At 71.6% G+C, this 57,671-nt stretch carries 33 protein-coding genes and 1 pseudogene (2 of these 34 cut by a window edge); 14 read left to right on the forward strand and 20 right to left on the reverse strand.

All coding sequences use genetic code 11. The features are described from left to right. Both AC5WAM_RS09935 and AC5WAM_RS09940 read left to right on the forward strand, forming a co-directional pair. Nucleotides 1–414, forward strand: partial view of a catalase gene (locus AC5WAM_RS09935; protein ID WP_495522352.1) — the 3' portion only. It extends 1,044 nt beyond the left edge of the window; only the last 414 of its 1,458 coding nucleotides appear in the window; its start codon lies off the left edge, out of view; its stop codon occupies nucleotides 412–414. Nucleotides 415–787: 373 nt separating this feature from the next. After that, on the forward strand, nucleotides 788–1,372 hold the full coding sequence (locus AC5WAM_RS09940) for a hypothetical protein (RefSeq protein ID WP_366791979.1): 585 nt from the start codon (nucleotides 788–790) through the stop codon (nucleotides 1,370–1,372). Here AC5WAM_RS09940 and AC5WAM_RS09945 read toward each other — a convergent pair. Further along, entirely contained in the window at nucleotides 1,264–1,968 is a 705-nt protein-coding gene (locus AC5WAM_RS09945) for a TetR/AcrR family transcriptional regulator (protein WP_495522353.1), read from the reverse strand. The genes AC5WAM_RS09940 and AC5WAM_RS09945 overlap by 109 nt on opposite strands. Nucleotides 1,969–2,103: 135 nt before the next feature. Between AC5WAM_RS09945 and AC5WAM_RS09950 the strand changes: the two genes are divergently transcribed. Continuing rightward, nucleotides 2,104–3,423, forward strand: coding sequence for an MFS transporter (locus AC5WAM_RS09950; protein WP_495522354.1), 1,320 nt, complete (start codon nucleotides 2,104–2,106; stop codon nucleotides 3,421–3,423). 12 nt (nucleotides 3,424–3,435) lie between these two features. Here AC5WAM_RS09950 and gcl read toward each other — a convergent pair whose 3' ends face one another. Then, the gene (gene gcl / locus AC5WAM_RS09955; protein WP_495523548.1) at nucleotides 3,436–5,214 is read right to left on the reverse strand and encodes a glyoxylate carboligase; all 1,779 of its coding nucleotides are present in this window, start codon (nucleotides 5,212–5,214) and stop codon (nucleotides 3,436–3,438) included. A 319-nt stretch (nucleotides 5,215–5,533) separates the two neighbouring features. On the opposite strand from gcl, the gene AC5WAM_RS09960 reads away from it, so the two are divergent. Then, the gene (locus AC5WAM_RS09960; protein ID WP_495522355.1) at nucleotides 5,534–6,271 is read left to right on the forward strand and encodes a hypothetical protein; all 738 of its coding nucleotides are present in this window, start codon (nucleotides 5,534–5,536) and stop codon (nucleotides 6,269–6,271) included. 167 nt (nucleotides 6,272–6,438) lie between these two features. Here the strand turns inward: AC5WAM_RS09960 and AC5WAM_RS09965 are convergent, their stop codons facing one another. Both AC5WAM_RS09965 and AC5WAM_RS09970 read right to left on the reverse strand, forming a co-directional pair. Beyond that, nucleotides 6,439–8,001, reverse strand: coding sequence for an AMP-binding protein (locus tag AC5WAM_RS09965; protein ID WP_495523549.1), 1,563 nt, complete (start codon nucleotides 7,999–8,001; stop codon nucleotides 6,439–6,441). Nucleotides 8,002–8,090: 89 nt separating this feature from the next. Beyond that, nucleotides 8,091–9,872, reverse strand: coding sequence for an AMP-binding protein (locus AC5WAM_RS09970; protein ID WP_495523550.1), 1,782 nt, complete (start codon nucleotides 9,870–9,872; stop codon nucleotides 8,091–8,093). 151 nt (nucleotides 9,873–10,023) lie between these two features. Between AC5WAM_RS09970 and AC5WAM_RS09975 the strand changes: the two genes are divergently transcribed. Continuing rightward, nucleotides 10,024–10,863, forward strand: a complete 840-nt coding sequence (locus tag AC5WAM_RS09975; RefSeq protein ID WP_495522356.1) for a helix-turn-helix transcriptional regulator — start codon at nucleotides 10,024–10,026, stop codon at nucleotides 10,861–10,863. Between the two features lie 42 nt (nucleotides 10,864–10,905). On the opposite strand, the gene dmpI is transcribed toward AC5WAM_RS09975, so the two are convergent. From dmpI to AC5WAM_RS09990, 3 genes are all read right to left on the reverse strand, one after another. Continuing rightward, the gene (gene dmpI / locus AC5WAM_RS09980; RefSeq protein WP_495522357.1) at nucleotides 10,906–11,088 is read right to left on the reverse strand and encodes a 4-oxalocrotonate tautomerase DmpI; all 183 of its coding nucleotides are present in this window, start codon (nucleotides 11,086–11,088) and stop codon (nucleotides 10,906–10,908) included. Nucleotides 11,089–11,327: 239 nt separating this feature from the next. Further along, nucleotides 11,328–12,221: a LysR family transcriptional regulator gene (locus tag AC5WAM_RS09985; RefSeq protein WP_495522358.1), complete on the reverse strand. Its 894-nt coding sequence runs from the start codon at nucleotides 12,219–12,221 to the stop codon at nucleotides 11,328–11,330. Between the two features lie 44 nt (nucleotides 12,222–12,265). After that, nucleotides 12,266–13,387, reverse strand: coding sequence for a winged helix DNA-binding domain-containing protein (locus AC5WAM_RS09990; protein ID WP_495522359.1), 1,122 nt, complete (start codon nucleotides 13,385–13,387; stop codon nucleotides 12,266–12,268). A gap of 619 nt (nucleotides 13,388–14,006) precedes the next feature. Between AC5WAM_RS09990 and AC5WAM_RS09995 the strand changes: the two genes are divergently transcribed. Further along, nucleotides 14,007–15,179: a magnesium and cobalt transport protein CorA gene (locus tag AC5WAM_RS09995; RefSeq protein WP_495522360.1), complete on the forward strand. Its 1,173-nt coding sequence runs from the start codon at nucleotides 14,007–14,009 to the stop codon at nucleotides 15,177–15,179. 1,117 nt (nucleotides 15,180–16,296) lie between these two features. Here the strand turns inward: AC5WAM_RS09995 and AC5WAM_RS10000 are convergent. Then, complete coding sequence (locus AC5WAM_RS10000; RefSeq protein WP_495522361.1) at nucleotides 16,297–16,506, reverse strand: integrase; 210 nt, start codon at nucleotides 16,504–16,506, stop codon at nucleotides 16,297–16,299. A 186-nt stretch (nucleotides 16,507–16,692) separates the two neighbouring features. Here AC5WAM_RS10000 and AC5WAM_RS10005 point away from each other — a divergent pair. Continuing rightward, nucleotides 16,693–17,223: pseudogene (locus AC5WAM_RS10005) on the forward strand (NUDIX domain-containing protein); the annotation flags it as partial. A gap of 152 nt (nucleotides 17,224–17,375) precedes the next feature. Further along, nucleotides 17,376–18,893, forward strand: coding sequence for an HNH endonuclease (locus AC5WAM_RS10010; protein ID WP_495522362.1), 1,518 nt, complete (start codon nucleotides 17,376–17,378; stop codon nucleotides 18,891–18,893). Nucleotides 18,894–19,224: 331 nt separating this feature from the next. Here the strand turns inward: AC5WAM_RS10010 and AC5WAM_RS10015 are convergent, their stop codons facing one another. The 3 genes from AC5WAM_RS10015 to AC5WAM_RS10025 all read right to left on the reverse strand — a co-directional run bounded on the left by AC5WAM_RS10015 (nucleotide 19,225) and on the right by AC5WAM_RS10025 (nucleotide 23,427). Next, the gene (locus AC5WAM_RS10015; RefSeq protein ID WP_495522363.1) at nucleotides 19,225–21,153 is read right to left on the reverse strand and encodes a tetratricopeptide repeat protein; all 1,929 of its coding nucleotides are present in this window, start codon (nucleotides 21,151–21,153) and stop codon (nucleotides 19,225–19,227) included. 1,620 nt (nucleotides 21,154–22,773) lie between these two features. After that, nucleotides 22,774–23,115, reverse strand: a complete 342-nt coding sequence (locus AC5WAM_RS10020; RefSeq protein WP_495522364.1) for a hypothetical protein — start codon at nucleotides 23,113–23,115, stop codon at nucleotides 22,774–22,776. A gap of 15 nt (nucleotides 23,116–23,130) precedes the next feature. Beyond that, on the reverse strand, nucleotides 23,131–23,427 hold the full coding sequence (locus tag AC5WAM_RS10025) for a DUF6907 domain-containing protein (RefSeq protein WP_495522365.1): 297 nt from the start codon (nucleotides 23,425–23,427) through the stop codon (nucleotides 23,131–23,133). Nucleotides 23,428–23,755: 328 nt separating this feature from the next. Between AC5WAM_RS10025 and AC5WAM_RS10030 the strand changes: the two genes are divergently transcribed. Together AC5WAM_RS10030 and AC5WAM_RS10035 are read left to right on the forward strand one after the other, a co-directional pair. Further along, nucleotides 23,756–24,988, forward strand: coding sequence for a hypothetical protein (locus AC5WAM_RS10030; protein WP_495522366.1), 1,233 nt, complete (start codon nucleotides 23,756–23,758; stop codon nucleotides 24,986–24,988). After that, nucleotides 24,960–25,748: a hypothetical protein gene (locus tag AC5WAM_RS10035; RefSeq protein WP_495522367.1), complete on the forward strand. Its 789-nt coding sequence runs from the start codon at nucleotides 24,960–24,962 to the stop codon at nucleotides 25,746–25,748. Before AC5WAM_RS10030 ends, AC5WAM_RS10035 begins: the two co-directional genes overlap by 29 nt. 16 nt (nucleotides 25,749–25,764) lie before the next feature. Here the strand turns inward: AC5WAM_RS10035 and AC5WAM_RS10040 are convergent, their stop codons facing one another. Then, nucleotides 25,765–27,087, reverse strand: coding sequence for a 7-cyano-7-deazaguanine synthase (locus AC5WAM_RS10040; RefSeq protein WP_495522368.1), 1,323 nt, complete (start codon nucleotides 27,085–27,087; stop codon nucleotides 25,765–25,767). Next, entirely contained in the window at nucleotides 27,084–27,872 is a 789-nt protein-coding gene (locus AC5WAM_RS10045; protein ID WP_495522369.1) for a hypothetical protein, read from the reverse strand. The genes AC5WAM_RS10040 and AC5WAM_RS10045 overlap by 4 nt, the downstream gene beginning before the upstream one ends. A gap of 357 nt (nucleotides 27,873–28,229) precedes the next feature. Between AC5WAM_RS10045 and AC5WAM_RS10050 the strand changes: the two genes are divergently transcribed. The 4 genes from AC5WAM_RS10050 (at nucleotide 28,230) to AC5WAM_RS10065 (ending at nucleotide 30,337) form a co-directional block, all read left to right on the forward strand. Further along, nucleotides 28,230–29,003, forward strand: coding sequence for an HAD hydrolase family protein (locus tag AC5WAM_RS10050; RefSeq protein WP_495522370.1), 774 nt, complete (start codon nucleotides 28,230–28,232; stop codon nucleotides 29,001–29,003). A gap of 127 nt (nucleotides 29,004–29,130) precedes the next feature. After that, nucleotides 29,131–29,256 (forward strand): hypothetical protein, encoded by a 126-nt coding sequence (locus tag AC5WAM_RS10055; RefSeq protein ID WP_495522371.1) that lies wholly within the window; start codon nucleotides 29,131–29,133, stop codon nucleotides 29,254–29,256. Beyond that, the gene (locus AC5WAM_RS10060) at nucleotides 29,253–29,891 is read left to right on the forward strand and encodes a LysE family translocator (protein ID WP_495522372.1); all 639 of its coding nucleotides are present in this window, start codon (nucleotides 29,253–29,255) and stop codon (nucleotides 29,889–29,891) included. The genes AC5WAM_RS10055 and AC5WAM_RS10060 overlap by 4 nt, the downstream gene beginning before the upstream one ends. A 50-nt stretch (nucleotides 29,892–29,941) precedes the next feature. Further along, a complete protein-coding gene (locus AC5WAM_RS10065) occupies nucleotides 29,942–30,337 on the forward strand; it encodes a TOBE domain-containing protein (protein ID WP_366792018.1) in 396 nt (131 codons plus the stop codon). 56 nt (nucleotides 30,338–30,393) lie between these two features. Here the strand turns inward: AC5WAM_RS10065 and AC5WAM_RS10070 are convergent, their stop codons facing one another. The 7 genes from AC5WAM_RS10070 to AC5WAM_RS10100 form a co-directional block, all read right to left on the reverse strand. Continuing rightward, on the reverse strand, nucleotides 30,394–31,014 hold the full coding sequence (locus tag AC5WAM_RS10070) for a class I SAM-dependent methyltransferase (RefSeq protein WP_495522373.1): 621 nt from the start codon (nucleotides 31,012–31,014) through the stop codon (nucleotides 30,394–30,396). Between the two features lie 60 nt (nucleotides 31,015–31,074). Further along, entirely contained in the window at nucleotides 31,075–32,457 is a 1,383-nt protein-coding gene (locus AC5WAM_RS10075) for a DUF5825 family protein (protein ID WP_495522374.1), read from the reverse strand. 694 nt (nucleotides 32,458–33,151) lie between these two features. After that, nucleotides 33,152–33,289 (reverse strand): hypothetical protein, encoded by a 138-nt coding sequence (locus AC5WAM_RS10080; RefSeq protein WP_495522375.1) that lies wholly within the window; start codon nucleotides 33,287–33,289, stop codon nucleotides 33,152–33,154. 939 nt (nucleotides 33,290–34,228) lie between these two features. Further along, nucleotides 34,229–35,458: a cytochrome P450 gene (locus AC5WAM_RS10085; protein ID WP_495522376.1), complete on the reverse strand. Its 1,230-nt coding sequence runs from the start codon at nucleotides 35,456–35,458 to the stop codon at nucleotides 34,229–34,231. Between the two features lie 112 nt (nucleotides 35,459–35,570). Beyond that, the gene (locus AC5WAM_RS10090; RefSeq protein WP_495522377.1) at nucleotides 35,571–53,081 is read right to left on the reverse strand and encodes an amino acid adenylation domain-containing protein; all 17,511 of its coding nucleotides are present in this window, start codon (nucleotides 53,079–53,081) and stop codon (nucleotides 35,571–35,573) included. Nucleotides 53,082–53,450: 369 nt separating this feature from the next. Next, nucleotides 53,451–57,251: an SDR family NAD(P)-dependent oxidoreductase gene (locus AC5WAM_RS10095; protein ID WP_495522378.1), complete on the reverse strand. Its 3,801-nt coding sequence runs from the start codon at nucleotides 57,249–57,251 to the stop codon at nucleotides 53,451–53,453. Next, on the reverse strand, nucleotides 57,248–57,671 hold the 3' portion of the coding sequence (locus tag AC5WAM_RS10100) for a thioesterase II family protein (RefSeq protein WP_366792024.1). 356 nt of this gene lie beyond the right edge of the window; 424 of the gene's 780 nt are visible here — the last part of the coding sequence; the start codon falls outside the window, past its right edge; it ends in the stop codon at nucleotides 57,248–57,250. Before AC5WAM_RS10100 ends, AC5WAM_RS10095 begins: the two co-directional genes overlap by 4 nt.

Below are 57,671 nucleotides of genomic sequence, written 5' to 3' on the forward strand. Positions count from 1 at the left end.
CACACCCAGCTCGCGGTGAACGCGCCGAAGGCGACCACGGCGGACAACTACGGCCGCGACGGCCTCATGGCCACCAACGCCTACGGCCGCGAGCGCAAGAACTACGAGCCCAACTCCTACGACGGCCCCGCCGAGACCGGCAGGCCGCTGTCCGCGCCGCTGGCCGTGACCGGCCACACCGGCACGCACGAGGCGCCTGCCCACACCAAGGACGACGACTTCTTCCAGGCCGGTGAGCTGTACCGGCTGATGTCGGACGAGGAGAAGTCCCGCCTGGTCGCGAACATCGCGGGCGGTCTGTCCCAGGTGTCCCGTGAGGACGTCGTCGAGAAGAACCTCGCCCACTTCCACGCCGCCGACGCCGACTACGGCAAGCGCGTGGAGGAGGCGGTCCGCGCCCTGCGCGAGGACTGATCCGCCCTCACTTCAAGTACTGCGCCGGGGACTTGACGGGAGGTCGGTCCCCCAGCGCGGATCCCGCGAGGCCGTGCGCCCGGATGAGGGGTGGCACACGGCACGCGGGGGGACGAGGACCGCGGCGGCTCGGGGCGAGCCAGTGCGGTGGTGAAGGCCCCGGCCGCCCCTTCGACCAGAGGAGGAGCGGCCGGGGACCGTCGCCCGGCCGTCGCGGTCCCGGCCACCACGTCGCTTCGAGCCCGTCCGGCACATGAGGACGAGCCGCGCAGCGGCCGTACACCCTGGCGCCGAACCGCCTCCGCCGTGCGGCGGAGGCGGTTCGGCTCGTGCGGTGACGATCTCCGCGGCGCCGCGCGGAAGGCTCATGGGCATGACGACGACCGCAGTCCCCGTACCCCGCTGGGCCGAGCGCGTGGCCCACCTCATCCCGCTCGTCCTGCTCCCCCAGTGCCTGTGGCGACTCCCCTTCGCCTTCGGCTTCGACATGGGCACCGGCACGGGCTCCCTCGGCAGCCTGTGGATCTCCGTGCCGTACGTCTTCGGCCTGAGCCTGCTCACCGAGGCGCTCGCGCTGCTGTCCTTCGGCCTGATCCGAGGCTGGGGCGAAGTGGCGCCGGCCTGGGTGCCGCTGGTCGGCGGACGGCGGCTGCACCCGGCGGTGGCCCTGGTCCCGGCGACGCTCGGCGGCCTCGGCGCGACCCTGCTGTTCGGGCCTTTCACGCTCGGCGCCCTCGGCATCGGCTTCGGCTTCGACCCGGGCGACAACGCGGCCTGGGACCTGCTGTTCCGGATCTGCGTCCTGCCCGTGGGCCTGTGGGGGCCGCTGGTCCTGGCGCTCACCGCGCACTACGCGCTGCGCCGCCGGGCGGCGAGGCCTTCCGTGAACACCTCCACGGCGAAGGCGAACCGCGTGTCCGCCGAGTCGGGCGCGAGCTCCGCGACCGCCGCCAGGTGAGGCAGCGCGTCGTCCGCATCGGTACGGAGCCACGGCGGCGGGTGCGCCTGGAGGTCCTCCGGGTCCAGATGGGCCGGGGGACGGTCCCGCGGCGCGTCCTCGAACTCCACGAAGCCGACGACCAGGCGCACGGTCTCCATGCAGGCGCGGTAGGCGTCCGCCGGGGTGAGTCCGACGGCCGCGTAGAAGCCGATGAGCGCGTCCACGTTGCGCAGCATCACGGGATGGCCGGCCATCGTCACGTTCTCGCTGAGGGCGAGCGTGGTCATGCCGGGGTGCCGGCGGTAGTGGGCGCGCAGGTCCGCGCAGAAGGCGCCCAGGCTGGCGCGCCAGGCGCCGGGGGCCGGGTCCAGGCGGGGCGGCCGCCAGCCCGCCTGGAAGATCCCGGCGGCGACCACGACCAGGTCCCGCCGGTCGTCCACGTAGTTGTACAGGGCGCGGGCGGACACCCCGAGCTCGGCGGCGAGCGAGCGCATGGTGAGCGCAGCGGCGCCGTGCTCCCCCAGATAGGCGAGCGCGGCCTCCCCCACCGACTCCCGGGTCAGGGTGGCCCGGCCCTTGCGGTGGGTGGGCCTGCGCCGCGTCGTTCCGCTCATCCCCCGAGGCTAACGGAGGCGCGTGGGCCGCTGGAGACGCGGCCCGCGCACTGAACTTCACACCTGTTGACTTTAAGCGTCACACCCGCCAGGGTGAGGGCGCCTAAGGGTTGCCTCACCTTGCTTGGAGTCTCGATGCCCCGTCTCTCCGGCCTCGCCATGGACCTGGGACCGCTGCGCGAAAGCCGCGACTTCCGGCTGCTCTACGCCGGTTTCCTCGGGGCGATGACCGGCACCCTGATGACCTCGGTGGCCGTCGCGGTGCAGGTGTACGACCTGACCGGCTCGTCCCTCCACATCGGCCTGGTGAGCCTGGCGCGGGCGCTTCCCGTGGTCGTCGGCGTCCTCGTCGGCGGGGTCCTGGCCGACCGGTTCGACCGCCGGACACTGATGATCGTCACGCGGCTGCCGCTGGTCCTGGTGGCCGCCGCGCTCGCGGCCAACGCGCTCGCTCCGCAGCCCCGGCTCTGGGTGATCTACGCGGCCACCGCCGCGACCGGGCTCCTCGCGGGCCTCGGCGGACCCGCGATGCTGGCCGCGGTCCCGGCCCTCGCGGGCACCGAACGCCTCGCCGCGGCGGGCGCCCTGCTCTCCGGCTCCACCCAGCTCGCCGCGCTCGGCGGACCCGCCGTCGGCGGCGCGCTCATCGCCGGGCCCGGACTCGCCGCGTGCTACGCGGTGGACGCGGCCGGATTCCTGGTGTTCACGGCGGCGCTGTTCTTCGTCGCACCGCTGCCCGTGCCGTCGGCTCCCGCCGCCGGGGGCAAGGGCGTGCGGCAGGCGTTCGGCTCGCTCGCCGAGGGCCTGCGCTTCGTGCGGCGCCACCGCGCGATCCTCGGCCTGCTCCTCATCGACGCCGCGGCGATGGTCTTCACGATGCCGCAGGCCCTGTACCCGGCCCTGGCCGACGAGCGGTTCGGCGGCGGGCCCGCGGCCGTCGGACTCCTGTACGCGGCGCCCGCGTTCGGCGCGCTCGTCGGCGCGGCCACCAGCGGCTGGACGGCCCGCGCGGGCGGGCACGCGCTGATCGGCGCCGTCCTGCTGTGGGGCGCCGCGCTGACCGGCGTGGGGCTCAGCGCCTGGCTGCCGCTCGCGCTCGTGCTGCTCGCGCTCGCCGGATTCGGCGACCTGATCTCCGAGACGCTGCGCTCGGCGCTGCTCCAGCACGGCACGCCCGACGGGCTCCGGGGCCGCGTCAGCAGCCTGTGGATGGCCCAGGCCACGGTGTCGCCCGCGCTCGGCAACGCCGCGGTCGGCCTCCTCGCGGAACTCACCGGGCCCGCCGCCGCGGTGACGGTGGGCGGCCTGGTCTGCGTGGCGGCCACGCTCGCGGTGGCGGCGGCGTTCCCGTCGCTGCGGGGCGCGCGGCTCGGGACCGCGGCCGCCGCGCCGGAGCCGAACTCCGGTGCGGCGGCCGCGCGTTCCGCCCGGGGGGACGCGGACGTCACACCGTGAGCGCGGGGCGCGTCAGGCCTTGAACGTCTTGATCGCGCTCGGGACGTGCCAGGCCTCGGTGGCGACCTCCTCGAACTCGGTCACGTCGCTGATGTCGGCCGTACGGCTCATCGAGATGTTCGTGATCCGCTCCAGGATCGCCTCCACCACCACCGGCACCCGGAACTCCTGGGCCAGCTTCTTGGCCTGCTCGAAGGCCGCCCCGAGCTCGCTGGGGTCGGTCACCCGGATCGCCTTGCAGCCGAGGCCCTCGGCGACCTTGACGTGGTCGACGCCGTAGACGCCGAGCTCCGGGGAGTTGACGTTCTCGAACTCCAGGTTGACCTGGAAGTTGATGTCCAGGCCCAGCTGGGCCTGCCGGATCAGCCCCAGATAGGAGTTGTTCACGAGGACGTGGACGTACGGGATGCGGTGCTGGGCGCCGACCGCGAGCTCCTCGATGAGGAACTGGAAGTCGTAGTCGCCGGAGAGCGCGACGACCTGGCCCTCCGGGTCGGCCTTCGCGACGCCGAGCGCGGCGGGGATGGTCCAGCCGAGCGGGCCCGCCTGGCCGCAGTTGATCCAGTGTCGGGGCTTGTAGACGTGCAGAATCTGCGCGCCCGCGATCTGGGAGAGGCCGATCGTGGAGACGTACCGGGTCTCGGGGCCGAAGGCCTTGTTCATCTCCTCGTACACGCGCTGCGGCTTGATCGGGACGTCGTCGAAGTGGGTGCGGCGCAGGAGCGTGGCCTTGCGCTCCTGCCCGGCGGCGATCCAGTCGGTGCGGTCGGGCAGCCCGCCCGCCGCCTTCAGTTCGCGCGCGACCTCGACGAAGAGCGCGAGGGCGGCCTTGGCGTCGGAGGCGATGCCGTAGTCGGGGGCGAAGATCTTGCCGATCTGGGTGGGCTCGATGTCGACGTGCACGAACGTGCGGCCCTCGCGGTACACGTCCAGCTTGTAGCCGGTGTGGCGGTTGGCCCAGCGGTTGCCGATGCCGAGGACGAAGTCCGACTCCAGGAAGGTGGCGTTGCCGTAGCGGTGCGAGGTCTGCAGGCCCACCATGCCCGCGTTGAGCTCGTGGTCGTCCGGGATGGCGCCCCAGCCCATGAGGGTGGGGATCACCGGAGTGCCCGTCAGCTCGGCGAACTCGACCAGGAGGTCGCAGGCGTCGGCGTTGATGATGCCGCCGCCCGCGACGATCAGCGGCCGCTGCGACTCCAGGAGGAAGCCGATGGCCTTCTCGATCTGGGCGCGGGTCGCGACGGGCTTGTAGACGGGCAGCGGCGCGTACGTCTCCGGGTCGAACTCGATCTCGGTGAGCTGGACGTCGATGGGCAGGTCGATCAGGACGGGCCCGGGCCGCCCCGAGCGCATCAGGTGGAACGCCTGCTGGAAGACGCCGGGGACCTGGGCGGCCTCCAGGACCGTCACGGCCATCTTCGTCACCGGCTTCGCGATGGAGGCGATGTCGACGGCCTGGAAGTCCTCTTTGTGGATCACGCCGGTGGGCGCCTGGCCCGTGATGCACAGGATCGGGATCGAGTCACCGATGGCCGAGTACAGGCCGGTGATCATGTCGGTGCCCGCCGGGCCCGACGTGCCGATGCAGACGCCGATGTTGCCGGGCTTCGTCCGGGTGTAGCCCTCGGCCATGTGCGAGGCGCCCTCCACGTGGCGGGCGAGCGTGTGGTCGATGCCACCGCCCTCCCGCAGCGCCTTGTAGAAGGGGTTGATCGCGGCACCCGGCACGCCGAAGGCGGCGGTGACGCCCTCGCGCTTGAGGATCTCAACTGCCGCGCGGGCGGCGGTCATACGAGCCATGGGGTTCTCCTGCTCCAGCTGGCGGATTCGGGCTCCCGTCGCGCCCCGCGGTGAGCTGTGAATTCCGGTCCTGCGGTGGGGCGGCCTCGCGGCCGCGGGCTGGTCTTTCACATTGCGGAATTTAGATTCTGTTATGTGGAAGCAATGTAGGACGGGGCAGCCGGACCGTCAAGGGAGTGCCGGTCCCGGAGCGGCCCGGAGCGGCCCGGAGCTCAAAATCGCGTATCGGGGTAGTTGCGTTCCGTAAGACCATGGGCCCAGGCTGATGCGGCCACGGGTGACGGGTGACGAGAGGGAGGCGGTGAGGGAGATGACGACGGACGGGGTCCCGGTGCACTGCCCGGTGTGCCGTCACGAGCAGGCCTACGCTCCCCCCGCGTTCCCCTGTTCCTGCGGCGCGCCCGTCGTCCCGCCGGTCGCGTACGGCGCCGCCGCCACCCCCGTCACCGAGCGGAGCTGGGCGGACGACTGGGTGACCGTGCGGTGCCGGGCCTGCGGGCGCGCGGCGGACTGGCCCCAGCCCGAAGTCGGCTGCGCCTGCGGGGCCGTGCTGCGGATCCCGGTCCTCACGGAGGCCGTCTCACCGGCCGGGCCCGACCTCGCTCCGCCCCAGCCGCCGCTGTCCGCGGCCCCGCCCGCACCCCGGCCCGCGCCCCGGCCCGCGTTCCGGCCCGTCCCGGTGCGCAGCGCGCGCGACGCCGTGACCACGGCCGCGCTGTATCTGCGCTGGCTCGGCTACGCGGACGTGCGGGACGCCGAGCCCGGCTCCGGCGGCCGCGCCCCGTCCGGGGCGCGGCTCACCGCGCGGGGCGTCCTCGCGCACGTCGAGCCGTCGGCGCGGCCCGCGTGCCTGCGCGACCTGGAGTGCGCGTGGCTCACCGCGCTCACCCACGAGGTCACGTGCGTGTGCTTCGCCCTGTCCGACTTCACGCCCGAGGCCTGCGAGCGCGCCGCGGAGCTCGGCGTGCCGCTGTTCCGCATCGAGCTGGACGGGGTGCCCGTGGCGCTGAACGGGGCGGCGGACGAGCTGGCCGCCCGCGGAACGTAGGCCCTTCCAGGGCAGCGGGCACGGAGGTTTTCGCCCTGCGGGCTCGTCCTCAAGCGCCGGACGGGCTTGGCACACCCCCTCGGCCCAGTCACCGGTCGGCCGAGGCCACCGCCGTCCACGCCCTGCGGGCTCATCCTCAAGCGCCGGACGGGCTTCCCTCTTCCTCGTCAGCCGAAGCGCTCGCGCAGTTCCACCTTCCGGACCTTGCCCGACACCGTCATCGGGAAGGCGTCCAGGATCCGGAGGCCCGCGGGGACCTTGTAGTGGGCGAGGCGGCCCTCGCAGAAGGCCCGTACCTCGTCGAGGGTCAGTTCTTCCACGCCCTCGTGGAGGATCACGCAGGCCAGGGGCACCTCGCCGTAGCGCTCGTCCGGCACCCCGACCACCTGGACGTCCGCGATCTTCGGGTGGGCGTGCAGGAACTCCTCGATCTCGCGCGGGTAGACGTTCTCGCCGCCGCGGATGACCATGTCCTTGATGCGGCCCACGATCCGGACGTACCCGTCGTCCCGCATGACCGCGAGGTCGCCCGTGTGCATCCAGCGCCCCGAGTCGATGACGTCGGCGGTGCGCTCGGGCTCGCGCCAGTAGCCGAGCATCACGCTGTAGCCGCGGGTGCACAGCTCGCCCGAGCTGCCGCGCGGCAGGGTGACGCCGGTGACCGGGTCGACGACCTTGACCTCGATGTGCGGCAGGACGCGCCCGACGGTGGCGGTGCGCCGCTCCAGGTCGTCGTCCCCGCGGGTCTGCGTGGACACGGGCGAGGTCTCGGTCATGCCGTAGCAGATGGAGACCTGCTCCATGTGCATCTCGGCGACGACCCGCTTCATGACCTCGACGGGGCACGGCGACCCGGCCATGATCCCGGTCCTGAGCGACGACAGGTCGTACGTGGCGAAGTCGGCGAGGTTCAGCTCCGCGATGAACATCGTCGGCACGCCGTACAGGGACGTGCACCGCTCGCGCTCGACGGCGTGCAGGGTGGAGACCGGGTCGAAGGACGGCGCGGGGATGACGACGCACGCCCCGTGCGAGGTCGCCGCGAGGTTGCCCATGACCATGCCGAAGCAGTGGTAGAAGGGCACCGGCACGCAGATGCGGTCCTGCTCGCTGTAGCCGAGGGTGCGGCCCACCCAGTAGCCGTTGTTGAGGATGTTGTGGTGGGAGAGGGTGGCCCCCTTGGGAAAACCCGTGGTACCCGACGTGTACTGGATGTTCACCGGGTCGTCGCAGGTCAACCCGGCCTCGCGGGCGGCGAGTTCCGCGGGCGTGACCGCGTCGGCGGCGGCGAGCAGGTCGTCCCACGAGCCGTCCGCGACGTAGACGACCCGGCGCAGGTCCGGACACTCCTGGCGGACCTGCTCGACCATCGCGCGGTAGTCGCTGCTCTTGTGCGTCTGCGAGGCGACGAGCAGACCGATGCCCGCCTGCTTCAGGACGTACGCCAACTCGTGGGAGCGGTAGGCCGGGTTGATGTTCACCATGATGGCGCCCACGCGCGCGCTCGCGTACTGGACGAGGACCCACTCGGCGCAGTTCACCGCCCAGATCCCGACCCGGTCGCCCTGCGCGACCCCGGCCCCCATCAGGGCCCGCGCGAGGCGCTCGACGGCCGCGCCGAACTCGGCGTACGTCCAGCGCGCCCCGGACGGCACGTCGACGAGCGCCTCCCGGTCGGGCCAGGCGGCGACGGCCCGGTCGAGGTTCTGCCCGATGGTGTCGCCGAGCAGCGGGACGGAGCTGGTGCCGTGCGCGTACGACGGCTCGTGCGCGGGCGGCGCCTCGACGGCTCCCGCGGCGCCGCCCGCGGCGGAGGCGCTCACCGGAAGTCCTCCTCGCGGTACTCGGCGTCGGACCCCTGGGCCGTGGCCTCGCGCAGCTCGATGCGGCGGATCTTGCCGGACACCGTCTTGGGCAGCGCGCCGAACTCCAGGCGGCGCAGGCGCTTGTAGGGCGCGAGGACCGCGCGCGAGTGTGCGAAGAGCGCCTTGGCGGTGTCGGGCCCCGGCGCGTAGCCCTCGGCGAGCACCACGTACGCCTTCGGCACGGCGAGGCGCACCGGGTCGGGCGCGGGCACGACGGCGGCCTCCGCGACCGCCTCGTGTTCGAGCAGCGCGCTCTCCAGCTCGAAGGGCGAGATCTTGTAGTCGGAGGCCTTGAAGACGTCGTCGGAGCGGCCCACGTACGTCAGATAGCCCTCGGCGTCGCGCGCGCCGATGTCACCCGTGCGGTAGAAGCCGCCCGCCATGGCCTCGGCGGTGCGCTCCGGGTCGCCGTGGTAGCCCGTCATCAGGCCCACCGGCGCGGCGGACAGGTCGAGCGCGACCTCGCCCTCCTCCGCCCCCGGCTCGCCGGTCACCGGGTCGAGCAGCACGACGCGAAAGCCTGGCGTGGGGCGCCCCATGGAGCCGGGCTTGAGGCGCTGGCCGGGCGTGTTGGCGACCTGTACGGCGGTCTCCGTCTGGCCGAAGCCGTCGCGGATGGTCACCCCCCAGTCGCTCCGCACCCGCTCGATGACCTCGGGGTTCAGCGGCTCGCCCGCGGCCACGACCTCGCGCGGCGGGGTCTTGAGCTGGGTCAGGTCGGCCTGGATGAGCATCCGCCACACGGTGGGCGGGGCGCAGAAGCTGGTGACGCCCGCGCGGTCCATCTCGCGCATCAGTCGGCCTGCGTCGAAGCGCGTGTAGTTGTGGATGAAGACGGTCGCCTCCGCGTTCCACGGCGCGAACAGGTTCGACCAGGCGTGCTTGGCCCAGCCGGGCGAGGAGATGTTCAGATGCACGTCGCCGGGTTTCAGCCCGATCCAGTACATCGTCGCCAAGTGCCCGACCGGGTACGACACATGGGTGTGCTCGACGAGCTTGGGACGGGCGGTGGTGCCGGAGGTGAAGTAGAGCATCAGCGGGTCGGTGGCGAGGGTGACGCCGTCCGGGGTGAAGGCGTCGGGAGCGGTGTCGACGCCGTCGTACGAGATCCAGACGGGGGCGGCGGGCCCTGCGGGCGCGGTGGCCGTGGCGGGCGCGGGCGCCCCGGCCGGTGTGGCCGCCCCGGTGGGCGTGGCCGCCCCGGCAGGTGTGGCCGCCCCGGCGCCGACCACGATCCGGGTGTACTCCCCCGGCACGTCCGCGAACTTGGCGGTGTCCTCGGCCCGCACCACCACGTGCCGGGCCCGGCCGCGCTCGATCCGGTCGCGCAGGTCCGCCGGGCCGAGCAGCGGCGTCGCCGGGATGACCACGGCGCGCAGCTTCATCGCGGCGAGCGCGACCTCCCACAGCTCGACCTGGTTGCCGAGCATGACGACGAGGCGGTCCCCGGCGGTGACGCCGAGCCCGCGCAGCCAGTTGGCGGCCCGCGCGGAGCGCCGCGCCAGCTCGGCGAAGGTCAGCCGGGCCTCGGAGCCGTCCTCCTCGACGATGTGCAGCGCCGTGCGGTCGTTGCCGTCGGCGATGACGTCGAACCAGTCGAGCGCCCAGTTGAACCGCTCCGGGCGCGGCCAGGCGAAGCCCTCGTACGCGGCCGCGTAGTCCTCGCGGTGGCGCAGCAGAAAGTCCCGGGCCGCCCGGAACGTCTCCGTGGCGCCTCCCGTCTCCGTCACCGTCATCGGCATGCCCCGCTCTCCCTAGGTCCCCGCCGTCCACACGGCCGGCGCGCGGCCGTTCCCCGGCCGACTCCGCATCCGTACCATCGTGGAGTTCGTGATGTGGGTCTCACTACCCCCGGACGGGGGTGCGGTGCGGTGAAAGGGCGGGCGCGTGACGGCTGCGGGCGCGGGTGAGGCGGGGGACGTACGGGCCGCGCTGGTGCGGCTGCGGCGCACCACCGGGCTTCCGGTGGCGTTCGGCGGGCTCACCGACACGCCCCCGGCCGCCGTCCCGCAGCTGCGGATCGCGGAGCTCAGCGGCACCGGCACGCACGTCCTGCGCGGCCTCGGCATCCGCCTGGGCAACGGCCTCGGCGGCAAGGCCCTCGCCCTGGCCCGGCCGTGCGCCGTCACCGACTACAGCTCCTCGCGGCACATCAGCCACGAGTACGACGCCGCCGTCGAGGCCGAGGGCCTGCGCTCGGTGCTCGCGGTGCCGCTCGTGGTGCGCCGCCGGGTGCGCGGCCTGCTGTACGGCGCCCTGCGCACGGCGCAGCCGCTGGGGGACCGCGCGCTGGCCGCGGCCGTGGCCGCCGCGCGCGACGTCGAACAGGCCCTCGTGGTGCGCGACGAGGCCCGCGCCCTGGTGGCGGCGGCGCGGGACACGGCGGCCGGGCCCGGCCCGGCCGCCTGGGAGCGGGTGCGGGAGGCGCACGGCGCCCTCCGTGCGCTGGCCGCGCGCACCTGCGACCTCGCCCTGCGCCGCGAGCTCCTCGCGGTCTGCGCCACGCTGACCTCCGCGGGCGACTGTCCCGTCGTCGCCCTGACCCCGCGCGAACTCGACGTCCTGACCTGCGTGGCCCTGGGCACCACCAACGCCACGGCCGCGGAGCGCCTGGGCCTTCGCCCCGAGACGGTGAAGGCCTATCTGCGCTCGGCCATGCGCAAGCTGGGCGTCCACACGCGGTGGGAGGCGGTGGTGGCGGCACGGCGGGCGGGGCTGCTGCCGTAGCGCCCACCGCCCCGCCGGGCCCCGAGGGGCGCGGCCCCGGGCCTACTTGTCGGCGGTGAGCTTGCCCGCCGCGCCCCAGCTGTCCGCCCCGTACTCCTCGATCCACACCGTGACGGTCTCCGCCGGGATCGCGTACGCGTCCACGAACGCGTCCGTGATCCGCCGCACCAGCTCCCGCTTGAGCACGACGTCCCGGGGGCCCTGCTGAACGGTGACGGTAGGCATGCTGAACTCCCTTGTGTACGGCCGGAGTTACCGGCCCGGTGATCCGATCTCTCGGTGTCCCCTGCGGGACGACACCAGTTCAGCCCACCGGCGCGCCGCGACCAAGGAGCAGTCCGCGATCGCGGCGATCACGAACCGAGATCGTCGGCCGCGACCGGCGGCATCGGCCGTGACCGGGGTCGCCGGCCGTGACCGGGACCGTCGGCCACGAGCGGGACCACCGGCCGCGCCCGGAATCGTCAGCCCTCGCCGGGATCGCGGGCCGCAGCCGCGCACGCCGCGAGGAACCCGTCCAGCGCGGCCGCGCCCCGCCGTGCCCCGTCCGGGACCGCGAGCCCCGTCTCCAGGGCGAGCTCCGCCGCGAACGGCACGAAGGCCACCCGAGGACCGCGCAGCAGCCGTGCGTGCGACGCGTACACGACGGTCCACAGCGGCGCGGCCCCCGCGCCGATCGTCGCGAGGATGTCCTGGAGCGAGCCGCCGGCCGGCCCGCGCACCGGGGTGAACCCGGCCCGGTGACAGGCGCCGACGACGAGGTCGACCAGGGCCGGGTTGGCCCGGCGCGCGGTGAGCGCGAGGGGCACCTCCGCCAGGTCGGCCAGGGCGGCCTCGGGGCGCGCGGCCACCGGGTGCCCCGCCGGTACGACCGCCACCAAGGGGTCGCGCCACAGCGGCACGACCCGCACCCCGGGCACGGGTTCGGCGGCCCGGACGAAAGCCGCGTCGAGGCGCCCGTCCGCGACCCGCGCGAGCCGCTCCCCCGCGTCGGCCGACACCAGCTCGACCGGTACCCCGGGCGCCCGCTCGGCGAAGTGGGCGAGCACGCGCTCCAGGTGTTCGCCGAGCCCCGTGCAGGTGCCGAGCCGCAGGCCGGGCGGGCGCGCGCCGACCGCGGCCCGCGCCCGCTCGGCGGCGGCGAGGACGGCCCGCGCCTCGGGCAGCAGCCGCTCCCCCGCGGCGGTGAGCCGCACCTGGCGCGGTGCGCGGTCGAACAGCTCGGCCCCGAGCTCCCGCTCCAGGCGCCGCACTTGCTGGCTCACCGCCGACTGCACGATGTGCAGCCGCTCCGCGGCCCGCCCGAAGTGCAGTTCCTCGGCGACCGCCACGAAGTAGCCCAGCTGCCGCAGTTCCATGCCGGAGACCCTACGCAGCGACGCCGCCCGCCCGGACCCCGGGCTCAGCCGTCGACCACGGCCCCGAACCGCACGTCGTACGAGGACGCCCCTTCGGCGAGCACCCGCGCCGTCCGGACCGCCTCGTCCTCGACGTCCGCGCGCTGCGCCTTCGTCAGCGCCCCGAACGGCTCGACGACGACGGTGACCGGCCCGCCGACGGCCTCGTCGAGACGCCACACCCCCGCGAGCGACCCGTCCACCAGAAAGGTGCGGAAGGGCTGGTTGACCTTCCAAGTGCGGGCCTTGTACCCGTCGGGGTCGACGCGGGAGCGGTCGGCGTGGGACAGCAGGAGGTTGTCGTACTCGGGCAGGAAGCGCGGGGGCGCCGGGGTGTCCGGGTCCGGCCGGGGTGCGTCCGGCAGGTCGAAGAGTTCGACGCCGTTCTCGTCGCGGAACGTCCGCAGTCCGGGCCGCAGCCGCTCGAAGGCGTCCCGCAGCCGCGTCAGCCCCATCCAGGCCTGCATGTCCCGTACGGAGGCGGGCCCGAAGGCGGCGAGGTAGCGCGGCACGACGGCGTCGGGCGCCACCCCCTGGACGAGCGGGCGGCCCAGCCAGTGCTCGGCCGTGGTCAGCGCGACCCGGCCGCTGCGCCGCCACAGGCCGCGCGGGGTGACCTGGACCAGCGGCAGGAGGGCGCGGGCGGCGATCCCGAGCGACGGCGGGTCGGCCTGCGGCCAGTGGCGGGCCAGCTCGGCGCGGAGCTGGGCGGGGGTGCGCGGCTCGTCCTCGACGTACGCGCGGGCGAGCGCGGCGAGCCGGTCCAGGTCGACGCCGCCGAGCCCCGCGCGGAACGTCCGCAGCTCGCGGTCCAGCGCGGCCTGCGTCAGCGGGCGCAGCAGGAGCAGGTCGTCGGCGGTGAGGGTGTGCACGGTCGAGCGCATGGTGACGGCCCGCACGGCCGCGCGCTCGCCCATCAGGCCCGAGAGCTCCTCGGGGGCGAAGCCGTCGAGGCGGGCGGCGAGCGCGGCGTACGGCGGTCTCACGTTCTGCGCCTGGAGGCCCACGAGGTGCGTGAGGGCGTCCGCGGCGGACATCCGCCCCCGGCACAGCAGAAGCTGCCGGGCGAGGGTGGCACGGTTCAGCGCGCGGCGGCTCAGCACCGGGGCCGAGGGGGTCTTCGTCATGGTCGCACGCTAGCGGGGGTTGCGGACGGGTTTGGTCCGCGAGGGGGTGGGGGGTTGCCGGGGCGGGAGTGCGCCTGGGCCGGGGCGGAGGTGGGCCAGCGCCAGGGCCAGGGGCGGGGGCGGGCTGGCGCCGAGGGCAGAGGCGGGGGCGGGCTGGCGCCGAGGGCAGAGGCGGGGGCGGGCTGGCGCCGGGGGCAGGGCCAGGGGCGGGCTGGCGCCGGGGCAGGGGCACACCACTGCCTGAGCGGCGATGCACCAGGACTGGAGCGGCGGTGCGTCTCGGCCGACACGGGGCGGGGCGGCGCGCCGGGGCCCGGGACGGCCGCACACCACGGCCGCAGCGGCAGCGCGCCACAACCTGGGGCGGGAGCGTGCCACACCCCGGGGCGGGGATGGAGCACAGCCCAGGGCGGTGATGGAGCACAGCGCGGAGCGGCGGCGCACCACGCCCCGGGAGGCCCGCACCCACGGCCCGGAACGGCGGCCCGGAAGGCGGCCCGCCAAGGCCCGGGGCGGCCGCGCACCGGCGTCACACTCGCGTCATCTGCCGCATATATCCTGCTCAGGGTCCTCGCGGCCGCAGGCGTGAGGACCGTATCGGCGACAGGAAGGGCTACCGGTGACCCCGGAGCGACGACGAGCACACCGCCCACAGTCGACCCGCAAGCACTCCTGGCGGCGCGCGACGGAGCGCCGCACGCCCGAGCGGCCCGCGACACCACCGGCCGCCGACCCGCCCCGCCGCCGACCCGAGCACACCGCGCCCCAGGCACCGAGCGTGGTGGAGGCCGCCCTCTACCGCGACGGCGTCCGCGTGTCCTCGCCCACCACGCTCGCCGAGACCTACCGCGAGCTGCGCACCCGCCCCGACGGCATGGCGTGGATCGGCCTCGCCCGCCCCACGGAGGCCGAACTTCTCTCCCTGGCCGCCGAGTTCGACCTGCACGAGCTCGCCGTGGAAGACGCCATGGAGGCCCACCAGCGACCGAAGCTGGAGCGGTACGGCGACACCCTCTTCGTCGTCCTAAGGGCCGCCCGCTACCTCGACGCCCCCGAAGAGGTCGACTTCGGCGAGCTGCACGTCTTCGTGGGCCCCGACTTCCTCATCACCGTCCGGCACGGCGCCGCCCCCGACCTGTCCGCCGTGCGCCACCGCATGGAGGACGACCCCGAACTCCTGCGCCTGGGCCCGGAGGCCGTCCTGTACGCCATCCTGGACGCGGTGGTCGACGGCTACGCGCCGGTCGTCGCGGGCGTCCAGAACGACATCGACGAGATCGAGACCGAGGTCTTCAGCGGCGCCCCCGAGGTCTCCCGGCGCATCTACGAACTCGCCCGGGAAATGGTCGAGTTCCAACGCGCCACCCGCCCCCTGGTCGGCATGCTCCACGCCCTCATGGCGGGCTTCGCCAAGTACGGCACCGACGAGGAACTCCAGCGCTACCTCCGCGACGTCGCCGACCACGTCACCCACACCAGCGAACGAGTGGACGGCTTCCGCCAGGCCCTGGCAGACATCCTCACGGTGAACGCCACCCTGGTCACCCAACAACAGAACGCAGAAATGCGAGCCCTGGCCGAAGCAGGCTTCGAACAGAACGAGGAGATCAAGAAGATCTCCTCCTGGGCCGCCATCCTCTTCGCCCCCACCCTGGTCGGCACCATCTACGGCATGAACTTCGACACCATGCCCGAACTGAGCTGGACCTTCGGCTACCCCTTCGCAATCGGCCTGATGGGTGTGGTGTGCGTGAGCCTGTACTTCATCTTCAAGCGGCGGGACTGGCTGTAGATGCCAAGCCAGACCACATGATCAACTTCGTGCCCGCGAATACCAATGAGAGCCCGTCTTGAAGCCCGGGGGAGAATCTAGGGAGAATGCGCGGCCTTGGGGAGCGGGCCATCAGCCTCCTCACCCACTTCCCGCACCTGCGGTACGACGCGGCTCCACCGAGCACCATCAGCAAATGTCACTGAGCATGACCTAACGGGCACTGCAGACGTCTGCGCGCAGCACGGTTCGCCCTCTCCGTCAGGAGGGCCGCACTTCCCGTCCAACAGCCGCAGTGACAGCTCGATGGTGAACGAGTCGGGTGCGTACGACCTTTCGCCTCCCATGTGAGGCACTCCTCGACGTCATCAGGACACACCCCTCCGTCGACGATGGCGGACACCGCGAGGCCGCGGTCCATACATGAGGGGGCCCGTCCACCCGACCGATGGTCCGGCCCTCTGCCCGAGTCGACAGCCGCCTCAGCCGCCGACACACGAGTAGCGAGTGGGGGGCGTTACCTTCGCCGACGTCGGTCGGAGCCGAACCCAACACCGGGTGGACGCAGTGCCTGCCCCACCCGTGCCCTTCAGGCCGGTGAACAGCGGTCACCGTAGGTCTCAGAGTTCAGCCGATCCACAGGACGACTGGTTCCTCCGCAGGTATCAGTCGACCCGTCTCCCCAGAGCGTCGCCACTCGTAGTGCGCTATGGCAGTGCCACCGTCCGGCAGCCAATGACCTGTTACCCGAGCGCGCACGACATGCTTCCTGATTTCCAAGATCGATGCAGCCAACCGACCGTAGACGTGAAGCGTCGCACGAAGTTCCCCCTGCGACCCAAGAGGTTCACGAAGCGGCGGCACTAACAACTCCGCCGATCTCCAGAACCATCTATCGTCTCCGGACCCGTGCTTCACCTGGGCCCGAAACTCAACCGTCGGTTCGAACCACGTCTGCTCAACGGCAGCACCGTGCATCCCTCTACCAACCATGGCGGGAGGCTAACGCGCCACGGTCCAAGGAACGGCTTCGGCAAAGGTCTCCTCATACAAAGCGCCGTTCCCCCGCCTTCAGCAGACGCGGTGACGCCTCAAACTTCACCCGGCGGCTCGTCACAGGGCCCGTACATCTGTTTTCTCAGGCGCTGGCGAGGCTGTCCGGCACGTATTCGGGAACCAAACCGAGCAGTGCGTCGACAGCCGTACGCCCCCTGCCACCAGCCTCCGGCATGAAGTGCGCGTAGTGGTCAAGTGTGATCGTCGGGCTGGAGTGGCCGAGCCAGCGGGCCAGCGTGGCGACGGATTCGCCCGCTTCGAGGATGACCGAGGCGAGGGTGTGCCGGAGCACGTCGAATCCGTCCTTGCGGGATGCCTTCCAGCGCTGCCCCTTCTCCAGCGTCGGGATGACCCTGGCCGTGGCGAGAGCTGGCTGCTAGACCTCGTGCAGTGCGCTCGACACTTGCGGTCTAGCAGCGCCGGGGAGTTCCTGGCTCCGCCGAACTCAGCCGCCGCGCACGCGAGGTACTCGCCTAACATGCCCAACACCCCGGCCGACGACGGGACCACCGTGGCGCAGTCGGCTGCTGACGACCAGCCGAAAGCCCTCAAGCCAGCCTTCGAGTCCAGGACCTTGCTGGTCGCCACCGTCATCGTCCATGACAAGGCCACCAACAGGGTCGCCCTCCTCCAGCGCAGCCAGGACGCCAAGTTCGCAAAGGGCATGGGAGACCTGCCGGTTGGCAAGAGCAAGCCCGGTGGGCCCATCACCGAGACCGCGGGCCGCGATCTGTACGAGGAGACCGGCCTGACCGTGAAGCCGGAGTCCCTGAAAGTAGCCCACATCATCCACGGCGCGTGGGGCGTCGAAGCGCCCAACAGCTTCCTCACGGTCGTCTTCGCCGCTCACGAGTGGACCGGCGAGCCCGGGAACCGCGAACCCCGCAAGCACGCCCGAGTCAGCTGGGTCGATGTCGACGCCATCCCCGAAGACTTAGTCAACACCACCGGCAGCGCTCTTCACCGCTATCTCACCGATGGGCCGCACGTGTCCCTCGACGGATGGCGCCGCGTAGGGGGAAGTCCACCCCGGCCTCGACATCGCGGTCCAACGTCTGCTGGTCGCGTAGGGGTGCCTGGGTCGGCCGGTCTCAAGGCCCTGAAGCACGGCACTATTACCGAAGCCGGGTACGAAGCCAGCCACATGAGGAGAAGAGTGCGATGACCGATGGAGTCACCCTGTACGGCCCTATCGGGAAGCTCGCCCGTGAGCTGAGCCCGTCGGACGCCCTGGGAGCGGAAGAGGTCTACGCCGCGACCATCGCACTGTGGTCGACAGCCATCGCGCCCAGCTTGGAAATCCAGTCGTATCTGCCCGGGCTACGGCCGCCACTCGTCTGGACGGCGTTTGTCGGCGACAGCACGTCTCCCGCTGCCCCACTTGAGCGAACCGTGGTGGAAGCTCTGCGGATCAACGACAGATACGCATTCATCGAAGGAGGATACGGCGTCGCTCGCGTGACGGAGCTCTTCCAGGCCGTGGACGCCGCACGCCGGAATGCCACCGCGGCTTCCATGCTGCCGAGCACGTGGCTGAACGGATCACCGTTCCACTGGACGACAGGCGGTAAGTGCCGACTTCAGGACGATCTCGACTGCGCGCTCCGGGTGGCGTGGGACGGCAGCAACTTCCTGGGAGGGAGGCCGCTGAGGCAAAAGCGGCGCCCGGGCCAGGAGGAACTCGATCGTGTACCGCCCATGGTGGGTGTCCTGTGGGGTGTCTCGAAGACCGCCTGGACCCAGCGGCCGCAGATGCCCGGCGGCGACGCCTTCTACTCGCGCTTCCTTCCCTTCAAGGTCCGAAGGACTGATCCGTTCCCGTTGGGCGGGCCGGAAGATCCACCCGCAGCGCTGACCGATGCATACGCCTGGGCCGTCGGCAGCCCACGCCGGGTGGAGTTGAGCGGCGCCGCGGCAGAGAAGTGGCACGCGGTCAGGTCCCTGGAGTGGGATCTGGAAGGGGTGCCCGGCCCCCAGCAGGATGCCTTCTCGCTTCGTGTGGGTGAACATACGCTTCGTATCGCGGCAGCACTCGCCGCCGCGGAAGCGTCGACGGTCATCCACCACGGCATGATCGAGGCGGCTTGGACCCTGGTCCGACGCTCCATCCTGGACAGCTGGGAGCTCGACGCGGCGGACACCAGCCGACTGATGGAGCCGTTTGCCAAGGTGGACACAGCGCTGCATGCCGCCGAAGACACAGATGTGTGGTCCGATCCGTCCGTGCGGTCCGACCAGGAGGCGGACACCGAACCGGTCGGAGAGCCGGCGGCCGATGTCCCGGACATGCCGGTCCAACGCAGAACCGCCGTCGTGCAGAGCCAGGACCGGGACACCCGGGTCACCCGCCAGGTCAAGGAGTGGTACGACAGCACCTGCCAGATCTGCGGCACCCGAATCGAACTGCCTGCGCCGCCGTACTCGTACAGCGAGGCCGCCCACATCCAAGCCCTCGGCGCTCCCCACGACGGACCCGACCGGATCGAGAACGTTCTCTGCCTGTGTCCGAACTGCCACATCCAGTTCGACAGAGGCGCTCGGTACCTCACAGACGACCTTCACGTCGTCGACGCCCTCACCGGACACAGTCTCGGACCTCTAAGGATCCACCCGGATCACCGCATCAGACTCACGTATGTGCAGCAGCACAGGGCCCGCTGGAAGCAGCCATCTGCGTGAGCGGACGGCGCCCCACAGGCCCGTTCCTTATGGATCACGCACCAGCCAGTACCCTCCCTGACCAGGCGTCCCTCGGACCGTGAAGGACCGTCCGGACCCACCCGGACGGTCCCCTCCAGGACTCTTAATCCATTGGTTGTGGGTTCGAGTCCCGCACGGCCTACACATGGGCCTCTTGAACCCGGTCGCTGGGAGCGGAGCCAAGGGGCTTTGGTGTCTGAGGGGCCAGCAGGCTGGACTCACATGTCCGAACTACCTTCGCGACCAGGATGTCGCCGTTCTCCAGGCTGCCATCGCGGCTTGTGCGACGGCCGATCACCAGCGCCACAGGTCACCACGGGGCTGCTGTCTGGCCACCGGGTTCGATGCCGTAGGCGTGTAGTCGGTCGGCCTCGGCGGGCCGCCCCATCATCCTGAGCAGATACTCCAGGTTCACCGGAGGATTGGCCGAATAGCCCGTCTCCAGTGCTCGCCGCTCCAAGTTCTCGGCTTCTGGCAGGCGACCGGCTTCCTGGAAGGTCTGCGCCCTCGACGCCATCGCAGCTCCATCGCCTGCTTCGACCAAGCGGTGCTCCCAACGCTCCACTTCGCGATGGTTCTTGGACAGCCACATCAGCCGGATCAGGTGGCGCGTGGCAGCCAAGTCCCCTGCTTCGGCGGCCGGGAGCCACAGAGTCACAGCTTCGTCGGTGCGGCCGTCGGCGCACAGGAACTCGGAGAGTACCTCCCGTGCCGCCCGGCTACCTGTGGAGCAGGCTCGCCGTAACCCGCTCTCCACGTCTCTGATCAGGGTGATGTCTCCTCCGTTTCGCTTGCACAGCTCTTCGATGACCTCGGTGTCGCCCGCCGCAATGGCGCGTGCGACGATTCGGTATGCGTCTTCGGTATTGCCGTGGCGGAACAGCAGGTTCTGGAGACCGAAGACGGCCCTGGTCGATCCCGCATCAATCGCTCGCTGCCACCACGCCGCAGCTGCACATGGATCTGCTGCAGCCTCCAGAGCGCGGGCCAGCTCGACCATGGCTCCCGTGTCGTTCAAGGTCGCGCGGGGACGCCATATCTCAACTGCCTCATCAGCGCGCCCGGAATCTGTTAGCAGGCGAGAAAGCCGATGTGCGGCCCACCACTCGCCCGCGCCGACGGCACTACGCCACCAGTGCTCGGCGTCGCGGCCCAGACCACGGGTCTCCAATGACTCCGCTAAATGCCGCATCGCTTGCGGGTGGCCCGCCTCTGCTGCCCTCTGCCACCATCTTTCAGCCGCTGCGACATCCCCATCACGGGCCAGCACACAGGCCAGGCCGTTCTGGGCGGCAGCGTCACCATTTGCTGCGGCCCGTCTCCACACCTCCTTCGCCTTGTCCATCTGGCGCTCCCGCTCCCAGTGCCTGGAGAGGTGCTCCATCTCCTCGGTATCGCCCGTCTCAGCTGCCGCGCTACGAAAGGCGAGGGCCTCCTCGACGCGGCCCTGATCCTCGAGATTGCGCATGATGAGATACGACGCGATGCCGCGTCCCTGGGCTGCGGCAGGGCGGCAGAAGAGATGCATGTACCGGTAGTAGCCGCGACTTTGTGCGGCCATACCGAGGCGCTCCAGGTCGTCTGCATCTTCGGCTGCGGCGAGCAGCGCGTCCCATACTTCGACGGGCACGATCACCTGGGAGCGGGCGGACCGGGCGTGTTCCTCCAGGCTGTCGGCGAGCTGAAAGCCGTCGGCAGGTCCGACGCCTGGGGAGGTGCGGAGTGGGGTCAGTGGAGCGACGGCGCCCTTGACCTCGGTCGTGGCGTAGCGGAGCGCGCCAGCGTACCAGTCACGGGGCGGATTCGCCCTGGATTGCTCGTCGAGGTACCCGCCAGCGGCATGCTCCAGGAACCCGGACGTGAACAGAGCGCGATACCCGAGCCTGCGGGCATCCATCGCCGCAGTAAGCAGTGCCTTGCAGTAGGGGTCGGCATCGGCATAGCGCCGCAGGAGATGCGGCGTTGCTGCCAGGAATTGCGGCAACTTCCTTGTGCTGGAACACGATTCCACGGCCAAGGCAAGCGTCCGTTGTTCCCTGGCACGGTCCCACTCCATGGCCGAGAACTGAGGCGGTACGTCCACGCGAACCGCCCTGACCAGCAGTTCACGCACAGCTGGTGTGCCCTGGTGAGGCTCGACATCGTTACCGGCGTGGGTCTGCCAGTCTTCCGGCCAGAGCGTCCCGATGGCTACGACCCGATGCTCGCTCGCTAGAAGTCGGCGCAGAGCTACGGCCACGGCCGGTCCGTTACCGCCCTCAAGGAAGTTCCGCAGCTCATCGATCCACAGGACTGTTCGAGGGCTAGGGTCCCCCTCGATCCACCGTAGGAGTGCGCCCGCGTCAGCAGGGGCGAAGAGCTCCCAGTCCCCCAATCGCCGACGGGCCATCTCTGCTGCGGAACGCGTCTTTCCAGTCGTGGACTTTCCGACCAGGACGACGAGGCGGTTCACCGGATGTTCCGGATCCAACGCGTCCCACAGTTTCGTACGGTCGTAGTCACGCGGCACGTAGAGCGGTAGCGCCGATCCAAGAGGCGCCAGCAGACACTCGGGTTCCGTCTCAACGCCTCGGTGAACCCCCAGTTGCAGTAAGAGATCCGCCTCTGCCATCAACGTACGGCGGGGAGAGACGGGGATGCGCTGCGTCGGCGGTTGACGGAGGCCCGGGGCTTGTATGGCGGCCATGCGCCACCGCTCCCAGGTATCCGTGTCCAACAACCCCTCGGTTGTTGTATGTGGGTTCACATTCCGCCGTCGCGCAATGTCGATCAGAACCGAGACCACAGCGGTGCACAAGGCCGATTCCGTCGGGACGTTCTTTCCAGTCCTCCACGCACTGATCCGCCGCTTGTCCGGTAACCGCTTGGGAACCTGGCCAGCCACTCTTGCCTGCCGAGTGATACGGCGCGCCGCATCATGAGCAACGTCTTCCAGCCGTTGCGGCCTGGCCAGTCCTAATAGCTCGTTCAGCCGCTCAGCGAACCATTCCCGCGGTTCTGGCTCAGGCGTCACTTGCGTTCCTCTCCCCGCCCCCGTTCAGGGCTCCGTGTGGTCCTGAGCGGTCCGGTCCGGACCACCGACCTTAGTCCGCTCACCTGCATCGTCCGGCGCGGACGATGAAATCGGATCGCCATGCGGGGACATGGGGGTGCCTACTCGGAGCCCTCACCACACGGTCCGGTCGGCACCGGACCCCGACGAACGGACTTCTATGGCTCCTCACTCAGGTTCCCGAGGCGGCGGACCCACTCGGCCCACCCTGGACGCGCTCGTCCTCCTGGCGCTGCTGACCACTACCGTCGTGCTGGTCGCCGTGGCCGGAGCGGGGCCGGTTGCCCTGGGTGCGGCTGGAACGTTCGTCGCGGGTTGTTTCGCAATGTGGCTTAAAGGCCGGGGCGGGCCGGAGAGATGACATCATGATCTCTAGCTAGTGATCTTGAACGTAGGCAAGGGAATCGGCCGTTGTGGCTGACTTCTTAATCCACCGGCGGCAGCGTTGTTCTCCGCAGTCTCCTGCTCCAGGTTGTGGGGCCGAATCGACGGACGGCGTCTCGGGAGCCGTTCGGGAGCCGACCCGCTCCCCGGGCCCGCCCGGCACCGCGCAAGGCTGCTTGAGAGAACGCCCCTGACCTGCATAAATGTCAAATTTCCAGGTGCCAATCACGCCCGAACCTCATTCGGGGCGAAGAGGTCGTGGGTTCAGGTAGCCCACGAGGCAGTGCATCAGCAGATGCACCGCCCCTGGCTCGCTCTTGGGTCCTTCTGCGGAATCATTCCCACCATCAGGCCGCAGCGTGCAACGCGGCTTTGGCCTTAGCCTTCTTGTCGCCCATCACGTAGGGAGAGAGAGCCCCCTTCCTACAGCGCCTTGCAACGCTTTTCGAAGACGTCCACCAGCAGGTCCCTTACGGTCTCCTCCCGAAGGTCAGGGGCGAGATCGGCAGACACACAGAGCCATGCCCACCCTTCCGCGCCAGCATCGCCCAAGGCGTAGCCGCTCGATTGCGAGTCGAGGTTCGAGTCCTCTGCGACCTTCGCCCTCATGTCCGCGAGGACCGCGTCCAGAGTGGGCAATGCGTCAGGAGTCGCACACTCCTCCCCCATCGCGATCAATTTGCCGAGGGCCCTCCTGAGCCGCCTGGCCTCAGGAAGGGACATCCGCCCGTACGTTCCACCGCGATCTTCGTTGATGATGGTCACCTGTGACGTGCGGATTTAGGGCGCCTGCTCAAGGATCACCTGGAGCTCGCCAGGTAGAACGCGGTCGTCGAACTGCTTCTCCGGGTTGTGACGGCTCAGCTCGACGAGGTGCTCCTCGCCGAAGTGATAGCGATCCGCAAGCACATCAGCACCGTGGTCGTCGGCGCGAAGCCTGCACCAGGCCGGGCATGGTGCAGTGATCTCCACGAGACTTCCGGGGCAGGGATGTTGGCCCGCGGCGCGTTGCCGTACGTCGTCGTCAGGGCGAGCGGGAACGTCCGCTTCTCCCGCTCCGGCTCCGGCCCGCCCCACGCCAATTCGACCTCAACAGCCGGGTACCTGTGGTCCTCCAGCCCCTTGGTCCAGCGCACCGACTTGGTGCGCATTCGGCTTCGAGCGTGGCGATGTAGTCACGCTGGACGCTCGCCGAGATGTCCCTCAGGCCCACCAGGGCGATGCTCTGTCGTCCGCGAGAGGCAACGGGGTAGGTCTGCGGAACCGGCGCTTCGCGCAGTTCCCGGTCGCGCTGTCTGCTCTCGGGGTGCAACAGGCGATCGCCGTCATAGATCAGCGCTGGGGCCACGAGTGTCAGTGGCATGGTCCAGCATGGGGAGTCCAACTACACCGAGCTGGGGGTTCCATGACCAGTGACGAGGCGCGTTCCGGGCTCCCCATCGCGTTCCTGCACGTCATCGCTGCGGAGGCCGCCCCGGGCTCTCCTCCCATCCGCATGGCAGTAGAAAAGGCGCGGGAGTTGCCCGCAGGCAGCGATCGCGACGATCTTCTGCTGGCGCTGCTGCTTGGTGCTCTCAGCGACTCAGCTCCGGAGTGGATGCTCCAGGCCGCTGTGGACGGTGACTTGCAGAAGGAGACCCCGTCATACCTGGGCCCTTCCATGCGTCTGGCCGCTGCGGCGCTCGAGCACCCCTCCTGTACGGACATGCTCCGCGAGGACGCGCTGAGGCGCTGCTCCGTACCGCAGCTCGGTATCCTCGGCCGCGAACGATGTAGCGAGGTACTAGCTCGCATGATCGTGGCCGAGCTCCAGGGGCGCGGGCCTCACGGGCAGCCCATGACGCCGGAGCTCCTGAAGGAGCCCAGTGCCGCGCAGCTGATCCTTCGCGAGGCCGAGCTGCACGATGCCGTGTTCTTCGCCGCACTGGACCTCCTCCCGGAGCGTCCGCGTCCCAGCCAGATCGACCGGTCCGAAGCGGACGGCGTCACGGGGTGGTTCGACAAGTACATGGCTGCCAGGGACGCTTGGGAGTCCATGTGGGAGCACGTGGTGACGCGTCACACTCGGCGCCACCGGCAACTGGTCACGTGGGCCGAAGACGGCATGGCCAGCCGTGTCATTCGTAGGCACTTGCTCGGCACCGTTCCGTGGGACGTCGAGCCCTCCTTGCTGGAGGAGGTCGCCGACGACGACCTGGCGAGGTTCACCACCAGCGAGTTGATCACGCGGATGAGTCGGCTGGTGAGGGACGGCGTGGCCGAGCAGGAGGTGCGCTCCCGTTTCGCCGACGAACTCGACGCGCTGGGATCCAAGAACCGTCGACACGTCGACAGCATCTTCGACGACTCCACCGACGAGCTGGACTACGGTCTCCGTGCCGCTGTCTCCTGGGTTGAAGCGGCAGCGGACAGTACCTGGCGGTACATCCTGGCCCCTGCGGAAGCGAAGCCTCGTTACGGCGAACCGCATACCTGGCTCGCGTCGGACGAGTTGCTCGCCTCGCTCGGCCAACGCTTCGCGGCCACCGCGGTCAAGGCCCTACGGCTCTGGGAGCCCGAGTCGGAGCCGAGTCGCCCCACCCCCCCGGGACCTGCGCTGGGTGCACGCCATGCTGTTGCACCTTCCGCACGTATCTGAGGAGGTCAAAGGCCAAGCCCGGGCCGTGGTTCGCCACATCCGTCCGCGCCCCCGCGACCGGTGGGAACTCCACGACTTCGCCGAGCAACGTGACGGTGAACAGCTCACCGAGATACACGCCGCCATCGAACGGATCCTGGGCGATCCCGCCACGGCAGCACGCAAGTGGGCGCTCGGAGATCCCGAGCAGGTCACCGTTGCTGACTTGAGCCGCGCTTCCGCAGAAGTGCTGCTCGATTACCTGGACCGCCACACAGGCAATGACACCCTCGTCGAGAAGGCCCTGCTCTCCTTCGCCTCGTACGCGTACCGGCCGGAGCTCTCCTTCTCGGATGTCTTGGCACGCCATTCCACGCCGGAGACAGCGCTCCTCCAGATCACCACGAACCTGCGCAAGCACCTTGGCGGAGGCCCGCCTCTCCGGGAGACATGGGCCCGGCAAGTGCTGGCGTTGCAGGACTGCACACCGGAACTCATACGCGCCCTTCCCGCATGGACGGCCCTGACGGTCGGAGGCGACCGGTACAGCAATGTCCGCAAAGCCGTCGCCGCGGTCGTGCTGTCCGCGCTCGGCGACAGCGACGAAGCGTGGGCCCGCTTCGCCAGCAGTCCGGCCTCATACGCCGGTCCCACCGCTTGGCTACGGCTCGGTGACGTCCTCGACGCCGCCGCACACGGCACCGGGTGGCCGAAGCCGCCCGGTGCCAAATGGACCCAAAGGCCTTCGTCCGACAGGCAGCGCGTGCCCACAGCCAACTGAGTCCTGCTTGCGCTGCCTACGCCGCATCCGCGGCCTCAGCCGCATCCGCGACCCGAAGCAGCCGGGCCAGTTCCTCCCGCCCGCGCCTGATCAAGTCGAACGCCACCGCCGGGTCCATGTCCGGCGGCAGCGGGGTATCGGTGAGGACGTCCGTAAGGGTGTATCGGCCGAACAGCCACCGCTGCAGTGCGCGCCAGTCTGTGCTCCGGTCCAGGGGTAGGTCGTCCGCCCACGGCAATGCCTCGTACCGCGTGGCGTCGGTGCCGTTGGCGTGGAGTAGTCCGGAGCGGCGCACGAGACACGGGAAGCAAACGCCGCAGTTGGCGATGGGAGGGCCGCCGCTGCGGCGGGCGGGCGGCTTGCCGCAGCTCAGGGTCGACTCCAGGTCGGACGGGGCAAGGCCCGCATCACGTCCGGCCTTGCACACCTCGCCTTTCGTGAGCTGCGCCAAGGGGTTGACCACCTGTACCGGGCTTCCGGCATCAGCCACGGCAGTGACCAAAGCGTTCAGACTGCCCAGCGTCCGCGGGTGCACGGAACGGGTGGAGCAGGCTGCCGAACGCGCGGGCGTCAGCGGTGGATTGAAGGCGAGCTGGCCGTTCTCGGGGATGTGGACGATGCCCACTCCGTGTGCGGCAGCGGCGCGGATCGCGCCCGCCGCGTACAGCAGACCGCGGGTTCGGGAAGAGGTTTCCAGTCGCAGCCCGGAACCGTCGCCCGCCGGGGTCTGACTCATCGGCAGCAGCATCACCGGCCGATGGCCGCCTAGTCGCTCGACGGCCTTGTACACCCGCTGCTGGAGACGCAGCATGCCGATCTCGCGGAACATCACGAGCAGCAGCGGTCGGGGGTCATCGGCCCAAGAGCGAGTGGCGGCCCAGCTGAGGGAGTCCAGCCCACCGGAGAAAAGCGCTACTTCGGAGGCACGCGGGTCCTCGCGGGAAACCATCGCCTCCTCGATGTAGTGACCGGCGAGAGGTCGGAAGTCCACATTCCAGATGTCCCCGGTGAGGATCTGGAGGAGTGTGGTGACGTGGGTACGGGCGGCTGCGCTCTGCCACCGCTCGTGCTCCGTGACGGGCACGGCGAGACCGATGCGGCGGGTCCACCGGTCCCGTACGCCGGCCCGACGTACGTACTTGTCCGCGATGAACGCGGCCCTGGCGACGCGGAACAAGTCGTCGGCCCAGTCGGGGACACGCCCAGGCAGATGGTGTCGGCCGGTGATGCGGCGCTCATCCTCCTGGAAGGCTTCCTCGCCGATCTCCGTCCAACGCTCATGACGAGACCGGTCTCCTCGGCGGCCACGCCACCACAGAAGATGGTCGGAACCGGTCATGCCGCGGCTCCCTCCTCTCGGTCCATCTCCTCAGTGATCAGGCCGAGCGCCTTTCCGACCGCCCGCGGTACGAGCGCTTCAGCGAGCTTGGGCAGCGCGGCCGACGGATCCTGAGCAGCGTCCGCCATCGACTGCGCGGCGTCCCCGGCCTGTGCGAGATCCGATGCTTCCGCTGACTCCTCGCAGGGATTCGGCACCAGACGCACCACCTTCGCCGCGACCCAGTCGGCGATCCTGCCTTCCGGGTCGGTCGCGATCAGCACCGGGACGGCCAGCTTGACGTGTTCGGCGACGACAGACCGGAGGAACTCCCCCACCATGTCGGCGAAGAACACCTGATAGAGATCGCACAGGATGTCCCAGGCGAAGCCGCCGCCCGCGTGGCCAACGCCCATGGCGTCATCGAACTCGGGATGGCTGGCCCGGACATCGCTTACCGCAGCGGCCAGCCCTCTGCGCACCGCGGCATCTGCGAGTGTGCCCCCGTCTCCCCCTACCTCCGAGACGAGACGTGCGACGAGCGCGTCCGCCGACTCCACTCCCTCGGCGGCCAGGGAGCCCAGCGTCCCGGCGAGCCGCTCACCGGCCGCACAGGCGGTGTCGTACAACCCGAAAGCCGACCGATCCGCACGGAGCGTCTCGTGCAGGGCACGCAGATGGTCTGCGGCGATCTCCTCCAGCCGCTGGTCCGCGTGGCGCGAGTCCTCCCGCCAGCGCGCCAGCCGCCTCGCAGCGGAACTCCACTGGCCGCCGTTCGGTCCCTTCCATCGCGTGGATGTCCCCACGTCGCCCCCAACGATGGTGTCCCAACCCGCACTTCATCCATGGCATCAGACCGGACAATCCCCAGGTAGGGCGGGACTCAGCCAGGGCGGCAAGGCCCAGACCCGCAGCCCGCCGGGCCACGCGTATCACCCTCTGTGGCATATGCACCTTACGGGCATGACCAGACGTAGCGTTGGGTCACAGGCATTGCGCAGGCCCTGGTGCAGGGCGAGTCGGAGGCTGGCGGGATTGGACGCCCCCTTCGCGATCAGGCTGATGTATGTGAGCCCGTACTTCACCGTCAAGCGGCGGCACCGGCTGGAGCGGCGAGCCCAGGTGGTGGGGTGCTCGCGGGAGCGGGTGGTTAGCATGCGGGCATGATCATTCCCTGTGCTCGGACGACGGTTTTCGACATCGACGGGACCCTGTGCTTTGACGGGCGGGTCATCGATGACCGCGTTCTGGCCGCCATTGAGGCGTGTGAACGCGCGGGTCACCAGCTGGTCTTCGCCTCCGCGCGGCCGGTGCGCGATCTGCTGCCCGTGCTCGGTGGGGCCTTTCCCTCCGCTCTGCTGATCGGGGGGAACGGCAGCCTCGTGTCGGTCGGGGGGCAGGTGACCGCGCGGGCCGCCTTCCGGCGTGCGGAGCTTGAGCGGCTGTTGGTGGAGGTCGAGCGTCACCAGGGTGGCTATCTCGCCGACGGGCCCTGGGACTACGCCTACACCGGTCCGGCCGACCACCCGATCCGCGGCCGCGTCGACCAGGGCGGTCTCGCCCGGGGCGTGGAGCTCGCGGAGCTTCCCGAAGTCGTGAAGTTCCTCGTCGTCACCGCGAGCGATATGACGGCCCTGGCCGAGGCGTGCCGTGCGCTCGGCATGAGCGTCAACCATCACCTCGACGAGGCGATCATCGACCTTGCCCCGGGCCGGACCACGAAGTGGGAGGCCCTCGCCTCGCTGGGCATCGACGAGTACAACGCGTTCGGCAACGACATCAACGACCTCGACCTGCTGCGCCACGCCCGGCACGCGGTCCGCGTGGGTGCCCACGCCGACCTGGACGGCGTCGCCCACGTCACCGTCGCCGCGGAGCCGGAGGCCGTCGCCGCCGAGATCTCCCGGCTGGCCGCGGCGACGCCCGCCGCCGTCTGAGTCGTCTGAGTCGTCTGACGCCCTTCAGCCCGATCTTCCCGATTTTCCCGGTCTGTCCGGTCTTTTCGGATGTCGGCCGGACCTCAGTGTGTTCATACCTTGCAGATGCGAGTAGGAGGAGTACGTGATGCAGGCAGTTGACGAGGACGCGGCCGAAGAGCGCGGCCCCGTGGCGCCGGGCAGAGGTGAGCGCGGGGCGCAGGCCCAGTCGTGCGTCACGCCCGGGAACACCACCGCGCTGGACCTCGCGTGAGCACGGCGATCCTCGGCTTCGCGCTGTTCGCCCTCGTCGTGACGGTCGTCCCGGGGCCCGACCTGCTGCTCGTGCTGCGCAACACCCTGCGCGGCGGGCGGCGCGCGGGCGCGGCGACCGCGACCGGCGCCGCGATCGGCTCCCTGGCCTGGGCCGTCGCGGCGGCCTGCGGGCTCGCGGCGGCACTCGCCCGCTGGGACGCCGCCTTCATGGTCGTACGGCTCGTGGGCGCCGCCTACCTCCTGTTCCTCGGCGCCCAGGCGCTGTGGGCCCTGCGCGCGGGGAGCCCGGAGCAGCGTGCGTCACCGACGCCCGGGGGCGCGCCGATCGGGTCGCGACAGGCGTTCCGGCAGGGCCTGTTGAGCTGTCTGCTCAATCCGAAGGTGGGCGTCTTCTTCGTCGCCGTCGTTCCCCAGTTCCTGCCCGAAGGCCACTCGGTGCTCGTCCTCACGCTGCTGTACGGCCTGGTCGACGCGGTGATCGCCGCGGGCTGGCTGCTCCTGGTCGTCCTCGCGGCGAACCGGCTCGTGGCGTGGTTGCGCAGGCCCCGGGTGTCCCGGGCCCTGGAGGGCACCGCGGGCGGCGCGCTGCTGACGCTGGGCACGGTCACGGCCGTCGAGGCCGCGCGGGCCTGACCGCCGCGGCCCCGGCAGGGCCGCGGCGCGGGGGCCTAACCTTGACGACCATGCAGTCATACACGATCGGTCAGGCGGCACGGATGCTCGGCGTCAGTCCGGACACCGCACGCCGGTGGGCGGACGCGGGCCGGGTGGCGACCCACCGCGACGAGGGCGGCAAGCGGCTCATCGACGGGAAGGACCTGGCCGCCTTCTCCGTGGAGCTCGCCCAGGGCGGCAGCGGCGAGGAGGAGGCTTCCCACACCTCGGTCCGCAACGCCTTCCCGGGCATCGTCACCGCGATCAAGCTGGGCGACGTGGCGGCCCAGGTCGAGATCCAGGCCGGGCCGCACCGGCTGGTGTCGCTGCTGACGCGGGAGGCCGTGGAGGAGCTGGGCCTGGAGGTGGGCATGACGGCCACCGCCCGGGTGAAGTCCACGAACGTGCACGTCGACCGCGTCTAGGGCGTCGGCGTACCGGTGTGCGGCAGGGGCCGGGCCGCGCGCCCGCGGGAAGGGCCTCAGCTCCGGCTCCTCCGCAGCACGGCGTATCGCACGGGCCAGTCCGTCACGCCCGGCTGTCGGCCGAAGTCGGCGATCCTGAGGTCGAGCACGGCGAACCACGGGGCCACCGCGTCGCGGAAGGTCTCCTCGGTGATCCCGGACGGTCCACCGGACTGGTCCAGGGCGTCCTCCTCGCTGAGCGCGGCGGCCCCGGCGTGGACCCACAGGCCGCCGGGCCCGCACGTCCGTGCCGTCGCCGCGGCGAACGCGCGCCGCTCGTGGTCCGTGGGACGGGTGTGCAGCACACCACGGTCGAGGACCACCGGGTACGGGTCCACCGGCGCGGGGCCCGTGACGTCACGGACTTCGTAGCGCACCGGCGAACCTGTCGGCGTGCGGCGGTGGGCCTCCTCCATCGCCCGGGCCGAGAAGTCGCAGGCCGTCACGGCATAGCCGCGGGCGGCGAGCCGGCGCGCGGTGGTGCCGAGCCCGCAGCCGACGTCCAGGACGCGGGCCGGGGGCGGAGCGTGCTGGGCGAGGAGTTCACCGAGCACGGGCGGCGGCTCCTCGTCCCATGGGGCGGCCACGGCCTCGTACGTGCGGTCCCATGCGGCCGCGTTGAGGGAGCGCGGCGGCAAGGCCTCGCAGGGTGCATGGTTCTCGGTTCCTCTCCGTACGGTGGTCCGGTGTGCCCGCTGTCACCCCACGACCGGCCGGCGGGTGATGCGGGAGGGCAGCCACCACAGCAGGGAGCCGACCCGGTGCACGAGGCCCGATGTCAGGAACGCCTCGATCTCCCGTGGCCGGAAGTCGCAGGCAAGGGCGCCGTCCAGGAGTGACGCCAGCTTCTCCTTGTTCACCTTGCGCATGAGGACGCGCCGCTGTGCTCCGTGGCGCAGGTCGGTGACTTCGACGAAGCCCACGCCACGCCGGTAGCCGCACTTGTTCATGTGGAACGTGGTGCGCCACTGGTCGAGGACGGCGTCGCCGTCGGGACCGGCCACCGAACGCGGCGGGTACAGATGGCTGAACAGCCGCCACGCTCCCCTCTCGCCGCCGAGGCCGAGATCCCAGTCGACGGAGAGACCGTGTCCCGTCAGCTCCCGTACGTGGGTGAGCCCGCGGACCGCCCTCCGGTCGCTTCCGCTCCCGCCGTCGAGGACCACGGGCCCGGGGAGGGCGACGTGCTGGGTGCCCCGCGCGACCAGCTCCGCCACGGTGCGCACAGCGGTGTCCTCGTACGGCGCCTCGCCCATGAAGATGCCGTCCCTCGCGCGCGTCTCCTCGTCGCGTTCCCGCCAGCACCGGAGCGCCGTCGCCGCGCCCGGCTCCGGGCCGGGGCCGGCCGGGCCGTCGAGCAGTGCGGGCACCAGCGCCGGGCCGCCGCGGGTCACCCAGCGCACGAGGTCCTGGTTGGCGGCGTACGGTACGACGTGCACGCTCTGGCCGCCGTCCTCGAAGAGCAGGCCCAGCGCGCGCCAGCGGGACAGCAGGTCCGCCACGTCCTCCGCGTCGACGTCGTGCTCGTCCGCCCGGAGCTTCTTCAGCAGGACGCCGTCGGCGCACGGCTGTTCCAGAAGCCGGAACGCGGCCGTCTCCCAGGGTTCCTCGATCCGCAGGGTCCTCCAGGCGAAGCCGGGCCGGGTGTTGGTCAGGACGAGGGAGTCGGTGAGGTCGCACTGCGTGAGGCGCCCCCGGGGGAACTCGTGGCGCCAGGTCTCGATCACCTTCTCCAGGCGCTCCGCCTGCGTGGCGGAGATCCCCCGGTGCGCCGCGTCGAAGACATAGGCCATGGCGAGGATGTTGTCCGCCACGGCGACGTTGAGCACGCGGTAGCGCTCCGTCATCGCGAGGAGTTCGTCGACGAAACGGTCCGGGCTCTTGCTGCGGAACTCCATGAACGAACCGTTGAGCCCGTAGAAGGCGCAGGGGTGCTTCTGCCCCCACCAGCAGCCGCGTGAGCTCTCCACCACCAGGTGGGGCTCGGTCATGGCTCCGGCGCGGGAGGCCGCGTGCTGCGCGAAGTAGTCCGTGCAGTCCGGTGTGACCAGCGCCGACGCCGACAGCGGGGCCGCGCTCATGGGATTGGCGCGCGGTGCCGTCCGCGTCGCGCCAGCACAGCCCGGGGATGTCCGCGGGGCTCGACCCGTCGCGGAGGCAGGCGAGGAGCCGAGGGAACGGCACCTCTCCCTCACCGCGGTTGACGTAGTCGACGAACGGGAAGCCGCGGTGCAGCGCGGCGCCCTGCGGGCCGTCGCAGTTGCCGCCGCCGAGCACCACGCACACCTCGGGCGTGGTCTTCTTGATGAGCCTGGCCGCGGCGAGCGCGGCGCTGTTCTGCGCAAACGTCGTGGAGAAGCCGACGACGTCGGGCCGGTCGGCGAGAATGCGGCCGACGAGCGAGGGGATGCACGCGGGGGCGAGGGCGTGCAGGTGGCGCCCCTTGGCCAGCATGTCCCACGGCACCGCCCCCCACGCCACGAGGTCCGCGAACTCGTCGTTGCGCCACTGCGGATCGTCGTGCAGCGCGGAGGAGAAGATCCACTCGCTGCAGCCGGTGAAGTAGGAGTCCCAGCAGAAGGTGTACTCGTCCCGCGTCGGACCGGCCCGCTCGGTGATCCAGTCGAGGTGGTCCAGATGGGCGTGCACGACGTCGACGCGGCTGTCCGGGAACGCGTCCGTGACCCGTCGCTTGAGGATTCCCAGGGCCAGGGAAGGGAAGTCGATCGAGGCCCAGGGCATGATGACCAGGGTGATGTGCACCGTGTGACTCCTTCAGCGTGACGGACGCGGGGCCGGTGGCGGTTCGTCGCACGGGACGCCGGCGTCCGCGGCGGCGAGCCTGCCGAGCAGGGAGCGGCCCCGCGCGCCGGTCGCGGCCAGGAGCCCGTCCGGCGCGGCACTTCGGGTCACGTGGTCCTCCGGCAGCGCGTACACCTGGTCCCGAAGGGCACTATCGCGCCATGGCCATGCGCTGAGTGACCACGAGGGGCGGCGGCCATCACCCCGGTTCCCGCCTCCACTTCCAGCCAACCGGGAGCTTCCGCCGCCGTGACATCGGGCGGCCGGGAACTTCGCCGGACGCCGAGCGGTGCCCCCGCGGCGAGCCGCGAGGAGCCGGGCGCGGAGCCGTCGTCGCTGGCCAGACCCGGGGGCGCACGACATCACGCGTCCTTGCGCGCTCCGTGTCGCGGCGGCGGCTTCCCGCCTCTCCTGGCCTTCTCGTCAGGACCGCAATTGCGCGGCCGTGCACACCGATTCGGCCTTTTGGCTTCTCGGCGGCGGAGATCGATCTTTACCGCGGCCCTCCGGTTCCCTGTCTGGAATTCGCCAGCCCCTGCCGATCCGCTTATTCGACAGGTAGGGGCGGTCATCGTGGCTGCCCTTTCGGGCAAGGCCTTTTGCCCTTTGGGGAAGGCCTCGAAGGGCAAGCGGACGACGTGCCGGCCTCGTTGGAAGGCGGCGCTCGACCGTGGGTCCGGTCCGAGCCGGATAGCGCGTGGTTTCAGCCGTTCCGCATTCCGGTTCGCGGTTCGTGGTGTTGGCATCTACTCGTGGCGTGTACGGTTTCCATATGGCACTCGACGACTGAGGGAGAGGTCACCACGAAATAGCCCAGCCAGAGTGTTTAGCAAAAACACCGCGCCGCTGGATGAACGCTGCGTGAAGACGGGAAGGCGAAAACGGTGGACCCTCACCGGCCTCCCTTCGATCCCTCCCCTTGGCTTCCGCTTTTGATTGCTTCCTCGCCCCTTGGCGCCGTTCGGTGAAAAGGGTGAGGTCGTCCGAGCCCCTCCGGGGACGAGCCAGGACGACCTCTGGTGCGGATTTCCTCGCGGCGTAAGCGGGGATTCAGAAACGCACCGGAAGGGAGCCGAGAGCGGTGCCCTTGCCGGGGACGTCGAAGTACTGGAGCTCCTCGGGCTTGACCGCGAGCTCCATGCCCTGGTTCTGGATCAGGAACGTGTTGATGACGATCTCCGTCTCCAGCTGAGCCAGCGCCGCGCCGGTGCAGTAGTGCGAGCCACTGCCGAACGAGAGGTGGCCGACGCCGGGACCCATGTCACGGGCGACGTCCAGCTTCAGCGGCTCCTTGAACTGCCGCGGGTCGTGGTTGACGCCGAGCAGCGAGGGGATCACCGCGTCACCGGTCTTGACCGGGCAGCCGCGGAACTCGAAGTCCTCGGCGGCGTAGAGCGGTCCGCCGGTCGGCACGGACGTGGCGAAGCGGATCAGCTCCGGCACGGCACGCCGCGCGAGCAGCTTCGGCTCGGCGCGCAGCTTCGCCAGCTCCTCCGGGTGCGTCAGCAGCGCGAGGATCGCCTGGGCGAGGAAGTGCGCGGGCGGCGCGATGCCCGTGCTGGTCAGGAGCAGGAAGATGGCGATGATGGTGTCATCGGTCAGCAGGTCCTGGTCCGGGCCCCCGGGCTTGGTCAGCTCGGAGATGAGGTCGTCGGTCGGCTCGGCGCGACGGCGTGCGATGAGCTCCTTGTAGTACTCGATGATGCTCCCGATGGCCGAGACCAGGCGCTCCGTGTCGTACGACACGAACTCCATGATCCAGCCCATGAGCTTCGGCTGGTCGGCCTCCTCGACGCCCATGAGCTCGCAGATGGCGGCCGCGGTGAACGGGTAGCCGAGCTCCGCGACGAGGTCGCCCTCCTTCTTCGCGGCCAGGGCCGCGTAGGTGTCCGCCGCGTTCTTCTCCAGACCCGCACGCAGCGCGTTGACGCGGCGGGCCGTGAAGGCGCGCGCCACGACGTTGCGCATCCGGGTGTGCTCCTCGCCGTCGGACAGGCCGAGGAGACCGAAGTACTTGAAGTACTCCCGCGGCATGCCCACCTGCTCGAGCATCTCGTCGGTGAGGCTCGGACCCTCCGCGCCCGGCAGCTTCGACTGGTCACGGATGAAGCGCGGGTCGTGGAGGATCTCCTTGGCGTCGTCGAAACCGGCGACGAACCAGACCGGGGACTCCAGGCCCTCGATGGCGGCCCGGAAGAAGGAGCCCTGGTCGCGCAGGGCCTCGTACTCCGCTGGGTTGCTCACGGTCTTGTTGCTCAGGGTGGTGATCTGCTCCGTCACGGATCTCTCTCTTCTTGGTGTGACTGCGGGGGCCCTCACCTGGCAGGTGAGGGGAGAGGGGTGGTGCCGGGCCCGGCCGAGTGGGCCGGGCCCGGCACCACGTGCTGCTCCGTCAGTCCGCGAGGTGGCGGTTGATGACGGCGCAGATCTCGGCCGCGACCTTGGGTGCGGTCAGGCCGAAGTGGGTGGCGTGGACGTCGCTGACGCGGACGTCCCCGTCGACGTACGCGTCCCAGAAGGAGGCCTGGGCCTCCGGGCTCAGGGTCGCGTTGAAGAACAGCACCGTGCCGCGGTAGACGGGCTGGGTGAACTCCTTCGCCAGGCGCACGTGCTCGGACATGATCTGGGCGCCGTTCTCCACGAGGGTCTGGCGCTCGGCGTCCTCGTCCTCGCCCGGCAGGTAGCCGGCGAGGAAGTCACGGCCCACCGACCGGTCGAGCACCACGTCCTCGGAGACGAAGGCGCTCGTCGGCGCGGCGTCGAGGAGCGCCACGAAGGGCACCTCGTGACCGCGGCGCTGGAGCTCGGCGGCGACGGCGTGGGACAGGGTGCCGCCCATGGAGTGGCCGACGAAGTGGTACGGCCCCTCCTCCTGCACCGCCAGGATCTGCTCCACGTAGTCCAGGACCATCGCCTCGAAGCTCTCCGGGATCGGCGAGCCGTCGAAGCCGCGGGCCTGGATGCCGTACACCGGCCGGTCCCCGAGCTGCATGGCCATGCCCAAGTACGACCAGGAGAGGCCGAAACCGGGGTGGATGAACCACACGGGGGTGCCGCTCCCGCCGCTCCTCAGCGGCAGGACGACGCCGTACGGGTCGGTGCTCTCCGACCCGGCGCCCTCGCCGCCCGCCGAGAGGCTCTCGGCCAGCTGCGCGACCGTGGGGGCCTGGAAGACCGTCCGCATCGGCACCTCGACCATGAGGACCGCCGCGATCCGGCTGACCAGGCGCGTGGCGCGCAGGGAGTGGCCGCCGAGGTCGAAGAAGTTGTCGTCGATGCCGACCTTCTCCACCCCGAGGACCTGGGCGAACAGGCTCGCCAGGACCTCTTCCTGAGGCGTGCGCGGCGCCCGGTAGGCCGCCGTGCCGCTCAGGTCGGGCGCAGGGAGCGCCCGGTGGTCCAGCTTGCCGTTGGGCGAGAGCGGCAGGCGCTCCAGGGTGACGAACGCCGCGGGCACCATGTACTCGGGCAGCCGCTCGGCCACGAAGGAGCGCAGCTGCGCCGCTTCGAGCTCCGCGCCGTCCTCGGGCACCGCGTAGGCGACCAGCTGCTTGCTGCCCGCCGTGGCGCGTGCCACGACCGCGGCCTGGGCGACCTGCGGGTGGGCCGCCACCGCCGCCTCGACCTCGCCGGGCTCGATGCGGAAGCCGCGGATCTTGACCTGGGAGTCGGCACGGCCGAGGTACTCCAGGTGTCCGTCCGCGGTCCAGCGGGCGAGGTCACCGGTGCGGTACATGCGCCCGCCCGCCGGGCCGAACGGGTCGGCCAGAAAGCGCTCGGCGGTCTGCGCCGTACGCCCGTGGTAGCCGCGGCCCACGCCGGCGCCGGCGAGGTAGAGCTCGCCGACGGCGCCCTGGGCGACCGGGGTCAGGGACGGCGTGAGGACATAGCCGCGCAGGTTGTTCAGCGGGCGCCCGATGGGCACCCCCGCGGCGTACGGAGCCTCGCTGTCCAGGACGTGCGAGGTGACGTAGAACGCCTCACTCGGTCCGTAGCAGTTGACGATCCGCACGTCCGGCCACTGGGCGCGGATGCGGTCCACCAGTGCCGGGGTGAGGGCCTCGCCGCCGAACAGCAGCGCCTTGGGCCGCACCCGCTCGCCGAGCCGGTCGACCAGCTCGGCGAAGGCCGAGGGCACCGAGCTGACCACGTCCAGGTCCCAGCTGTCGCGCTCGGCCAGGGCCAGCACGTCACGGACCAGTTCGACGCTGCCGCCGTTGGTCAGGGTGAAGAACAGCTCGAAGCTGGCCACGTCGAAGCCGATCGAGGTGCTCGCCAGCATCCGCAGGCCCGACCCGAGACCGACCTCGCCCGCCATGCCGTACAGGGCGTTGACCAGGTTGGCGTGGGTCAGACCCACGCCCTTGGGCAGGCCCGTCGAACCGGAGGTGTAGATCTGGTACAGCAGGTGGTCCGGCAGCAGCACGCCGGTGCGCTCGCTGTCGGTCAGGTCCGCGGCGGAGTACGCCGACACGTCCGCGTCGTCGAGCAGCAGCAGCTCGCTGTCCACCCCCTCGGGCAGGACGTCCGCCACCGTGGTGTCGGTGATGATCAGACGCGGGCCCGCCGTGTCGAGGATGTGCTGCAGACGGGTGCCCGGGTAGCCGGGGTCGATCGGCACGTAGGCGGCACCGGACTTGAGGGTCGCGAGGATCGCCACCACCAGCTCCGGCGTGCGCGGCAGGACCACGGCCACCTGGGTGTCCGGGCCGATGCCCCGCGCGGTGAGGTGCCTGGCGAGCCGGTTGGCCCGCGCGTTCAGCTCCTCGTACGTGACCCGCTCGCCCTCGTGGACGACCGCGACGGCCTCCGGAGTGCGGGCGACCTGCTCCTCGACCAGACGGATGGCCGTCTTCGCGGGCACCTCGGCGGCCGTGTCGTTGAACTGCCGCAGCACCAGGTCCTGTTCGGCCTCGTCCACGAGGTCGAGACGGGACAGCGGGGTGTGCGGGTCCGCGGCGAGCTGCTCGAGGACCCGGCCGACGAGCGCGGCGATCCGCTCGATCTCGCGGCGCTCGAAGAGGTCCTTGCGGTACTCCACGACCGCCATGGTCAGCTCCGGGTCGGCGCCCAGGGTGATCGGGTAGTGGGTGCTGCTGTGGATGCGCATCCCGGTGATCTCGACGCCGGCCTCGCCGTGCGCCTCGCTCATGCCCTCGCGGTCGATCGGGAACGACTCGAAGATGATCATGCTGTCGAACAGGGTGCCGACACCGGCGGCGTCGTGGATCTCGGTCAGACCGAGGTTCTGGTGGTCCATCAGGACCGCCTGGCGCTCGCGCAGTCCGGTGAGCAGGTCCGCGAGGGTGTCCCGCGGCGTGAACTGCACGCGCACCGGCAGGGCGTTGATGAACAGACCCACCATCTCGTCGATGCCAGGGACCTGCGGCGGACGGCCGGAGACCGTCGTGCCGAAGACCACGTCCTGGCGTCCGGTCAGATGGCCGAGGACCACGCCCCAGGCGCCCTGGAGCAGCATGTTGAGCGTGATGCCCAACTCCCCCGCGCGGCGCTGGAGTTCCTGCGCCATCCCGGCGGGCAGCGGCAGGTCGACGTGCTCCGTCGCGTCCTGGCCCTCGGGGACCGCCGTGGTGGCGGCCGCCGGGGCGAGCAGCGTCGGCTCCTCGACCCCGTCGAGCTCCCGCGCCCAGGCCCGGTAGGCCTCCTCCTGGTCCTGCTTGCCGAGCCAGGCCAGGAAGTCGCGGTAGGGCCGCACCCGCGGCAGCGTCGAGGTGTCCCCGTCCGCCGCGTAGGCGCGGATGAGGTCCTGGAGCATGAGCGGGAAGGACCAGCCGTCGAACAGCACGTGGTTGACGGTGAACACCAGCTCCGAGAGGTCGTCGCTCCGCAGCACCAGGGTCATGCGCAGCATCGGCGGCGTCGCCGGGTCGAAGTGCGCCGTCTGGTCCTCGGCGAGCAGCTTCTCGAAGGCCTCCTCCTGCGCCTTCTCGCCGAGGTCCCGCAGGTCCACGACCTTCCAGGGCAGCTCGACGTGGTCGAGGACCAGCTGGACCTGCTGGCCGGAGGCGCTGGACACGTACGCCGTACGGAAGTTGGCGTACCGGTCGAGCAGGGTCTGCCCGGCCGCGCGCATCCGCTCCGGGTCGACCCCGCCGGCCAGGTGCATCGCGAACTGCACGTGGTAGGCGTCGAAGGAGGTGTCGGCCAGCTGGCTCTGGAAGAGCAGACCGGACTGCGCGTCCGTCATCGGCCACACGTCCTGGAGACCGGGGTACAGCTCCTCCCACGCCTCCAGGTCGCGCTGGCGCACCTTCACCAGCGAGACGTCCGACGGCGTCAGGCCGCCCGCGCCCGGGGTGCGGGCGTGCCGGGCCAGGCCTTCGAGGGCGGTGTGCCACAGGTCGGCGAGCTCCTGGGCGTCCTCGCGGGCGAGCAGCCCGGCGGGGAAGCTGAGGGAGGCGCTGAACTGCGGGCCCTGCGCGGAGTCCACGACGTAGGAGTTGACCTCCACCGTGGCCAGGGCGGGCATGTCCGCGTCCAGCTCGGCGGCGATGCCCTCCATGTCCCCGGCGATGGCCCAGCCACCGCCGCCGCCCGGCTGGTCGCCGTCGGCGAACCGGCCCAGGTAGTTGAAGGTGACCTGCCCGGCGTGGCCCGCCTGGAGGACCTCGGCGGTCTCCGGGTTGAGGTAGCGCAGCAGGCCGTAGCCGATGCCCTTGTCCGGGATGGCGTTGAGCTGCTCCTTGACGGCCTTGATGGCGTGGCCCGCGGAGCGGCCGCCCGCGACGGCCTCGTCGACGTCGAAGCCCTCGACGCTCAGGCGCACCGGGAACATCGTGGTGAACCAGCCGACCGTGCGCGACAGGTCGACGCCGGGCGCCGCCGCCTCCTCACGGCCGTGGCCCTCCAGGCGCAGGAGCAGCGAGGACTCGTCCACGCCGCGGTTCTTGCGCCACTGTGTCAGGGCCAGGGCGAGGGCGGTCAGCAGACCGTCGTTGGGACCGCCGTGGAAGGCGGCGGGCAGCGCGGTCAGGAGCGCCTCGGTGGCCTCGGACGCCAGGCGCACCTCCACGGACTCCATGGTGGCGCGGACGTCCACCGCCGGGTCCAGCGGCCGGGAGCCGATGAGCGGGTCCGGGCCCTCCACGACGCTCTGCCACAGGGCCAGTTCGGCCGTGCGGCCGGGCGACGCGGCCTCCTCCGTGAGGGCGTGGGCCCAGTGGCGCATCGAGGTGGGCACCGGGGCGAGCTCGGGCGTGCGGCCCTCGCGGACCTGCTCCCAGGCCTCGGCGAAGTCCGGGACGAGGATCCGCCAGGACACGCCGTCGACCACCAGGTGGTGCAGCACGATGATCAGTCGGCCCGCGGTCTGCGGCCCGGCGTCGAACCACACGAACCGGGCCACGTCGCCGGCCGCGGGGTCCATCTCCCGTACGGCGGCGTCGAGCGCGGCCTTCGCCTCGTCGCGCCAGGCGGCGTCCTGCCAGTCCCCCGCGGAGGGGACGCGGCGCACCAGGGATGCGACGTCGACGGTGCCCGGCTCGGCCACCTCGAGGCCCGTCTCCTCCGCGGTGACCAGACGGGCGCGGAGCACGTCGTGGTGGTCGACAACCGCGGCCAGGGCATCGACCAGGCCGCTCTCGTCGATGCCCCGCGGCAGGTTCACCGCCATGGACATCACGAACCGGTCGTAACCGCCGCCCAGTTCGGTGATGTAGCGGGCGATCGGGAGCAGCGGCATCCAGCCGACGCCGCCGCCCGCCATCTCCTCGCGGACCGGCACGGCAGGACCGCCGGTCGCGGCGGCCACCGCGAGGGCGGCCACCGTACGGCACTCGAAGACCTGGCGCGGCGTGATCTCGATGCCGTGGACGCGGGCCTTGGAGACGACCTGGATGGAGCGGATGGAGTCACCGCCGACGGCGAAGAAGTCGTCGTCGATGCCGACCCGCTCCAGGCCGAGGACCTCCGCGTACGCGGCGGCCAGGGCCTGCTCCTCGGGCGTGCGGGGCGCCTGGTAGGCGCCGCCGGGCACCTCGGGCTCGGGCAGCGCGGCCTTGTCCAGCTTGCCGTTCGGCGTGAGCGGAAGCTCGTCCAGGAGGACGAAGGACGAGGGCACCATGAACTCGGGCAGCCGTCCCGCGGCGAAGCGCCGCAGCTCCTTGGCGGAGATGCCCGCGGTGATGTCGAAGTGCTCCGCCTTCATCTCGCGGGCACCGGCCGGGACGACGTAGCCGACGAGCTGCTTGCTGCCGCGCACCTCGCGGACGAGGACGACGGCCTGGGCCACGTTGTGGTGCTCGGCGAGCGCCGCCTCGATCTCGCCCGGCTCGATGCGCAGACCGCGGAGCTTGACCTGGTCGTCGCTGCGGCCCAGGTACTCCAGCTGTCCGTCGGCGCCCTGGCGCACCACGTCGCCCGTGCGGTACATCCGCGAGCCCGCGGGTCCGTAGGGGTCGGTGACGAAGCGCTCGGCGGTCAGCGCGGAGCGGCCGAGGTAGCCGCGGGCCAGGCTCGGGCCCGCCACGTACAGCTCACCGGGCGTGCCCGGGGGCACCGGGGCGAGCTGCTCGTCGAGCACCCGCACCCGGTTGTCGGCCACGGCGGTGCCGATCGGGGTGTGGTCGCTGGTCAGCGGGGTGGAGATGGAGCCGCAGACGGTGGTCTCGGTGGGGCCGTAGGCGTTGACGAAGCGACGCCCCGGCGACCAGGCGGAGGCCAGGCCGGGCGGGCACGCCTCGCCACCGACGGTCACCGTGCGCAGGTCCGTCAGGGTGCGCGGGGTGTCGGCGGGCAGCGCGGCGAGGACGCTGGGCGGCAGCATCACGTGGGTGACGCGGCGCTCGGCGAGGGTGCGCACCAGGTCGTCGCCGACCAGGCGCCGCTCGGCCGGGACGATCAGGGCCGCACCGGTGGTCAGGGACTGCACCAGCTCCCAGAAGGCGGCGTCGAAGCTCGGCGCCGCGACCTGCAGGACGCGCGCGTCCGGGGTGAGGCCGAGCCGCTCCTGGGTGGAGTGGCTGAGCGAGGCGATGCCCGCGTGGGTCACGGTGACGCCCTTGGGCCGGCCCGTCGAACCCGACGTGTAGATGACGTACGCCGGGTGGTGCAGGGTCAGACCGGTGTCCGGCGCGGTGTCCGGGCTCGTCCGCCAGGCCTCCTGGACGTCGTCGGTGTCGACGGCCACGACCTCGGTGGCCAGGCCCTCCGGCAGGTCCTCGATCGCGGCCCGCGTCACCAGGAGGGCGGCGGGGGCGGCGTCGTCGACCATGTACGTGATGCGGTCGGCCGGGTAGTCCAGGTCGACGGGCATGTAGGCGGCGCCCGCCTTCAGGATGCCCAGGGCGACGGCGACCTGCTCCGCGGAGCGCGGCATGGCCACGGCCACCTGCTGCTCCAGACCGATGCCGCGCGCGGCGAGCCAGTGCGCGACGCGGTTGGCCCGCGCGTCGAGCTCCGCGTACGACCACGTGACGTCGGCCGACTCCACGGCCGGGGCGTCCGGGGCCGCCTGCACCCGGGCCGCGAACAGCTCGGGGAAGGTCGCGGGCACGGCCACCTGCTCCGGCTGCTCCCGCTCGGCCGCGAGCAGCTGGCTGCGCTCCTCGGGGGTGAGCAGGTCGGCGTAGCTGATGCGGTGCGAGGGGTTGGTGACCGCGGTGGTGAGCAGCCGCTTCCAGCGGGTGATCAGCGTCTCGATGGTGGAGGCGTCGAACAGCTCGTCGGAGTACTCGGCGGCGATCGAGATGCCCGCGGGCCTGGTCCGGTCCTCGAAGGTCTCGTCGAGGCTCAGGAGCAGGTCGTAGCGGGCGGTGCCGGTGCCGGAGCCGTCGGCCTGCACGCGCAGGCCGGGCAGCTCGAACTGGGCCGCCTCGTTGTTCTGGAGCGCCAGGGCGATCTGGAACAGCGGGTGGACGGAGGGCGAGCGCTCCGGGTTGAGCTTCTCCACCAGGGACTCGAAGGGGATGTCCTGGTGGGAGTAGGCGGCCAGGCTGGTCTTGCGGACCTGGGCCAGGAGCTCGGCGAAGGTCGGGTCGCCGGAGGTGTCCGTGCGCAGCACCAGCAGGTTGACGAACAGGCCGACCAGGTCCTTCAGGTTCTCGTCGGTGCGGCCCGCGATGCCACTGCCCACCGAGATGTCGGTGCCCGCGCCCAGACGGGTCAGCAGGGCCGCCATGGTGGACTGCAGCACCATGAAGGGCGTCGTGCCGGTGGCCTTGGCGAGCTCCGCGATGCCCTGGTGCAGCTCGGCGTCCAGGGTGAAGCGGAGCAGGTCGCCGGTGCCCTTGAGCACGGCGGGGCGGGGCCGGTCGGTCGGGATGGTGACCTTCTCCGGCAGCCCGGCGAGCTGCTCGGCCCAGTAGGCGTACTGCTTGTTGAAGAGGCTGTCGGGGTCGCTCTCGTCGCCGAGCAGCTCGTGCTGCCACAGGGTGTAGTCGGCGTACTGCACCGGCAGTTCGGTCCACTGGGGTGCGGCGCCGCCCACGCGCGCCGTGTAGGCGGCGGCCAGGTCCAGGGCCAGCGGGGCGTAGGACCAGCCGTCGGCCGCGATGTGGTGGACCACCAGGGACAGCACGGACTCCTGCGGGCCGCTGCGGAACAGCTGGGCGCGCAGCGGCAGTTCGCTCTCCAGGGCGAAGGCGTACCGGGCGGCCTCGGTGAGGGCCGAGGCGAGCTCGTCCTCGCTGTCGACGTCGTGCACGGCCAGGGTGACCGGCGCGTCCTCGACGGAGTGGATCCGCTGCTCGGGCCTGCCGTTGACTGCGGGGAAGACCGTGCGCAGCGTCTCGTGGCGGGCCACGAGGTCGTTGAGGGCCGTCTCCAGGGCCGGGATGTCGAGCTCGCCGCTCAGCCGGAGCACGATCGGCATGTTGTACGTCGCCGACGGGCCCTCGAACTGGTCGACGAACCACAGGCGCTGCTGGGCGAAGGAGAGCGGCAGGTGCTCGGGCCGCTCGGCGACGCGGACCAGGGGTGCCTGGGTGCGGACGCTGCCGTCCAGGTGCGGCACGATCCCCGCCACCGTCGGGTGGGAGAAGAAGGTGCGCAGCTCGACCTCGGCGCCGAGGGTGGCGCGGATGCGGCTGATGAGCTTGGTGGCGAGCAGCGAGTGGCCGCCCAGGTCGAAGAAGTTGTCGTCGACGCTGACCCGCTCCAGGTCGAGGACCTCGGCGAACAGGTCGCAGAGCAGCTCTTCCTGGAGGGTGCGCGGGGCCCGGCCGCCGGACTGCGCCGACAGGTCGGGAGCGGGCAGGGCCCTGCGGTCCAGCTTGCCGTTGGCGGCCAGCGGCACGGAGGCGATGGCGACCACGGAGGCGGGCACCATGTGGGCGGGCAGCCGCTCCTGGAGGTAGCCGCGCAGGGAGCCGACCAGGACACCGATCTGGGTGGCCGCGGCCGGGTCGCTGGAGAGCATCAGGTCGCTGCGGCCCGACGGGACGAAGGCGCCCTTGACCGGCCGCGTGATGGCCTCGGGGTCGGTCAGGACGAGCGCGTCGAAGTTCTCACCCGCCGCCGACGACCAGGTCATGAGCACGCTCCAGCCGCGCGCGGCGGCCCACTCGTGCAGGTCCTGCGGGTCGACGGCCTGCTCGGGCGCGGCCGGCGCCTCGGCGATCTTGACCTCGGCGGCCCAGGCGGCCTCTTCGAGCATGCGGGCGTTGAGGATGCCGGTGACGCGCAGCGCGGGACCGGCCTGGGCGCGGCACAGCTCTTCGAGGGCGGACAGCTCGCCGACCTGACGGCCCCAGTCCACGGCGGGCGCGTCGCTGACGTCGAGGAAGTCGACCGGGTCCTTGTGCACGAAGATCTCGTAGCGGTGCCGGGTCAGCTCGTTGTGCGCGGCGCCGGGCTTGAGGCGGATGTCCACCGCGGCCGCGCCGTGCTTCTCGCCGAACTGGTGGAACCACTCGGGGTCCAGGACCAGTTCGGGCTCGGTGAGGATCGAGCGGGCGATGGCCGCGTGGGCCGAGGACGGCGCCTCGTTCGGGTACTGGGTGCGCTGCACACCGGTGCGCATGAGCCGCAGCGTGCCCGCGTTGCGGACGTCGCCGACCACGATCCGGCCGCCGGGGGCGAGCAGGTCGAGGGCCTTGGCGAGGACGTCGTCCAGGTAGGCGGCGTGCGGGAAGTACTGGATCACCGAGTTCAGGACGACGGTGTCGAAGTGACCGCGGGGCAGACCGGTGGTGTCGTCGGCGGTCTGGTGGCGCAGGGTGACCTTGTCGGCGAACCCGGCCTGCTCGACCTCTTCGGCGAGTCGGCCGATGACCTGCGAGGACAGGTCGGTGGCCCAGTACTCCTCGATGTTCTCGTCGTTGAGGAGGTGGCCCATCAGCAGACCGGAGCCGACGCCCAGTTCGAGGATGCGGCGCGGTCCCTGGCGCAGGATCTGCGCCACCGCCGCGTCGCGCCAGTCGCGCATCTCGTCCAGCGGGATTTCCTCGCCGGTGTAGCTGGAGTTCCAGCCGGTGAAGTCCTCGCCCCACTCGGTGCCGGTGGCGGAGTAGACCTCGTCGTAGATCTGCTCCCACTCGTCGACCTGCTTGGCGGACTCCTCGATGTACTCGGTGCCGTCCAGGTCGGGGACCACGTAGGCGATGAGCTGCTTGTCGCCCGCGGTCTCGTGCGGGACCACGACGGCCTGGCCGACGGCCGGGTGCGTGGACAGGGCGGCCTCGATCTCGGCGGGCTCGACGCGCACGCCGCGGATCTTGATCTGGTCGTCCTCGCGGCCGACGTACTCGATCTGCCCGTCGGCGTTCCAGCGGCCGAGGTCGCCGGTGCGGTACATGCGCGACCCGGCCGGGCCGTAGGGGTCGGCGACGAAGCGCTCGGCGGTCAGCTCGGCCTGGCCGTAGTAGCCGCGGGCGATGTTCCCGGCGACGTACAGCTCGCCCACCACGCCCGGCGGCAGGGGCGCGAGGCCCGCACCGAGGATGTAGGTGCGCATGTTGCCCAGCGGGGTGCCGACGGGGGTGTTGTCGGCGGCCTGCCACGCGGTGCCCGCCTCGAGGGCGAAGGTGCTGGCGTAGAAGGACTCGGTCTGGCCGTAGGCGTTGACGACCCGCACGTCGGGCAGCGTCTCGCGGATGCGGTGCACGAGGGTGGCGGGCAGCGCCTCACCGGCGAAGACGACGGTCTCCAGGCCGGTCATGGCGGGCAGCCGGTCGCCCAGCTCGGCGAAGACGGACGGCACGGTGTGGATCACGCTGGCCGTCACCTCCTGGCGCTCGGCCAGGACCAGGGCGTCGCGGACCACCTCGATGGTGCCGCCCTTGGCGAGGGTGGTGACGACCTCGAAGACCGAGACGTCGAAGTTGACCGAGGAGTTGGCGAACATCCGCGTGTCCGCGCCGACTCCGACCCGCTCGGCGAGCCGCAGCACGCCGTTGACCACGTTCGCGTGGCTGATCACCACGCCCTTGGGGGTGCCGGTGGAGCCGGAGGTGTACATCACGTACGCGGCGTTGTGCGGCCGCGCGGCCGCCAACTGAGCCCCGTCGGCAGGGCCTTCGAGGTCCAGGTCGCCCAGGAACAGCGACGGGACGTCCGTGTCGGGCAGCACTCCGACGGTGTCGGCGTCGGTGAGGACCAGCTGCGGACGCGCGGTGGACAGGATGTGGTCCAGGCGCGAGCTCGGGTACTTCGGGTCGATCGGCAGATAGGCGCCGCCCGCCTTGAGGATGCCGAGCATGCCGGTGACCAGGTCGGCGGAGCGCGGCAGCGCGAGGCCCACCACGGTCTCCGGGCCCACCCCGCGCGCGGCCAGCTCCTGGGCGAGCCGGGTCGCGCGGGCGTCCAGCTCGGCGTAGGTGTACGCCACGTCGTCGAAGGTCACCGCGGTCTTCTGCGGCACCTGCGCGACCTGCCGCTCGAAGAGGCCGGGGATGGTCAGCTCGGGCGTCTCGGCGGCCGTGTCGTTGACGGCGCCCAGCCGCTCGCGCTCGGTGGACTCAAGGAGGTCGATCGAGCCGAAGGGGGCCCGCGGGTCCTCGGCCAGCTGCGCCAGGACCCGGCCCAGACGCACCGCGATGTCCTGCGCACGCTCCTGGTCGAGCAGGTGGTGCTGGTGCTGGAGGCTCACCTTCAGGTGCGGCTCGGCCACCGCGATGACCGTCAGCGGGTAGTGGGTGCCGCTGAGCGGGCTGATCCCGGTCACCGAGATCCCGGCGGCCGAGTACGCCTCGCTGAGCGCGGCGCTGTCGATCGGGTACGACTCGAAGACCACCATGGTGTCGAACAGGGCCCGCAGGCCGGTGCTCTGGTGCAGGTCGAGCAGACCGTGGTGGTGGTGGTCGAGCAGCGCGCCCTGGCGGTCCTGGAGGGTGCTCAGGACGCTGCCGAGGGAGGCGCCGGGCGCGCAGTCCACCCGCACCGGAAGGGTGTTGATGAACAGGCCCACCATCTCGTCCACGCCCGCCACCTGCGGCGGACGGCCCGAGACCGTGGCGCCGAACACCACGTCCTGACGCCCGGTCAGACCCGCGAGGAGCATCGCCCACGCGCCCTGGACCACGGTGTTCAGCGTCACGCCGAGCTCGCTCGCGCGGCGCGAGAGCGCACGGGACTGCTCCGCCGTGAGCGGCACGTCGATCTGGCCTGCGCCCGAGGCCTCGCCCTGCTCGTCGGAGCCGACGGGCAGCAGCAGCGTGGGCTCGTCCACGCCCCGGAGCTCCTCGGCCCAGGCGGCGGCGGTGGCGTCCTTGTCCTGGCGGGAGAGCCAGGCCAGGAAGTCGCGGTAGTTGCGCGGCTTGCCCAGGTCCGTGGCGTCGCCGGCCGAGCCGTACAGACGCATCAGGTCCTGCATGAGCAGCGGGATCGACCAGCCGTCGAAGAGGGCGTGGTGGGCGGTGAAGACCAGCTCCCACGCGTCGTCGTCCAGCTTGACCAGCGACATCCGCACCAGCGGGGCCGTGGCCGCGTCGAAGCGGGTGCCGTGCTCGGTGGCCAGGAACCGCTTGAGCTGCTCCTCGCGCTCCGTGCCCGTGAAGGAGCTCAGGTCCTCCTCGTGCCAGGGGAGCTCGACGTGGCTCTGGACGATCTGGACGCGGTCGCCCGCGCTGTCGGTGGTGAACGCGGCCCGCAGGTTGGGGTAGCGGTCCAGGAGCGCCTGCCCGGCGGCGCGCATCCGCTGCGGCTCGACGGCACCGGCGAGGTGGAAGTCGAACTGCATCTGGTAGGCGTCGAAGGAGGCGCCGGCCAGCTCGGTGTGGAACAGCAGACCGCTCTGCATCGCGGTCAGCGGCCACACGTCGGTCAGGCCCGCGTACTTCTCCTCCCACGCGTCCAGGTCGCCCTGGGCCACCTTCACCAGCGGCACGTCGGAGGGGGTCAGGCCGCCCGCGGCCGGCTGCGCGGCGTGCTGCGCGAGGCCTTCCAGGGCGGTGGTCCACAGCTCGGCGAGCTCCTCCACCTCGGCCTGCGTGAACAGGCCGGAGGGGTAGTCCAGCCGGGCGGCCAGGCGCGGCCCCTGCTCGCCGTCGGCGACGTACGCGGTGACGTTGAGCGCGGCGAGGGCGGGCATGGCGGCGTCGAGCTCGGCCACCAGCTCGGTGGTGCCCTCGACCTGGGTGAAGCCGAGGCCCCGCAGGTTCTCCGGCATGTTCGCCGCACCGGAGTAGTGGCCCAGGTAGTTGAAGGAGATCTGGCCGGTGGAGTAGCGCTTGAGGACCTCGGCGGTCTCCGGGTTGAGGTAGCGCAGGAGGCCGTAGCCGATGCCCTTGTCCGGGACGGCGAGCAGCTGCTCCTTGACCGCCTTGACGGCGGTGCCCGCGGCGGCGCCGCCGGTCAGGGCCTCGTCCAGGTCGACGCCCGCGACGTCCAGGCGGACGGGGTACATGCTGGTGAACCAGCCCACCGTCCGGGAGAGGTCGGCGCCGGGCGCGGCGGCCTCCTCGCGGCCGTGGCCCTCCATGCGCAGGAGGAGCGAGGACGCGGCGGAGTCGTCGACGCCGCGCTGCTTGCGCCACTTGGCCACCGCCAGCGCGAGGGCGGCGAGCAGACCGTCGTTGACGCCGCCCCGGTAGGCCGCGGGGAGGCTCGTCAGGAGCGCCTCCGTGGCCGCCACGGGCAGGTCCTTGCGGACGTACGCGATCGTCGCGATGGTGTCGACGGCCGGGTCGAGGGGACGGCTGCCGAGGACCGGGTCGGGTCCGGCGACGATGGAGCGCCACAGGGCGAGCTCCGCGCCGCGCTCGGCGGACGCGGCCTCGTCGGCCAGGGCGTGCGCCCAGCGGCGGGCGGAGGTGCCCACCGGCGCGAGGTCCGGGGTGCGGCCCTCGCGGACGTCCTTCCAGGCGGCCGCCAGGTCGGGCAGCAGGATGCTCCAGGACACGCCGTCGACGACGAGGTGGTGCAGGACGAGGATCAGGCGTCCGGCACGCTCGGTACCGGCGTCGAACCACACGAACCGCGCCATGACCCCGGCCTCGGCGGCCAGGCGGTCGGCGGCGGCGTCCAGCTCGGCGGCGGCCTGCTCGCGCCAGCCGTCCGCCCAGGTGCCGTCGCAGGCGATCCGGTGGATGAGCGACGCGGCGTCGACGGTGCCGGGGGCGGACGCCTCCAGGCCGGGCCGCTCCCCCGTGATCAGGCGCGAGCGCAGCGCGTCGTGCCGGTCGAGGACCGCCGTGAGGGTCGCGACCAGGGCGGCCTCGTCCATGCCGACGGGCAGGTCGACGGTCATCGACATGGTGAACCGGTCGACGCCCGCGCCGAGTTCGTCGAGCCAGTGGCCGACCGGCAGATGCGGCATGAAGCCGGTGCCGCCGCCCGGCAGCTCCTCGAGGACCGGTCCGGCCTGGACGCCGTCGGCGGCCAGCTCGGCCAGCTCGGCGACCGTACGGGCCTCGAAGATCTGCCGCGGCGTGACCTCCACGCCCCGGGTCCTGGCCCGCGCCACCACCTGGATGGAGCGGATGCTGTCACCGCCGACGGCGAAGAAGTCGTCGTCGATGCCGACGCGCTCCAGGCCGAGGACGTCGGAGTAGACCCCGGCGAGGATCTCCTCCACCTCGTTGCGCGGCGCGCGGTAGTCGCTGCCGGTGAACTCCGGCTCGGGCAGGGCCTTGCGGTCCAGCTTGCCGTTGGGGTCCAGCGGGAGCCGGTCCAGCATCACGAACACCGACGGCACCATGAACTCCGGCAGCCGGTCGGAGACGAACTTGCGCAGCTCGCGCGAGGAGACGGCGGCCGTCAGGTCGACGTCGAGGTCGCCGACGTTCGCCACCGTGCCGGGCTCGGACTCCCACAGCTGCGTGGCCACCACATAGCCCACCAGCTGGGTGCTGCCCTGGTGCTGGCGCGTGACCACGGCGGCCTTCGCGACGCCCGGGTGGGCGGTCAGGGCCGCCTCCACCTCGCCGGGCTCGATGCGGAAGCCGCGCACCTTGACCTGCGCGTCGTCGCGGCCGACGTACTCCAGCTGCCCGTGGTCGTTCCAGCGGGCGAGGTCACCGGTGCGGTACATGCGGTGCCCGACCGGGCCGTAGGGGTCGGCCACGAAGCGCTCGGCGGTGAGTCCGGCCTGGCCGAAGTAGCCGCGCGCCACCTCGCCCGCCACGTACAGCTCGCCCACGACGCCCGGCGGCACCGGCTTCAGGCCGGCGCCCAGGACGTAGGTGCGCATGTTGCCGAGCGGCACGCCGATGGGCGCGCCGGCCGTGCCGGTCCAGCCCTCCTCGGCGTGGAAGGCGGTGGCGTAGAACGACTCGGTCTGGCCGTAGGGGTTGATCACCCGCACGCCCGGGATCGCCTCCCGGGCCCGCTCCACGAGGGCGGCGGACAGGGCCTCGCCGCCGAAGACGACCGTGTCGGCCTGGATCTTCCCGCCCACCTGGTCCAGGAGTTCGGCGAAGACCGACGGGACCGAGCTGATCACGCTGCCGGACCAGCCGCCGCGCTCGGCGACGACCAGGGCGTCACGGACCACCTCGACGGTGCCGCCCACCGACAGCGTGGTGACGATCTCGAAGACCGAGACGTCGAAGTTCACGGAGGTGCCCGCGAGCGTCCGCGAACCCGACTCCAGGCCGACCACCTCGGCGAGGCGCGTCACGCCGTTGACGACACCGATGTGCGTGACCGCCACGCCCTTGGGCTTGCCGGTGGAGCCGGAGGTGTACATCACGAAGGCGGTGTTGTGCGGGTGCAGCCCGGCCGCGGGGGTGTCCGCCGCGCCGTTCTCCAGGTCGAGCTCGTCGAGCCGGAGGAGGGGGGCGTCGCCGGCGGGCAGCACCGACTCGGTGGCGGAGTCGGTCAGGATCAGCTGCGGGCGGGCCTCGGAGAGGATGTGGCCGAGGCGGGCGCTGGGGTAGCGGGGGTCGATGGGCACGTAGGCCGCACCGGACTTGAGGATGCCGAGGAGGGCGGTCACCAGGTCGGCGGTGCGCGGCACGGCGAGGCCGATGAGCGTCTCGGGGCCCGCGCCGCGCCGGATCAGCTCGTGCGCCAGGCGGTTGGCCCGCTCATCCAGCTCGCGGTAGGTCAGGTCCTGCGCGTCGGAGGTGACCGCGATCGCGTCCGGGGTCAGCTCGGCGCGCCGCTCGAAGAGCTGGGCGACGGTGCCCTCGGGGGTCGGCTCCGCGGTCTCGTTGCGCCCGGCGAGGACGTTCTGCTCGACGTCGGACAGCACGTCCACCGCGCCGAGGCGCATGGTGGGGTCGGCCGCGAGGTGCCGCAGGATGCGCACGAAGCGCTCGCCCATCTCCACGACGGTGTCCCGGTCGAAGAGGTCGGTGGCGTACTCCAGGTGGCAGTGCACGCGGCCCTGCTCGTCGGAGGAGAAGTTGAACTCCAGGTCGAACTTGGACGTCTCGTTGCCGATGGCCTTGAGCTCGACGTTCAGGCCCGGCAGGTCCAGCTCGACGCGGGCGGTGCTCTGCCAGCTGAACATCACCTGGAAGAAGGGGTGGTACGCGGTGGAGCGCTCCGGGTTCAGCGCTTCGACGAGCCGCTCGAAGGGCACGTCCTGGTTCTCGTAGGCGCCGAGGGCCTTGTCCTGGACGCGGTCGAGGACCTGCTCCAGGGTCGGGTTGCCCGACAGGTCCGTGCGCAGCACCCAGGTGTTGACGAAGAAGCCGACCAGCTCGGTGAGGGCGCTGTCGGTGCGGCCCGCGACGGTCTGGCCGATGGAGACGTCGTCGCCGGCGCCGAGGTGGTTCAGGAGCATGGCGAGCGTCGACTGCATCATCATCGCCCGCGTCAGACCGCGCTGGCTGCCGACCGCGTCGACGGCGGCGGCGAGGTCGGCGTCGACGGTGAAGACGACCACGTCACCGTGGTGGCTGGCCTTCGAGGGGCGCGGCCGGTCGGTGGGCAGGCGCAGCTGCTGCGGCGCGCCGTCGAGCTCGCGGCGCCAGTAGTCGAGCTGGGTGTTCAGGACGCTGCCGGGGGTGTCGCCATCGCCGAGGTACTCGCGCTGCCACAGCGTGTAGTCCTTGTACTGGACGGGCAGTTCGGCCCAGCCCGGCTCCCGGGAGTCCACGCGGGCGGTGTAGGCCGTGGCCAGGTCCTGGCTCAGCGGCACGATCGACTCGCCGTCGGCGGCGGCGTGGTGCACGACGAGGACCAGGACGTGGGCGTCCGGCGCGGTGCGCAGCAGGCGCGCCTGCACCGGTATCTCGTGGGAGAGGTCGAACCGGTAGGCCGCGGCCTGTGCCGTCGCGGCCTCCACTCCCTCGGGCTCCACCTCGATGACCGGCAGGTCCGTCAGGAGGCCGTCGGCAGGCAGGATCTGCTGCACGGGCCTGCCCTCGTCGTCCTCGACGAACAGCGTGCGCAGGCTCTCGTGGCGGGTCACGACGTCGCGCAGCGCCAGGCGCAGGGCGTCCACGTCCAGCGCTCCGTCCAGCTGCAGCACGAACGGGATGTTGTACGTGGCCGACGGGCCCTCGAGCCGGTCGATGAACCACAGCCGGCGCTGCGCAAAGGACAGAGGGATCATTTCGCGTTAACTCCTCGGTGGGTCTTCCTGCACAGACGGGCCAATTGCATGCGCAAAGGTGGGCGCGTATGGCGCGCGAACTCGACGTCCGTGGGTTTCATGAATTTCGAATGGGCGAGCCGGTCTATCGGTCCGTCTCGTACCTGCCGCTCAATTCACATCGGGATGACGGCGGTCGGGCACTTCGGGCTGACGGCGGAGCGACACTTACTTTTCCCGCAGCGCCCCTCGGGGTCAAGCGAATTCCAGGTGGAGCAGCATGCGGCCGGTGCCCCGTTTTTCCTGGCGACAGGACACGGGGACACCGGCCGGGCCGCGGCGGCCGGGGGCGGCCGCCGCGGCGGGGCGCCGAGTGCGGCGCGGGAGCGGTCAGCCTGCGGTGTGCCGGGTGACGAACGCCGCCATGCCCTCGACCGTGGGGTGCTCGTAGAGCTCCTGCGTCGGCACCCGGACGGCGAACTCCTCGTCGACCAGGGCGAGCAGACGGGTGGCCCGGATCGAGTTGCCGCCGAGGTCGAAGAACGAGTCGTCCCTGCCGACCTCCGGCTGGTTCAGGGCGTCCGACCACAGGGCGGCGAGCTGCCGCTCCAGGTCGGTCTCGGGCGCCGTGAAGCGGCGCTTGGGCCGGTCGGCGGCCGTGTCGGCGAGCAGCCGGGCCACGTCGACGGCGCCCGCCGCGTCCCTCGGGACGCGGTCCACGCGCACCAGGCGCACCGGCACCGGGCAGTCCTGCACGCTGGGCGCGACGGCCGCGTGCACGGCCTCCGCGTCCACGCCGTCAGCGGTGTAGGCGACGAGCAGCTCACCGATCCGCAGCTGTTCCGGAACCAGTTCGTCCACGATCGCCGGATTCCCCAGGTCGAGGCCGACGATCAGGTAGTGGTGCGGTGTCACGATGCTTTCGGTGAACAGCCGCAGACCGTCAGAGGCGTTGATGGAACGGAAACCCCGGCTGCGCGCGGGCGCATCGGACTGGTTCTGGTTCATGCCGATGCCCGACCACATGCTCCAGGCCAGGCAATGCACCGTGCGGCGGCGCTCGTGGTGCCAGTGGTCCGCAAATCCCACCAGGAAGCCATTGGCCGCCGAATACGCGCCGAAGGAATGGCCGCCGAATTCTCCGTTCACGGAGCCGAAGAGCACGAGCGAGGCGTCGGGCCGGGTGAGGAGCACCTGCGCCACCGCGAGGGTGCCCGCGACCTTGGCCCCGTACTGGGCGGCGTACGTCTCCGCCGACTCGGCGGCCACGGTGTGCTGTTCGAGGTCGGCCCACTGCCCCGTGGGGTTGGCCCCCGCCAGGTGCAGCGCGCCGTCGAGCGGGCGCCCCCAGCGGGCCTCGGCCGCGGCGACCGCCGCTTCGAGGGCGGCCCCGTCGGTGATGTCGAGCTGCTCGTACACGACGCTGCCGAGCGCGGAGAGCTCGGCGAGCCGGGCCGCCTTCTCGCCCTCGGCGGGCGACCTGCCGACGAGCAGCAGACGCGCTCCGTAGGCGGCGGCGAGATAGCCCGCGATCTCGTGGCCGATGCCGCCGAGGCCACCGGTGACCAGGTAGAGGCCGCCCGCGACCAGCGGCGCGGCGGCCGGCGCGGCGTCGTCGGCGACCGGGGCCACCTGCGGCTTGAAGCGCCGGCCAGCGCGCACGGCGACGGTGCCCGTGCTGGTGGTGTCGGCGAGTTCGGCGCGCACGGCCGCCGGCCAGGCGCCGGGGTCGGCGGGCAGGTCGAGCTGGCGGATCACGGTGCGGGGGTTCTCGGCGACGGCGGTCCGCACCAGGGCGGGCAGCGCGCAGGTGCCGAGGTCGACGGCGTCGCCCTCGCGCACGTACACCGAGCCGGAGGTGACCAGGAGCAGCGTCGGGTGGCCGAACGTCCCGTCGGCGAGCGCCCCGACGAGGGCGGAGAGTTCCGCCGTCGCCGCGGTGAGCCGGGCGTGCGGGTCGTCCCCGCCGGACAGCGGCGGGGCGAGCACGACGGTGGCGAGCGGGCCGTGGGCCTCGGTCACGGCCGTGAGCAGCCGCCGCAGGTCCTCGCGGTCGTCCGGCCGCGCCGTGAACCGCAGGGGCGCCTGCTCGGCGAAGCCCGTACCGCGGCCGACGGTGATGACCGGCCCCTCGGCGCCCAGGCGCGCGGCGTCGGCGTCGTCGGCGATGACGAGCCGGACCCCGGTCCCGGCCGCCGCCGCTGCGGGGTCGGGCAGCTCGGTCCACTGCCGCCGGAACAGCCAGGTGTCCGGCACCTCCTCGGCCGTCTCGCCGCCGATGGCGCGGTCGGCGAAGGTCCCGGCGCGGAAGGCGGCGGCGAGCGCGGCCCGCTGGACCTTGCCGCTGCCCGTCTTCGGGAACTCGGCCTCGGTGACGGGCACCAGCAGGTCGGGCGCGATGCCGACCTCGCGGGGCAGCAGGGCGCGCAGCTCCTCGCTGACCCCGGCGAGCGCGTCGGCGTCCCAGCGCACCGGCACGAAGAAGACCACGAGCTGATCGGAGTCGGCGCCGGGCTCGCGCACGCCGACGGCGGCCGAGAAGGTGACCTTCACGCCCGCGGCCCGCTCCACGACGCTCTCGACCTCGTGCGCCATGTAGTTGATGCCGCGCACGATGATCTGGTCCTTCTTGCGCCCGGCGATCACGACTTCGCCGTCGTGGACGAACGCGAGGTCGCCGGTGCGGAACCAGCCGTCCTCGTCGAACGCCTCGCGGTTGGCCTCCTCGTTGGCGAAGTAGCCGTGCATCAGCGTCAGACCGCGGATGCGCAGCTCGCCGAGGCGGTCCTCGGGCAGCTCCCGGCCCGTGTCGTCGACGATGCGCAGCTGCACCCCGGGCAGAGGGCTGCCGACCGTCGAGAGGACGACCGCGGCCTGGTCGGACGGGTCGACGTGGCGGACGGTGCCGGTCAGCGAGGCCGGGTCGATGGCGACGGTGCCCGCGCCGTGGTCGTCGCGGTGCTGCTGGGTGTACGTCACGCCGGAGCAGGTCTCGGACATGCCCCACGCCGGGCGCATGGCGTCGGCGGCGAGGCCGTGCGGGGCGAGCAGTTCGAGGAACTTGTGGCTGGTCGAGGCGATGACCGGCTCACCGCCGTTGACGATCTCGCGCAGGCACGACAGGTCCCAGGAGCGGTTGGTGCGGACCTCGTCGGCGTGCTCGTTGACGAGGGCGTAGACGAAGTTCGGCGCCCAGGTGTTCGTCACGCGGTAGCGGTCGACCCAGCCGAGCCAGAGCAGCGGGTCGCCGAGCGCGTGCTCGGTCGTGGCGTTGATGTGCAGACACCGCGCGAAGACGTCACGGACGTTGTAGAAGGCGACCGTGACGTGGTCGAACGGCATGTAGATGAGGCTGATGTCGTCGCCGGTGAGGCCGCAGTGCTGGATCACGGCGAGCGACCGGGCCACCAGGCTGGCGTGGGTGTGGTGCACACACTTGGGCATCCCGGTGCTGCCCGAGGTGAGCAGGTTGAGCGCCGGGGACGCGGGGGTGGCGGGGAACCAGTCGCTGTCGGGCTCGAAGGCCAGGAGTTCGGCGACGGTGCTGATGCGCACCTCGGGCTCGCCCCACAGCTCGCGCACCCCGGCGAGCGCCTCGGCGGTGGCGTCGTCGGTGAGCAGCACGGGCCGCGCGAGCAGCTTCCAGGCGTTGTGCAGCTTGCGGTTGGTCTCGTTCTCCGCCCGGTACGTCGTGGCCACGCCGACCGGGGTCGGTACGAAGCCGCCGAGCACACAGGCCCAGAACGCGGTCAGGAAGGCCTTGTTGTCGTCGAACTGGAACAGCGCCGCGTCTCCCGGGCGCAGTCCGGCGGCGCGGAGTCCGGCGAGGACCCGCTCGGCGTCGGCGAGCAGCTCGGCGTAGCTCTGGAACACGTCGTCGTGTCCCTTGGTGAGGTAGACCGTGCCCTTGTCGGGGGCGAGCCGGGCCGCCTGGCTCAGGGCCTCCTGGAGGGTGGTCGGGGCGCCGTCGGGGATGAGCAGGGGGCCGCCGTCCAGGAGGGCGGGCGCGGCGTCCCCGAGGTCCTGCGCCTGCGCGGCGGACGGGGCCGCAGCGGGGCGCGGGGCGGAGGCCGTCCGCACGCCCTTGCGGGCCACGGCGACGGCGTCGCCGACACCGGGCACCGTCAGGGCGGCCGCGGTGATCCGGCCGGTGATGTCGTCGAGTACGCCGAGGGTGTCCGGGCTCGTCATGCGGTCCTCCCTGCCACCGCGCCCAGCACCGTCTCGGCGATGGCCGAGACCACGATGCCGGGCGAATCGAGGAAGTAGAAGTGTCCGCCGTCGTAGAAGCGGAGGGTGAACTCGGCGTTCGTCTGCTCGCGCCAGCCGTCCAGCGAATCCTTGGGCGCCTGCGGGTCGCTCTCCCCCGCGAGGACGGTGATGGGGCAGTCGAGCGGCGCCTCGGGGGCCGTGCGGTGGCGCTCCCAGAGGCTGAAGTCGGCGCGCAGCACGGGCACCAGGGAGTCCATGACGAACTCGTCGTTCGCGATCTCCTCGTCGATGCCGCCGAGGGTCAGCATCGCGTCGCGGAACTCGTCGTCGGACAGGTCGTGCAGCTGCCGGATCCCGGTCGCGCCGGGGGCGGCCTGCGCGGACAGGAAGAGGTGTTCG

The organism is Streptomyces sp. JLYT201, assembly GCF_059448825.1.

What these genes read in the sequence shown, in the direction of transcription:
- AC5WAM_RS09940 (WP_366791979.1), top strand. Translation starts at nt 788, where the DNA reads ATGACGACGACCGCAGTCCCCGTACCCCGCTGGGCCGAGCGCGTGGCC.
- AC5WAM_RS09945 (WP_495522353.1), bottom strand. Translation starts at nt 1,968, where the DNA reads ATGAGCGGAACGACGCGGCGCAGGCCCACCCACCGCAAGGGCCGGGCC.
- AC5WAM_RS09950 (WP_495522354.1), top strand. Translation starts at nt 2,104, where the DNA reads ATGCCCCGTCTCTCCGGCCTCGCCATGGACCTGGGACCGCTGCGCGAA.
- gcl (WP_495523548.1), bottom strand. Translation starts at nt 5,214, where the DNA reads ATGACCGCCGCCCGCGCGGCAGTTGAGATCCTCAAGCGCGAGGGCGTC.
- AC5WAM_RS09960 (WP_495522355.1), top strand. Translation starts at nt 5,534, where the DNA reads ATGACGACGGACGGGGTCCCGGTGCACTGCCCGGTGTGCCGTCACGAG.
- AC5WAM_RS09970 (WP_495523550.1), bottom strand. Translation starts at nt 9,872, where the DNA reads ATGACGGTGACGGAGACGGGAGGCGCCACGGAGACGTTCCGGGCGGCC.
- dmpI (WP_495522357.1), bottom strand. Translation starts at nt 11,088, where the DNA reads ATGCCTACCGTCACCGTTCAGCAGGGCCCCCGGGACGTCGTGCTCAAG.
- AC5WAM_RS09985 (WP_495522358.1), bottom strand. Translation starts at nt 12,221, where the DNA reads ATGGAACTGCGGCAGCTGGGCTACTTCGTGGCGGTCGCCGAGGAACTG.
- AC5WAM_RS09990 (WP_495522359.1), bottom strand. Translation starts at nt 13,387, where the DNA reads ATGACGAAGACCCCCTCGGCCCCGGTGCTGAGCCGCCGCGCGCTGAAC.
- AC5WAM_RS10010 (WP_495522362.1), top strand. Translation starts at nt 17,376, where the DNA reads ATGACCGATGGAGTCACCCTGTACGGCCCTATCGGGAAGCTCGCCCGT.
- AC5WAM_RS10030 (WP_495522366.1), top strand. Translation starts at nt 23,756, where the DNA reads ATGACCAGTGACGAGGCGCGTTCCGGGCTCCCCATCGCGTTCCTGCAC.
- AC5WAM_RS10035 (WP_495522367.1), top strand. Translation starts at nt 24,960, where the DNA reads ATGCTGTTGCACCTTCCGCACGTATCTGAGGAGGTCAAAGGCCAAGCC.
- AC5WAM_RS10040 (WP_495522368.1), bottom strand. Translation starts at nt 27,087, where the DNA reads ATGACCGGTTCCGACCATCTTCTGTGGTGGCGTGGCCGCCGAGGAGAC.
- AC5WAM_RS10050 (WP_495522370.1), top strand. Translation starts at nt 28,230, where the DNA reads ATGATCATTCCCTGTGCTCGGACGACGGTTTTCGACATCGACGGGACC.
- AC5WAM_RS10055 (WP_495522371.1), top strand. Translation starts at nt 29,131, where the DNA reads ATGCAGGCAGTTGACGAGGACGCGGCCGAAGAGCGCGGCCCCGTGGCG.
- AC5WAM_RS10065 (WP_366792018.1), top strand. Translation starts at nt 29,942, where the DNA reads ATGCAGTCATACACGATCGGTCAGGCGGCACGGATGCTCGGCGTCAGT.
- AC5WAM_RS10075 (WP_495522374.1), bottom strand. Translation starts at nt 32,457, where the DNA reads ATGAGCGCGGCCCCGCTGTCGGCGTCGGCGCTGGTCACACCGGACTGC.
- AC5WAM_RS10090 (WP_495522377.1), bottom strand. Translation starts at nt 53,081, where the DNA reads ATGATCCCTCTGTCCTTTGCGCAGCGCCGGCTGTGGTTCATCGACCGG.
- AC5WAM_RS10095 (WP_495522378.1), bottom strand. Translation starts at nt 57,251, where the DNA reads ATGACGAGCCCGGACACCCTCGGCGTACTCGACGACATCACCGGCCGG.